The sequence below is a fragment of the Microbacterium sp. ACRRU genome (assembly GCF_022346945.1).
GTDB lineage: Bacteria > Actinomycetota > Actinomycetes > Actinomycetales > Microbacteriaceae > Microbacterium > Microbacterium mcarthurae.
This window is the reverse complement of the sequence record NZ_JAKRNI010000014.1, coordinates 1-54,166: the sequence shown is the minus strand read 5'-3', so window position 1 is coordinate 54,166 and position 54,166 is coordinate 1. Positions and strand designations below refer to the sequence as shown.

General features: G+C 69.4%; 63 protein-coding genes and 1 pseudogene (1 of these 64 cut by a window edge). 25 read left to right on the top strand and 39 right to left on the bottom strand.

The genetic code is table 11. The annotated features are described in order from the left end of the window. The 3 genes and pseudogenes from MHY30_RS08805 to MHY30_RS08800 form a co-directional block, all read left to right on the top strand. Positions 1–268 carry the 3' portion of a GntR family transcriptional regulator gene (locus MHY30_RS08805; RefSeq protein ID WP_239276512.1) on the top strand. Its footprint begins 95 nt before the window's first position, so only the last 268 of its 363 coding nucleotides appear in the window; its start codon lies beyond the left edge, outside the window; its stop codon occupies positions 266–268. A gap of 49 nt (positions 269–317) precedes the next feature. Beyond that, a pseudogene (locus MHY30_RS15345) lies at positions 318–470 on the top strand (FAD-dependent oxidoreductase); the annotation flags it as partial. Positions 471–723: 253 nt separating this feature from the next. Continuing rightward, on the top strand, positions 724–1,557 hold the full coding sequence (locus MHY30_RS08800) for an FAD-dependent oxidoreductase (RefSeq protein ID WP_308192654.1): 834 nt from the start codon (positions 724–726) through the stop codon (positions 1,555–1,557). On the opposite strand, the gene MHY30_RS08795 is transcribed toward MHY30_RS08800, so the two are convergent. Together MHY30_RS08795 and MHY30_RS08790 are read right to left on the bottom strand one after the other, a co-directional pair. Beyond that, positions 1,548–2,045 carry a GNAT family N-acetyltransferase gene (locus tag MHY30_RS08795; RefSeq protein ID WP_239276511.1) on the bottom strand — a complete coding sequence of 166 codons (498 nt, stop codon included), beginning with the start codon at positions 2,043–2,045 and terminating at the stop codon, positions 1,548–1,550. The genes MHY30_RS08800 and MHY30_RS08795 overlap by 10 nt on opposite strands. Continuing rightward, the gene (locus MHY30_RS08790) at positions 2,042–2,806 is read right to left on the bottom strand and encodes a sulfurtransferase (RefSeq protein ID WP_239276510.1); all 765 of its coding nucleotides are present in this window, start codon (positions 2,804–2,806) and stop codon (positions 2,042–2,044) included. Before MHY30_RS08790 ends, MHY30_RS08795 begins: the two co-directional genes overlap by 4 nt. Before the next feature lie 86 nt (positions 2,807–2,892). On the opposite strand from MHY30_RS08790, the gene MHY30_RS08785 reads away from it, so the two are divergent. From MHY30_RS08785 to MHY30_RS08775, 3 genes are read left to right on the top strand one after another with little or no spacing between them, the layout of a single operon-like run. After that, positions 2,893–3,627, top strand: coding sequence for a glycosyltransferase family 2 protein (locus MHY30_RS08785; protein ID WP_239276509.1), 735 nt, complete (start codon positions 2,893–2,895; stop codon positions 3,625–3,627). Between the two features lie 8 nt (positions 3,628–3,635). Then, the gene (locus MHY30_RS08780; RefSeq protein ID WP_239276508.1) at positions 3,636–4,460 is read left to right on the top strand and encodes an endonuclease/exonuclease/phosphatase family protein; all 825 of its coding nucleotides are present in this window, start codon (positions 3,636–3,638) and stop codon (positions 4,458–4,460) included. Next, positions 4,457–5,044 (top strand): hypothetical protein, encoded by a 588-nt coding sequence (locus MHY30_RS08775; RefSeq protein WP_239276507.1) that lies wholly within the window; start codon positions 4,457–4,459, stop codon positions 5,042–5,044. The genes MHY30_RS08780 and MHY30_RS08775 overlap by 4 nt, the downstream gene beginning before the upstream one ends. Before the next feature lie 24 nt (positions 5,045–5,068). Here MHY30_RS08775 and MHY30_RS08770 read toward each other — a convergent pair whose 3' ends face one another. Further along, the gene (locus MHY30_RS08770; RefSeq protein ID WP_239276506.1) at positions 5,069–6,598 is read right to left on the bottom strand and encodes a catalase; all 1,530 of its coding nucleotides are present in this window, start codon (positions 6,596–6,598) and stop codon (positions 5,069–5,071) included. A gap of 170 nt (positions 6,599–6,768) precedes the next feature. Here MHY30_RS08770 and MHY30_RS08765 point away from each other — a divergent pair, with 170 nt between their 5' ends. Beyond that, a complete protein-coding gene (locus MHY30_RS08765) occupies positions 6,769–6,984 on the top strand; it encodes a DUF2945 domain-containing protein (protein WP_239276505.1) in 216 nt (71 codons plus the stop codon). Here the strand turns inward: MHY30_RS08765 and MHY30_RS08760 are convergent. Continuing rightward, entirely contained in the window at positions 6,974–8,422 is a 1,449-nt protein-coding gene (locus MHY30_RS08760) for a cryptochrome/photolyase family protein (protein WP_239276504.1), read from the bottom strand. The genes MHY30_RS08765 and MHY30_RS08760 overlap by 11 nt on opposite strands. Next, positions 8,419–8,574, bottom strand: a complete 156-nt coding sequence (locus tag MHY30_RS15425; protein WP_374204596.1) for a DUF2256 domain-containing protein — start codon at positions 8,572–8,574, stop codon at positions 8,419–8,421. Before MHY30_RS15425 ends, MHY30_RS08760 begins: the two co-directional genes overlap by 4 nt. A 113-nt stretch (positions 8,575–8,687) precedes the next feature. On the opposite strand from MHY30_RS15425, the gene MHY30_RS15165 reads away from it, so the two are divergent. Continuing rightward, positions 8,688–8,819, top strand: coding sequence for a hypothetical protein (locus MHY30_RS15165; RefSeq protein WP_275438246.1), 132 nt, complete (start codon positions 8,688–8,690; stop codon positions 8,817–8,819). 28 nt (positions 8,820–8,847) lie between these two features. Here MHY30_RS15165 and MHY30_RS08755 read toward each other — a convergent pair whose 3' ends face one another. Next, positions 8,848–9,336: a pyridoxamine 5'-phosphate oxidase family protein gene (locus MHY30_RS08755; RefSeq protein WP_239276503.1), complete on the bottom strand. Its 489-nt coding sequence runs from the start codon at positions 9,334–9,336 to the stop codon at positions 8,848–8,850. 55 nt (positions 9,337–9,391) lie between these two features. Further along, positions 9,392–9,739 carry a biopolymer transporter Tol gene (locus MHY30_RS08750; protein ID WP_239276502.1) on the bottom strand — a complete coding sequence of 116 codons (348 nt, stop codon included), beginning with the start codon at positions 9,737–9,739 and terminating at the stop codon, positions 9,392–9,394. A 526-nt stretch (positions 9,740–10,265) separates the two neighbouring features. On the opposite strand from MHY30_RS08750, the gene MHY30_RS08745 reads away from it, so the two are divergent. Beyond that, entirely contained in the window at positions 10,266–10,469 is a 204-nt protein-coding gene (locus MHY30_RS08745) for a cold-shock protein (protein ID WP_026095524.1), read from the top strand. 219 nt (positions 10,470–10,688) lie between these two features. Next, positions 10,689–11,801 (top strand): fatty acid desaturase, encoded by a 1,113-nt coding sequence (locus tag MHY30_RS08740; RefSeq protein WP_374204598.1) that lies wholly within the window; start codon positions 10,689–10,691, stop codon positions 11,799–11,801. A gap of 9 nt (positions 11,802–11,810) precedes the next feature. On the opposite strand, the gene MHY30_RS08735 is transcribed toward MHY30_RS08740, so the two are convergent. Next, the gene (locus tag MHY30_RS08735; protein ID WP_239276501.1) at positions 11,811–12,314 is read right to left on the bottom strand and encodes a metallophosphoesterase; all 504 of its coding nucleotides are present in this window, start codon (positions 12,312–12,314) and stop codon (positions 11,811–11,813) included. Positions 12,315–12,350: 36 nt separating this feature from the next. Between MHY30_RS08735 and MHY30_RS08730 the strand changes: the two genes are divergently transcribed. Further along, on the top strand, positions 12,351–12,740 hold the full coding sequence (locus MHY30_RS08730; protein WP_239276500.1) for a DUF3054 domain-containing protein: 390 nt from the start codon (positions 12,351–12,353) through the stop codon (positions 12,738–12,740). On the opposite strand, the gene MHY30_RS08725 is transcribed toward MHY30_RS08730, so the two are convergent. Then, a complete protein-coding gene (locus MHY30_RS08725) occupies positions 12,724–13,233 on the bottom strand; it encodes a glycine cleavage system protein R (RefSeq protein WP_239276499.1) in 510 nt (169 codons plus the stop codon). The genes MHY30_RS08730 and MHY30_RS08725 overlap by 17 nt on opposite strands. A 70-nt stretch (positions 13,234–13,303) precedes the next feature. On the opposite strand from MHY30_RS08725, the gene MHY30_RS08720 reads away from it, so the two are divergent. Both MHY30_RS08720 and MHY30_RS08715 read left to right on the top strand, forming a co-directional pair. Continuing rightward, positions 13,304–13,591 carry a DUF6412 domain-containing protein gene (locus MHY30_RS08720; RefSeq protein WP_239276498.1) on the top strand — a complete coding sequence of 96 codons (288 nt, stop codon included), beginning with the start codon at positions 13,304–13,306 and terminating at the stop codon, positions 13,589–13,591. Positions 13,592–13,671: 80 nt separating this feature from the next. Further along, a complete protein-coding gene (locus MHY30_RS08715) occupies positions 13,672–14,403 on the top strand; it encodes a membrane protein insertase YidC (RefSeq protein WP_239276497.1) in 732 nt (243 codons plus the stop codon). Here the strand turns inward: MHY30_RS08715 and MHY30_RS08710 are convergent. The 3 genes from MHY30_RS08710 to MHY30_RS08700 form a co-directional block, all read right to left on the bottom strand. Continuing rightward, positions 14,385–15,632, bottom strand: a complete 1,248-nt coding sequence (locus MHY30_RS08710; RefSeq protein ID WP_239276496.1) for an MFS transporter — start codon at positions 15,630–15,632, stop codon at positions 14,385–14,387. The genes MHY30_RS08715 and MHY30_RS08710 overlap by 19 nt on opposite strands. A gap of 111 nt (positions 15,633–15,743) precedes the next feature. After that, complete coding sequence (locus tag MHY30_RS08705; RefSeq protein WP_239276495.1) at positions 15,744–15,959, bottom strand: SCO4848 family membrane protein; 216 nt, start codon at positions 15,957–15,959, stop codon at positions 15,744–15,746. Positions 15,960–15,987: 28 nt separating this feature from the next. After that, complete coding sequence (locus MHY30_RS08700) at positions 15,988–16,329, bottom strand: TraR/DksA C4-type zinc finger protein (RefSeq protein ID WP_239276493.1); 342 nt, start codon at positions 16,327–16,329, stop codon at positions 15,988–15,990. A 75-nt stretch (positions 16,330–16,404) separates the two neighbouring features. Here MHY30_RS08700 and MHY30_RS08695 point away from each other — a divergent pair, with 75 nt between their 5' ends. The 3 genes from MHY30_RS08695 to MHY30_RS08685 all read left to right on the top strand — a co-directional run bounded on the left by MHY30_RS08695 (position 16,405) and on the right by MHY30_RS08685 (position 18,621). Then, positions 16,405–16,755 carry a DUF2834 domain-containing protein gene (locus MHY30_RS08695; RefSeq protein WP_239276491.1) on the top strand — a complete coding sequence of 117 codons (351 nt, stop codon included), beginning with the start codon at positions 16,405–16,407 and terminating at the stop codon, positions 16,753–16,755. A gap of 100 nt (positions 16,756–16,855) precedes the next feature. Next, positions 16,856–17,911 (top strand): aromatic acid exporter family protein, encoded by a 1,056-nt coding sequence (locus MHY30_RS08690; RefSeq protein WP_239276490.1) that lies wholly within the window; start codon positions 16,856–16,858, stop codon positions 17,909–17,911. A gap of 47 nt (positions 17,912–17,958) precedes the next feature. Then, positions 17,959–18,621, top strand: a complete 663-nt coding sequence (locus tag MHY30_RS08685; RefSeq protein ID WP_239276488.1) for an LON peptidase substrate-binding domain-containing protein — start codon at positions 17,959–17,961, stop codon at positions 18,619–18,621. A 24-nt stretch (positions 18,622–18,645) separates the two neighbouring features. Here the strand turns inward: MHY30_RS08685 and MHY30_RS08680 are convergent, their stop codons facing one another. The 3 genes from MHY30_RS08680 to MHY30_RS08670 are packed head-to-tail and all read right to left on the bottom strand — an operon-like array spanning position 18,646 to position 20,144. Further along, positions 18,646–19,305: an SDR family oxidoreductase gene (locus tag MHY30_RS08680; protein ID WP_239276487.1), complete on the bottom strand. Its 660-nt coding sequence runs from the start codon at positions 19,303–19,305 to the stop codon at positions 18,646–18,648. Between the two features lies 1 nt (position 19,306). Next, positions 19,307–19,690, bottom strand: coding sequence for a PPOX class F420-dependent oxidoreductase (locus tag MHY30_RS08675; protein ID WP_239276486.1), 384 nt, complete (start codon positions 19,688–19,690; stop codon positions 19,307–19,309). 46 nt (positions 19,691–19,736) lie between these two features. Continuing rightward, a complete protein-coding gene (locus MHY30_RS08670) occupies positions 19,737–20,144 on the bottom strand; it encodes a YchJ family protein (protein ID WP_239276485.1) in 408 nt (135 codons plus the stop codon). Positions 20,145–20,230: 86 nt separating this feature from the next. Here MHY30_RS08670 and MHY30_RS08665 point away from each other — a divergent pair, with 86 nt between their 5' ends. Further along, positions 20,231–21,148 (top strand): 5'-3' exonuclease, encoded by a 918-nt coding sequence (locus MHY30_RS08665; RefSeq protein ID WP_239276484.1) that lies wholly within the window; start codon positions 20,231–20,233, stop codon positions 21,146–21,148. 7 nt (positions 21,149–21,155) lie between these two features. On the opposite strand, the gene MHY30_RS08660 is transcribed toward MHY30_RS08665, so the two are convergent. Together MHY30_RS08660 and trpD are read right to left on the bottom strand one after the other, a co-directional pair. Beyond that, a complete protein-coding gene (locus MHY30_RS08660; RefSeq protein ID WP_239276525.1) occupies positions 21,156–22,148 on the bottom strand; it encodes a PHP domain-containing protein in 993 nt (330 codons plus the stop codon). Positions 22,149–22,150: 2 nt separating this feature from the next. Further along, positions 22,151–23,212 carry an anthranilate phosphoribosyltransferase gene (trpD, locus tag MHY30_RS08655; RefSeq protein ID WP_239276483.1) on the bottom strand — a complete coding sequence of 354 codons (1,062 nt, stop codon included), beginning with the start codon at positions 23,210–23,212 and terminating at the stop codon, positions 22,151–22,153. 169 nt (positions 23,213–23,381) lie between these two features. Here trpD and MHY30_RS08650 point away from each other — a divergent pair, with 169 nt between their 5' ends. From MHY30_RS08650 to MHY30_RS08625, 6 genes are all read left to right on the top strand, one after another. Further along, complete coding sequence (locus MHY30_RS08650) at positions 23,382–24,017, top strand: heme-copper oxidase subunit III (protein ID WP_228163848.1); 636 nt, start codon at positions 23,382–23,384, stop codon at positions 24,015–24,017. A gap of 16 nt (positions 24,018–24,033) precedes the next feature. After that, the gene (locus MHY30_RS08645; RefSeq protein ID WP_239276482.1) at positions 24,034–24,843 is read left to right on the top strand and encodes a c-type cytochrome; all 810 of its coding nucleotides are present in this window, start codon (positions 24,034–24,036) and stop codon (positions 24,841–24,843) included. Between the two features lie 38 nt (positions 24,844–24,881). After that, positions 24,882–25,940 carry a ubiquinol-cytochrome c reductase iron-sulfur subunit gene (locus tag MHY30_RS08640; protein ID WP_239276481.1) on the top strand — a complete coding sequence of 353 codons (1,059 nt, stop codon included), beginning with the start codon at positions 24,882–24,884 and terminating at the stop codon, positions 25,938–25,940. Then, positions 25,937–27,775 carry a cytochrome bc complex cytochrome b subunit gene (locus tag MHY30_RS08635; RefSeq protein ID WP_239276480.1) on the top strand — a complete coding sequence of 613 codons (1,839 nt, stop codon included), beginning with the start codon at positions 25,937–25,939 and terminating at the stop codon, positions 27,773–27,775. The genes MHY30_RS08640 and MHY30_RS08635 overlap by 4 nt, the downstream gene beginning before the upstream one ends. A gap of 148 nt (positions 27,776–27,923) precedes the next feature. Continuing rightward, entirely contained in the window at positions 27,924–28,331 is a 408-nt protein-coding gene (locus MHY30_RS08630) for a rhodanese-like domain-containing protein (RefSeq protein WP_239276478.1), read from the top strand. A gap of 37 nt (positions 28,332–28,368) precedes the next feature. Next, the gene (locus tag MHY30_RS08625) at positions 28,369–29,367 is read left to right on the top strand and encodes an alpha/beta fold hydrolase (RefSeq protein ID WP_239276477.1); all 999 of its coding nucleotides are present in this window, start codon (positions 28,369–28,371) and stop codon (positions 29,365–29,367) included. Here the strand turns inward: MHY30_RS08625 and MHY30_RS08620 are convergent. The 6 genes from MHY30_RS08620 to MHY30_RS08595 all read right to left on the bottom strand — a co-directional run bounded on the left by MHY30_RS08620 (position 29,342) and on the right by MHY30_RS08595 (position 35,200). Next, complete coding sequence (locus tag MHY30_RS08620; protein ID WP_239276476.1) at positions 29,342–30,130, bottom strand: PP2C family serine/threonine-protein phosphatase; 789 nt, start codon at positions 30,128–30,130, stop codon at positions 29,342–29,344. The genes MHY30_RS08625 and MHY30_RS08620 overlap by 26 nt on opposite strands. A 4-nt stretch (positions 30,131–30,134) precedes the next feature. After that, positions 30,135–30,551, bottom strand: coding sequence for a cytochrome c oxidase subunit 4 (locus tag MHY30_RS08615; RefSeq protein ID WP_239276475.1), 417 nt, complete (start codon positions 30,549–30,551; stop codon positions 30,135–30,137). A gap of 3 nt (positions 30,552–30,554) precedes the next feature. After that, a complete protein-coding gene (gene ctaD, locus MHY30_RS08610) occupies positions 30,555–32,318 on the bottom strand; it encodes a cytochrome c oxidase subunit I (RefSeq protein WP_239276473.1) in 1,764 nt (587 codons plus the stop codon). 2 nt (positions 32,319–32,320) lie between these two features. Next, positions 32,321–33,199, bottom strand: coding sequence for a cytochrome c oxidase subunit II (coxB, locus tag MHY30_RS08605; RefSeq protein ID WP_239276472.1), 879 nt, complete (start codon positions 33,197–33,199; stop codon positions 32,321–32,323). Positions 33,200–33,367: 168 nt separating this feature from the next. Then, the gene (erpA, locus tag MHY30_RS08600; RefSeq protein WP_239276470.1) at positions 33,368–33,733 is read right to left on the bottom strand and encodes an iron-sulfur cluster insertion protein ErpA; all 366 of its coding nucleotides are present in this window, start codon (positions 33,731–33,733) and stop codon (positions 33,368–33,370) included. Positions 33,734–33,805: 72 nt separating this feature from the next. Beyond that, positions 33,806–35,200 carry a dipeptidase gene (locus MHY30_RS08595; RefSeq protein ID WP_239276469.1) on the bottom strand — a complete coding sequence of 465 codons (1,395 nt, stop codon included), beginning with the start codon at positions 35,198–35,200 and terminating at the stop codon, positions 33,806–33,808. 46 nt (positions 35,201–35,246) lie between these two features. Here MHY30_RS08595 and MHY30_RS08590 point away from each other — a divergent pair, with 46 nt between their 5' ends. Continuing rightward, positions 35,247–35,819: a DUF3043 domain-containing protein gene (locus MHY30_RS08590; protein ID WP_239276467.1), complete on the top strand. Its 573-nt coding sequence runs from the start codon at positions 35,247–35,249 to the stop codon at positions 35,817–35,819. 123 nt (positions 35,820–35,942) lie between these two features. On the opposite strand, the gene MHY30_RS08585 is transcribed toward MHY30_RS08590, so the two are convergent. The 5 genes from MHY30_RS08585 to dnaE form a co-directional block, all read right to left on the bottom strand. Continuing rightward, on the bottom strand, positions 35,943–36,968 hold the full coding sequence (locus tag MHY30_RS08585; RefSeq protein ID WP_239276466.1) for a quinone-dependent dihydroorotate dehydrogenase: 1,026 nt from the start codon (positions 36,966–36,968) through the stop codon (positions 35,943–35,945). Between the two features lie 10 nt (positions 36,969–36,978). Further along, complete coding sequence (gene nrdR, locus MHY30_RS08580; RefSeq protein WP_239276465.1) at positions 36,979–37,467, bottom strand: transcriptional regulator NrdR; 489 nt, start codon at positions 37,465–37,467, stop codon at positions 36,979–36,981. Positions 37,468–37,479: 12 nt separating this feature from the next. After that, positions 37,480–38,781 carry a histidinol dehydrogenase gene (hisD, locus tag MHY30_RS08575; protein WP_239276464.1) on the bottom strand — a complete coding sequence of 434 codons (1,302 nt, stop codon included), beginning with the start codon at positions 38,779–38,781 and terminating at the stop codon, positions 37,480–37,482. A 62-nt stretch (positions 38,782–38,843) separates the two neighbouring features. Further along, positions 38,844–40,103 carry a hypothetical protein gene (locus MHY30_RS08570; protein WP_239276463.1) on the bottom strand — a complete coding sequence of 420 codons (1,260 nt, stop codon included), beginning with the start codon at positions 40,101–40,103 and terminating at the stop codon, positions 38,844–38,846. A 99-nt stretch (positions 40,104–40,202) separates the two neighbouring features. Further along, positions 40,203–43,667, bottom strand: coding sequence for a DNA polymerase III subunit alpha (gene dnaE, locus MHY30_RS08565; protein ID WP_239276524.1), 3,465 nt, complete (start codon positions 43,665–43,667; stop codon positions 40,203–40,205). 99 nt (positions 43,668–43,766) lie between these two features. Between dnaE and MHY30_RS08560 the strand changes: the two genes are divergently transcribed. Further along, positions 43,767–44,240: an NUDIX domain-containing protein gene (locus MHY30_RS08560; RefSeq protein WP_239276462.1), complete on the top strand. Its 474-nt coding sequence runs from the start codon at positions 43,767–43,769 to the stop codon at positions 44,238–44,240. A gap of 7 nt (positions 44,241–44,247) precedes the next feature. Here MHY30_RS08560 and MHY30_RS08555 read toward each other — a convergent pair whose 3' ends face one another. The 11 genes from MHY30_RS08555 to ftsW form a co-directional block, all read right to left on the bottom strand. Next, positions 44,248–45,171 carry an RluA family pseudouridine synthase gene (locus tag MHY30_RS08555; RefSeq protein ID WP_239276461.1) on the bottom strand — a complete coding sequence of 308 codons (924 nt, stop codon included), beginning with the start codon at positions 45,169–45,171 and terminating at the stop codon, positions 44,248–44,250. Position 45,172: 1 nt separating this feature from the next. Beyond that, the gene (gene lspA / locus MHY30_RS08550; RefSeq protein ID WP_239276460.1) at positions 45,173–45,757 is read right to left on the bottom strand and encodes a signal peptidase II; all 585 of its coding nucleotides are present in this window, start codon (positions 45,755–45,757) and stop codon (positions 45,173–45,175) included. Positions 45,758–45,766: 9 nt separating this feature from the next. After that, on the bottom strand, positions 45,767–46,384 hold the full coding sequence (locus MHY30_RS08545; protein WP_239276459.1) for a DivIVA domain-containing protein: 618 nt from the start codon (positions 46,382–46,384) through the stop codon (positions 45,767–45,769). Positions 46,385–46,507: 123 nt separating this feature from the next. Further along, on the bottom strand, positions 46,508–46,810 hold the full coding sequence (locus MHY30_RS08540) for a YggT family protein (RefSeq protein ID WP_239276458.1): 303 nt from the start codon (positions 46,808–46,810) through the stop codon (positions 46,508–46,510). Between the two features lie 6 nt (positions 46,811–46,816). After that, positions 46,817–47,287 carry a cell division protein SepF gene (locus MHY30_RS08535; RefSeq protein WP_239276457.1) on the bottom strand — a complete coding sequence of 157 codons (471 nt, stop codon included), beginning with the start codon at positions 47,285–47,287 and terminating at the stop codon, positions 46,817–46,819. 31 nt (positions 47,288–47,318) lie between these two features. Beyond that, positions 47,319–48,002 (bottom strand): YggS family pyridoxal phosphate-dependent enzyme, encoded by a 684-nt coding sequence (locus tag MHY30_RS08530; protein ID WP_239276456.1) that lies wholly within the window; start codon positions 48,000–48,002, stop codon positions 47,319–47,321. A 66-nt stretch (positions 48,003–48,068) separates the two neighbouring features. Then, positions 48,069–49,247 (bottom strand): cell division protein FtsZ, encoded by a 1,179-nt coding sequence (gene ftsZ, locus MHY30_RS08525; RefSeq protein WP_239276455.1) that lies wholly within the window; start codon positions 49,245–49,247, stop codon positions 48,069–48,071. A gap of 172 nt (positions 49,248–49,419) precedes the next feature. Beyond that, on the bottom strand, positions 49,420–50,358 hold the full coding sequence (locus tag MHY30_RS08520) for an FtsQ-type POTRA domain-containing protein (RefSeq protein ID WP_239276453.1): 939 nt from the start codon (positions 50,356–50,358) through the stop codon (positions 49,420–49,422). Positions 50,359–50,361: 3 nt separating this feature from the next. Further along, entirely contained in the window at positions 50,362–51,768 is a 1,407-nt protein-coding gene (murC, locus tag MHY30_RS08515) for a UDP-N-acetylmuramate--L-alanine ligase (protein WP_239276452.1), read from the bottom strand. Positions 51,769–51,820: 52 nt separating this feature from the next. After that, positions 51,821–52,894 (bottom strand): glycosyltransferase, encoded by a 1,074-nt coding sequence (locus tag MHY30_RS08510; protein ID WP_239276451.1) that lies wholly within the window; start codon positions 52,892–52,894, stop codon positions 51,821–51,823. Positions 52,895–52,946: 52 nt separating this feature from the next. After that, on the bottom strand, positions 52,947–54,166 hold a 1,220-nt coding region (gene ftsW, locus MHY30_RS08505), incomplete at its 5' end, for a putative lipid II flippase FtsW (RefSeq protein ID WP_239276450.1).

Here is a 54,166-nt window from a genome sequence, read left to right as displayed (position 1 = left end):
GGGCACGCGCCTGCCGCCGGTGCGCGCACTGGCCACGGATCTCGGTCTGGCGGCGAACACCGTGGCGCGCGTCTACAAGGAGCTGGAAGAGGCGCGCTTCGTCGAGACCCGCGGTCGTGCCGGCACGTTCGTGTCCGCGGGCACGGATGCCACGCGCGCCCGCGCCGTCGAAGCCGCGGCGACGTTCGCCCGCGCGATGCACGATCTCGGTGTCGAGGCATCCGATGCGCTCGACCTCGCGCGGGCGGCGCTGATGAACGAGGCGTGAAGCGCGCAAGCCCCGGCTCGCGCCCTTCGGGGATGCCTACGCTCGAACGGTGAGCGGATACGACGTCGTGGTGATCGGGGCGGGGCTGGCCGGATTGCGGTGCGCAACACGCCTTGCCGAAGCGGGACGCGATGTCGTCGTCCTCGAGGCGGACGATTCGGTCGGCGGGCGGGAGCGCACGGACGTCGTGGAGGGGTTCCGGCTCGACCGCGGCTTCCACGTGCTCAACCCCGCGTATCCGGGGGTGCGGCGGTGGGTCGATGTCGGCGCGCTGGCGCTCCGGCGATTCCCTGTCGCCCTCGGCGTGCGGCTCGAGGACGGCGTGGCACGCATCGCCCACCCCGTGCGCTCGCCCGCGACGGTCCCGGGGGCGCTCGCCAGCGGGCTCGTCCGCCCCGCCGACCTCCTCCCGCTCGCCCCGATGGGCCCTGCCCGTCCTGGCGAATGCCCGCGCCGTGAAACGTGGACCCGATCGCCGGCTCGCCGAAGCGTGGGACCGGGCGGGGCTGCGCGGGCCCCTGCGCGAGAGCGTGCTGGAGCCGTTCCTCGCGGGTGTCCTCGCCGACGACCGGCAGGAATCCTCCGACACCTTCGTCCGCCTGCTCGTTCGCAGCTTCGCGCTCGGGGCTCCCGGAGTGCCGGCCGCCGGGATCGGCGCCCTCCCCGCGCAGCTGGCCGACACCGCACGGCGCGCGGGGGCCGGCATCCGCCTCTCCCATCGCGTCACCGCCACGCGCCGGCACGGACGCGGGTGGCGCGTCGAGGTCGACGGGGCGGATGCCATCGAGTCCCGCGACGTCGTCGTCGCCACCGGGCTCACCCCCGGTCTGGACGTGCCCCTCCCCCGCGCTCGCGGGCTCCAGACGTGGTGGTTCGCCACCGACGAGCGGCACAACGACGATGCTGCGCTGCGCGTGGACGGCCTGCGGCGCGGGCCCATCGTGCACACCGCGATCGTCTCGAACACCGCCCCCACCTACGCCCCTCGCGGACAACACCTCGTCGAGGCGACCGTCGTCCTGCCGAGCGAGGCGACCGAGGCGGACGTCCGCCGGCAGCTCACCGAGCTGTGGGGAACCGACGCTCGACCGTGGCGGCTCCTGCGGCGCGACGACATCGCCGCAGCGCTCCCGGCGCAGGACCCGCCGCTTCGGCTGCGGCGTCCGGTCCGCCTGGGCGACGGGCGGTACGTCGCGGGCGACCATCGCGACACCGCGTCGATCCAGGGCGCGCTGGTCTCCGGGCAGCGGGCTGCGGAAGCCGTGCTGCAGGGTCGGGGTCAGCGCTGAGCCAGCGCCTCCAGCGCCGCGCCGGTGACCCGGCGGGTCGTCCACTCCTCCATCGCCTCGGCGCCCAGCGCACGGTAGAAGCCGATCGCCGGCTCGTTCCAGTCCAGCACCGTCCACTCCAGGCGCGGGTACCCCCGCGTGAGGCACTCCGCGGCGAGCGCCGACAGCAGCGCCACCCCGTAGCCGTTCGAGCGGTATCGCTCGTGCACGTACAGGTCTTCGAGCCAGATGCCGTGCTTTCCGGTCCACGTGGAGTAGGTGAGGAACCAGATCGCGATCGCCCGCACCTCCCCGTCCTCCCCGGCCACCACGAACGCGAAGGCACGCGGGTCTTCACCGAACAGCGTGGCGCTGAGCATCTCCACGGTGTTGTCGACGGCATCCGGTTCCCGCTCGTAGTCGGCGAGGGACTGGATGCAGGCGAGGATTCCCGCCTCGTCGCCGGGACGGGCGGGGCGGAGGACGGCGCCGTCGGTCAAGGCGGTCACGACCGGGCCTCCCCGCTGCCGGTGGCGACCTCGGTGCGCGCAGCCAGCGCCGGGTCGAGGGCCTCGCGCTCGTCGAAGACGAAGCAGTCGCCGTCCCAGTGCGCGTCGCCGTGCTCCGCGAACCAGCCCAGGATGCCGCCGTCGAGCTGGTACGCGTCCAATCCCTGATGCCGGAGGTAGATCGCCGCCTTCTCGCAGCGGATGCCGCCCGTGCAGAAGCTCACCACGGTCTTGCCGTCGAGTTCGGCACGATGGGAGGTCGCGGCATCCGGGAACTGGGTGAAGCGCTCGATGCGCCAGTCGCGGGCGCCGGTGAAGGTGCCGTAGTCGACCTCGAAGGCGTTGCGGGTGTCGACGAGCACCACCTCGCGGCCGTCGTCATCGGCACCGCGGTCGAGCCACCGGCGCAACGTCGCCGGGGACACCGCGGGGGCGCGACCGTCCTGAGGGCGCACCTCGGGACGATCCATGCGGATGATCTCGCGCTTGACTTTGACCAGGAGCCTGCCGAAGGGCACGGCATCCGACCAGCTCTCCTTCGTCGCGAGTGCGGCGAAGCGCGGATCGGAGCGGAGCGCGTCGAGGAAGGAACGAAGGGCGTCGGCGTCGCCGGCGAGGAAGAGGTTGATGCCTTCTTCGGCGAGCAGGATCGTGCCCCGCAGCGCCGCGGCCGCGGCGCGCTCGCGCAGCACCGGGCGGAGCGCGTGCGGCTCGTCGATGCGCGTGAACAGGTACGCCGAGACGTTGAGGACGGATGCCATGTCATCCAGGGTACGCAGAGCGCAAGGCGCCCCCGGGTGGCGCACGGGCCTCGATAGCGTGGCAGGACCGCTTCCCTGGAGGTTCCGTGCCCATAGAGCCCACCGTCTCGGTCGTCATCCCCGTCCGCGACGACGCCGTCCCCCTTGCCGCGTGCCTCGAGGCGCTCGCCGCACAGCACCGCCCCGCGGATGAGATCGTCGTGGTCGACAACGCCTCGACCGACGACAGCGGCGATGTCGCCCGGGACGCGGGCGCCCGCGTGGTGTTCTGCGGCGAGCGCGGCATCCCCGCTGCGGCTGCCGCAGGCTACGACGCCGCGCGCGGCGACCTCATCCTCCGGCTCGACGCCGACAGTCTGCCGGCGCCGGGGTGGATCGCCAGCATGGTGGAGGCGCTCGCCGATCCGGCGGTGGATGCCGTCACCGCCGGCGCCGTCTTCCATGACGGCCCCGAAGCACAGCGTCGTCCCCTGGCGTGGGCGTTCCTGGGCACCTACACCGCCTTCGCGTTCCCGGCGCTGGGCCACGCCCCGCTGTGGGGGTCGAACATGGCCTTCCGCCGCCGCGCGTGGGAGAGCGTCCGCGACCAGGTTCACTTGGACCCCGACCTGCACGACGATCTCGATCTGGCGTTCCACCTGGGCGAGCGCCACCGCATCCGCATTGTCGCCGGACGCCAGCAGATGCGCGTCTCCTCGCGCACGGTTCGGCCGCGCCGGTTCGCCAAGAGCTTTTCGCGCGGCATGGGGACGGTGTTCGCGCACTGGCCGCGCGAGATCCCGCCGCTGCGGTGGGCGCGACGACTGGGCCGTGCCCGCTGATGGGCGCGGTGCTGTTCCCGAACGTCGAAGCGCCCGATCTGCACGTGATGAGTTTCAACATCCGTCGTCGGTTCGAACGGATCACCTGGCCTCCCGAGGACCGGTGGGCCCTTCGGAAACAACGGCTGCGCGTGTTCCTGGGTGCGAACAGGCCCCACGTCCTCGGGTCGCAGGAGGCGTTGCCGGACCAGGCGCGCTGGGTGCAGGACTCGCTGGGCTCGTCGTACGGGCGGGTCGGCCTGGGCCGCGGGCGGGACCGCGGCGGCGAGGGCACCCCGATCTTCTACGACCGCGATCGCCTCGAGCTCATGGATTGGACGCAGGTCGCCCTGTCGGACACCCCCGCGGTGGACGGGTCCACGGGGTGGGGCAACACCATCCCGCGAATCGCCGTGACCGCGGGTCTGCGTGACCTCGCCACGGGCGCGCCGTTCGTGTTCATCAACAGTCATTTCGACGCCTTCTCCGCGCGCGCCCGTCGGCGATCGGCACGGTGGTTGGCGGAGGTCGTGGCCGGGGAGAGCCTGCCCGTGCTGTTCACCGCCGACGTCAACGCCCCGGTTCGCTCGGGGGAGCTGGCCGCGATGTTCACCGGCGGACGCCTCATCGACACGTGGTCTTATGCGCCGGTGCGCCGGACGGCGGAGTGGGGCACCTTCAACAACTACCGTCGAGCGAAACTCGGCGCGCGCCGCATCGATGCGATCCTGGCGACGCCCGATGTCGGCGTGCGAGCCGTCGGCATCGACCCGCGGCCCACGGGGACGAGTTGGCCCTCCGATCACCTTCCCGTCCAGGCGGTCGTACGGATCCCGTCGGCGGGAGAGCGATGATCGGCGCGCTCTACGCGAACCTGAAGCGACCTCCGCGCACGGCTGCGGAATGGACCGCGGATGCCGTGCGCGCCGCCGCGATCCTCCTCGTGCTGGTGTCGCTGTTCGTTCTTCCCGCCACCGATACTGCGGTGCTCTCCATGGCGCTGCCGGCGGTCATGCTCTCTCGCATGCTGGGCCTGCGCGCGGGACTGGACCTGCTCACGTGCGTGACGGTGATTGTGGCGGCCGGCAGCAACGTGCTCGACCTTTACCGGTCGTGGACGGGCTGGGATCTGGTCGTGCACGCCGCCTGCACCGGCGTTCTGGCGGCCGTGGCGCTCGTCGTCCTCGACGATTCCGGCGTCGTGCCGCGCACCGGCCGCCGACGGACGCCGATCGTCGTGGCGACGACGGCGGGGCTCGCGCTGAGCGCCGTGTGGGAGATGGTCGAGTGGTTCGGCTATCGCTTCATCACCGACAGCATCTTCGTCACGTACGACGACACCATCGGCGACATGGTCGCGGGCGGCCTGGGAGCGCTCGTGGTCGGCATCCTCGCCTCCCGCGTCCGGCTGACACGGGGCGATCGCGCGGCACTGTGACCGCGCGGTCGCCCCGTGGTCGCCTCAGATGCGGCCGGCGACGTCGCGCCCCACGAGATCGCCATCGGGGTTGGGCTCGCTGAGCTGCTCCCCCGGGGACGACGAACCCTCCAACGGCGGCAGCGCCGCCTCGACGCGCGAGCCGACCTCGGCATCCACGTTCTTCCAGTACTGAACCGCCCGCGCACGGACGTCGGCGCGCGTCACGCCACCGACGTGACCGGCGATCGTCTCGACGAGACGGTCGCGCTCCGCCGCGGACATCACCTCGCGCACGAGTGTTCCGGCCTGGCCGAAGTCGTCGTCCTCGGGGTGCAGCGTCGCCGCCGAACGCACGAGCTCACCGTCGCTCTGCCACCCGCCGTCGCCCGCGCGACGAGGATCGGCCGCGGGACCACCGACCGAGTTCGGCGCATACACGGGTACCTCCGGCGGGTTGTACTCGTAACGCATGGCGCCCTCCTTCGAGTAGGAGTGCACCTCTGTGCGCGGACGGTTCACCGGGAGCTGCTGGTAGTTGGTGCCCACGCGGTAGCGGTGCGCGTCGGCGTAGCTGAAGATGCGCGCCTGCAGCATCTTGTCGGGGCTCCCGTCGATCCCGGGAACGAAGTTCGACGGCTCGAACGCCGCCTGTTCGATCTCGGCGAAGTAGTTGCCCGGGTTGCGGTTGAGCTCCATCGTGCCGACCTCGATCTCGGGGTAGTCGCTGTGCGGCCACACCTTCGTCAGATCGAACGGGTTGAAACGGTAGGTCTTGGCATCCTCGTACGGCATGATCTGCACCTTGAGCGTCCACGTGGGGAATTCCTGACGCTCGATCGCGGCGTACAGGTCGCGGATGTGGAAGTCGGCGTCCTGGCCGGCGATCTGGTCGGCCTCGTCCTGGGTCAGCGTCTTGTGGCCCTGGTCGGTGTGGAAGTGGTACTTCACCCAGAAACGCTCGCCGTCGGCGTTGATCCACTGGTAGGTGTGCGACCCGTACCCGTTCATGTGCCGCCACGAGGCCGGGATGCCGCGGTCGCCCATGAGCCAGGTCACCTGGTGCGCGCTCTCGGGCGAGAGGGTCCAGAAGTCCCACTGCATCGTGTTGTCCCGCAGGTGGCTGCCGGGCAGGCGCTTCTGCGAACGAATGAAGTCCGGGAACTTGATCCCGTCCTTGACGAAGAACACCGGGGTGTTGTTGCCGACGAGATCGTAGTTGCCCTCGCTCGTGTAGAACTTCAACGAGAAGCCGCGGGGGTCGCGCCAGGTGTCGGGGCTGCCCTGTTCACCGGCGACCGACGAGAACCGCGCGAGCATCTCGGTCTCGACGCCGGGCTGGAACAGCGCCGCCCGCGTGTAGGCGGAGACGTCGCCGGTGGTGCGGAACGTGCCGAACGCACCACCGCCTTTCGCGTGGACGACGCGCTCCGGGACACGCTCCCGGTTGAACTGCGCCAGCTTCTCGATCAGGTAGTGGTCGGTGAGGGCGATGGAGCCATCGGCTCCGACGCTCTGGGAGTGCTCGTCGCTGGCGACGGGGGCTCCGTTGTTGGCGGTGGTGGGCTCGGTCATGACGCTCCTGTCATCGCGGTGGGGGTGCGTGCGACGCTACGCGGGCCTTCGCGCGCGGGCGAGCAGTTGCGCATCCCGGCCCGAGCGCCTACGGTCCGGCGTCTGTCAATCCCCCGCAGCGACCGCCGACGGCTCGCGAGCATGGCGGGACCGAACGAGAGGAACACACCATGTCGAAGGATCTGTCCAAGGGCGACCGCGTCAGCTGGGACACCTCGCAGGGCCGCACCCAGGGCGAGGTCGTGGAGAAGAAGACCAAGGACTTCCAGCACGACGGACAGAAATTCACCGCCTCGGAGGACGACCCCGCGTACATCGTGAAGTCGGAGAAGACCGACGCCACCGCGGCGCACAAGGGCTCGGCGCTGCGCAAGCTCAAGAGCTAGAGCCGTCGGCGTCCCTCCGTTTGCGCATCTGCGCGAGCGCGAGGGACAGCCGATGGTTGCCCGCGAGGACGTCTTCGTGCTCCTCGAGGAACGCCCAGTACGCATCGGTGAACACCGAATCCTTGGCATCCTGGGCCGAGGGCCACCAGGACCCCATCTTCTGCAGATACGCCCCGCCCGAGACGTAGGGTTTGGTCGCGACGAAGCCGCCATCGGCGTATTGACTCATCCCCATGACGTTGGGCACCATGACCCAGTCGTAGGCGTCGACGAACAGCGCCAGGAACCACGCGTTCACCTCTCGGGGCGCATAGCCCTGAAGAAGGAACCAGTTGCCCAGCACCATCAGCCGCTCGATGTGATGCGCGTAGCCCCACCGGTGCACGCGCTCGAGGACCGTGCGCACCGGAACGGGAACGTCTGCGGGCATCCGGCGCCCGGAGTACCAGTACTTCTCCAGGCGTCGTTCCAGCTTGAGCGCGTTCACCTTCTCCAGCTTCGGGTGCGCCCGATACATCCCGCGCATGTACTCTCGCCAGCCGATCACCTGACGCACGAACCCCTCGACGGATGCCAACGGGGCATTCGTGCGCGTGACCGCGGTGATGACCTCGTCGACGGTGAGGAGTCCGATGTTGAGCATCGGCGAGATCACCGCGTGGAAGAGGAACGGCTCGTCGGCCTTCATCGCGTCCTCGTAGCGACCGAAATCCGCAAGACGTTGCGCGACGAAGACTCCGAGCCAGGCTCGCGCGTCTTCCGGAGTGACCGGGAGCCAGAAGTCCGACGCCCGCCCCGGGTGTCCCGAGAAGCGCGCATCGACCTCGGCGATGACGGTGGCGGTGATCTCGTCCTGCTCCGTGTTCGGCAGCGGGGGGATCTCGATGCCCTTCTTCGGCAGCGGCTTGCGGTTCTCGGCGTCGAAGTTCCAGCGACGTCCGGCGGGGCGCGGGCCGTCCATCAGGATGCCGGTGCGCCGGCGCTGCCACCGATAGAAGTCCTCCATGAGGGGTGTGGGGTGATCGGCGAACCACTCGTCCACCTCCTCCTCCGGTGTCAGGAAGAGGGCGTCGGAGTGGATCTCGGTGTCGACATCGTGGTCGGCGCAGATCCGCGCGATCCGCTCGTCGACCGGACGATTGGGGTCGCTCATCCACGACAGCTCCGTGACCCCGTGCTCGGTGAGCAGTCGTGACAGCGCAGCCGCGAAGGTCAGATCGTCACCGAGACAGACGCGCCGCACCGTGCGGCCCTCCGCCTCGAGCCGCGCGGCGGTGTGCCGCATCGCCGAAACCAACAGCACGATCTTGTGCCGGTGATACGGCAGTTTCGCGAAGCGCGGCGCCGACTCGATGAAGAAGAACTCCGTCACGTCTCTGTCGGCGTACGCGGGATGCTCCTCGAACTGCTGAGTGGCGAGGATCAGTGCCGCCTTCATGCGCGCCGCCTCTGTCGCGCGGCATCCGCCCGGCACCCGCGAGAGCAGTACAGCACCTCGTCCCATTGGCCGCGGCCGCTCCAGCGTTTGCGATCGGTGAAGGGCCTGCCGCAGAACGCGCACGGTTTCGTCTGCCGAGGGGGTCGAACCATGCCGTCATGGTCTCAGCGCGCCCGGGCCCGGATCGGGGGCTTGCGTCCTGCACAAAGAGAGCTCTCGCACAAGGCCGGTGCGCACAAGCGCGAGCGCTGGTCGGGTGGATGCCATGACATCGACACCCGACAACACCCCCGACACCGCCGACCAGCCCGACGAGCTCGAGACCGCCGACCTCCCCGAGATCGACCACGGCACCGACGACGACGACGCCCCCGTGGACAACCCGTCGGGCGGGTGACCACGGGGGCGGTCCGTGCCGCCTCGACTCAGTCGGGCAGGTCGAACTTCTCGTTCTCTCCGCGAGGACGCTCGCCCGTGACCTTCGATGTCACCAGGGCCACCGCGGTTGCGATGCGACCGCCCGCGCTCCCCCAGTACTCCCCGCTCAGAGCCGAGACCCGCAGCAGGGTCACACCGGGCGACTCCGGCCCGTCCGGGAACCACGCCTCGACCGTCGTCGACCACAGCTCCTTGAGCTTCGCCGGATCGTCGACCACCTGAGCCTCACCGGCCAGCGAGAGCCACAATCCGTCCGAGCTGAACGACAGACCGACCTGGGGATCGCGTCGAACGTGCTCGACCGCGGAGGCGTGCGTCCCGACGATGAACCAGAGATCACCATCGGATTCGGTTTCCTGGACGGTCAGCGGGTGCGCGTGCAGATCACCTTCCGCCGCCCGCGTGGTGAGCATGGCGAAGCGGAACTTCTTGAGCATTTCGTTGAGCTTGTCGAGCTCGGACACGGTGTCGGACATGGGTCCTCCTCTTTCCGGTTTCCCCTCCAGACCACAGGGTCGGTCCCGCCGGCGGCTACCCGTTGACGTCGTGCCGGGGCTCTGCTCCGAGCGGCGCGAGCCGGTCGAGTCGGTCCGCGGCGTCGCGTGCTCGCGCGAGCCTCGCGTCCACCGGCTCCTCCCACCACCGCGGACCGCGCTCGCCGAGACCGTTCTTGGCCAGCCCGACGCGCTGCCGCGCGGCCGCGACGGCCGCCTCGTCGCCCGCGCGCGTGCCGGTTCGCACGGCCGCCCGTGCCCGGCCGAGGTGTGACCGCAGTCGCGCGGCGAGGTCGTCGCTCAGAGCCGGATCGGTGCGACGCCATCGCCGACCGTCGAGAACGATCCATCGTTCATCGTCCGTGGAGGCGTCGTCGGAGTCCATCTGCCCAGTGCACACCGGGGTGCCGCTTGAAAGGGAGCCATAGGTCCGCGCACACATCCGTGCTACCGTGGAGTATTCGTTCTGGGACTTGCTTCATCGACGTCCGCCTCATCGTTGAGATGCCGGGCGCGCGGCACCGAGCCGTCATCGATGCGATTCCCCCCTCATCTCCGCGCGACCCGCTCGGATCGACCCGTCGGTCGGCCCCGGGTCGCGGAAAGTCCGCGTGTCTGCTCTGCTCCCCCCGCCCCTGTCGTGGCGACAGGCCGATCTCGACGTCTTCGTCGCGACGGCCGACTCCGCCTACGCCGGTTTCGTCGGCTCCGTCCCCGAGGGCTTCGAAGCCCAGGGTCCGCGCGGCGAAGATCTCGGCATCCATGATTCCGTCGATGCGGCTCGCGCCGCCGTCGACGGCCACCGCGTTCGCACGACCCTCCCGGTCGCGCGGCGTCCCCGTCCGCTCCGCATGCGTCGGAGCGGCGCCCACGGTCGCAGTTGCGGCCCGAAAAGAAAAAGGAAGAACACGATGGCCACTGGCACCGTGAAATGGTTCAACTCCGAGAAGGGCTACGGGTTCATCGCACCCGACGACGGCTCGGCCGACCTGTTCGCGCACTTCAGCGCGATCCAGGGCAATGGCTTCAAGGAGCTGCAGGAAGCACAGAAGGTCGAATTCGACGCCGAGCAGGGCCCCAAGGGCATGCAGGCGGCGAACATCCGCCCCCTCTGAGCTCACGCTCCTCAGCGAAGGCCGGGTCGGTCGCTTCGGCGACCGCCCGGCCTTCGCCGCGTTCGAGAGGCCCGTCGCGGCGGGAGATCCGATGAGTGGTTCCGGCGAGTCTCCCGTGCATGCCCGTGTATACCGGTGGGCCCATACGCATCGACGTAGTGTGGGCCATAGCCCGGGCATTCGCTCCGGCTCCCGACTTCGGTCATCATCGCGAGGAGCATCTTCATCGCCTCCACCATCGCCGAGTCCCGCCTCGGTCCCGTCCGACAGACGTATTCCGGCACCACCGAATTCCCCCCGATCGCCAAGGCCTATACGGAGCTCTCGCAGGTCGTCCGTGAGAGCGGGCTGCTCGCCCGCACCCCGGTCTTCTACGCGCTCGTCGCCGCGGCGATCGCGCTCGGCTTCGGCGGAGCGATCACCGGCTTCGTCCTCCTCGGCGACAGCTGGTTCCAGCTCCTGATCGCCGCGGCCTTCGGCATCCTGTTCACCCAGGTCGCCTTCCTCGCGCACGAGGCCAATCACCGGCAGATCTTCTCGTCCGGACGTGCCAACGACCGTCTGGCGCTGTGGATCGGCAACGGAATCGTCGGCATGAGCCAGTCCTGGTGGGCCACGAAGCACACGCGCCATCACGCCAATCCGAACCGGGTCGGCAAGGATCCCGACATCGAGATCGACACGATCTCGTTCCTCGACGAGGATGCCGCCACCGCTCGCGGACTCCGCCGGTGGATCACCCTCCGACAGGGCTGGCTGTTCTTCCCGCTGTTGACGCTCGAGGGCCTCAACCTCCACGCACTGGCCATTCGCCACCTGCTCTCGCGCGGAGAGGTCAAGGGGCGCTGGACCGAGCTCGGGCTGATCGCGCTGCGCTTCGCCGTCTTCGTCGCTCCGGTGTTCATCTTTCTGCCGATCGGGATGGCCTTCGCTTTCCTCGGCGTGCAGCTGGCGGTCTTCGGTGTGTACATGGGGGCCTCATTCGCCCCCAATCACAAGGGCATGGCGGTCATCGCGCCCGGAGCCAAGCTGGACTTCTTCAGCAAGCAGGTCCGCACGTCGCGCAACATCTCCGGCGGATGGTGGGCGACGTGGCTCATGGGCGGTCTCAACTACCAGATCGAGCACCACCTGTTCCCCAACATGCCGCGGCCGTACCTCAGCCGCGCGCGCGAGATCGTGCGCGAGCAGTGCGCGACCCTGAACGTGCCCTACGTCGAGACGACGCTGCTGCAGTCCTACGGCATCGTCATCGCGTACCTGAACCGCGTCGGCCTCGCCGCTCGCGACCCGTTCGAGTGCCCGATGACATCCGCTGCGCGTCGCGTGTGACGTCGGCGGTCAGCGGCGCTCGACCTCGACGAGATCGAGCGACCGCACCGCCCCGGCGTCCAGTGTGAGCTGCATCATCGTGCACGCCGGCTGACGGCGACGGTCGGTGGGCGATCCCGGGTTGAGCAGGCGCAGTCCCGCGGGAGTCGTGGAGTCCCAGGGGATGTGGCTGTGGCCGAACACCAGCACATCGGTGTCGGGGAAAGCGGCATCCATCCGACGTTCCCGTCCGGCGGCGGCCCCGGTCTCATGGATGACGGCGATGCGGACACCGTCGATCTCGGCGCGCGCGACCTCGGGCAGACGGGCCCGCAGTGCGGGTCCGTCGTTGTTACCCCACACCCCCAGTACCGACCCCAGAGCCTCCAGCTCGTCGAGGACCGACTCCTCCACCCAATCGCCGGCGTGGACGATCACATCCGCGCGCGATGCCGCGTCTCGCACGGCCGTCGGGAGAGCGCGTGCCCTCTTCGGCACGTGAGTGTCGGCGATCAGCAGCACACGTGTCGTCATCGCGCCCACGCTACCCGCCTCGGGCAGGATGGCAGGGTGACCTCCCGCCGCTCTGCCCTCCTCGCCCTGCTCGCCGACGTCGTCCTCGTCGTGGTGTTCACCGCGATCGGACGGGCGACGCACGACGGCGACGTCCTCGGTGAGGGCGGCTCCGGTCTGCTGATGACGGCCTGGCCGTTCGTCACCGGGCTGCTGGCGGGGTGGGCCGTCAGCCGTGGCTGGCGACGCCCCCTGGCCCCCTTGCGCACGGGACTGGTCGTGTGGGGGCTGACGCTAGTGGTGGGGATGCTCCTGCGCGCGGTGAGCGGCCAGGGCGTCGCGGTGGCGTTCGTGATCGTCGCGGCGGTGACGCTGCTGGTCTTCCTCGTCGGGTGGCGCGTGATCGTCGGGCTGATCGCCCGCGCTCGCCTCACTCGCTCAGCGTGACGTCCACCTGGATCTCGGTCGCCAGACGCTGAACGTCCTCCACGAGTTCGTCGAGCTCTCCGCCCTCGGCGAGCGTCGCCGTCACGGTCGCCTCGAACAGTCGCCCGCCCGCCATCGCGGCATCCGTCGTCTGCGTCGACATCCGCTCGATGCTCGCCCCTCGGGTACGCAGCGCGCCCGTGATCTCGCGGACGATGCCGGGACGGTCGTTCCCCATCACGGTGAGGACCACCGAACGCGTGGCGGTCTGCGCCGCGCCGGCCGGACCGTGCACCGCCACCCGAAGAGTTCCGGCGGCCGCCTCGAGAGCGCCCCGCAGATCATCGGCCCGCTCCGGCGCCACCGAGACCTCGACGATCCCCGCGAAGGCGCCGGCCAGCTCCGCCATCTCACTGGTCTCCCAGTTGCCCCCGTGGGCGTCGACGATGTCGGCGATGGATGCCACGAGTCCTGCCCGATCGTCGCCCACCACGGTGATCACAAGAGTCGTCATGCCCGCCAGCGTAGTCAGCGCACCCCTGCTACGGTGAGGAAATAGACGGGTGACAGGGGGTGAGGAGAACATGATCGCCTCGCTGCTCGCCGCGGTGAATCTCCTCCTCGTCACGGCCGAGATCGCCCTCCTTCCCGCGGACGGATCCTCGTCCACGCCCCTCCTCGTGCTCGCTCTGGCGGCCGCGGTCGCGCTCACCGCGGCGATCGCGATGGCGTTCTTCGGTCTTTCGACGACTCGGCCGCCCACGACAGCGACGCGGCCCATCGATCCCTCCGCACCCCTCGCACAGAGCGACCCTGACGCCGCGGGCCACCCCCGACCCCGAGCGCCCGGACGCGCGGCCGCGGCCGCGTAGCCAGCCCCGCGCCGACGCCGGCGCGCCCGGGCCCCCGCGTGGCCGATCAGCCCTGATCGCTTCCACGAACGGACGTCGCCTTGGACCTCTTCGCTCTGCCGCCCCTCGCGGCTCTTCTCGACCTCACCACCGAGGGCCTGCTGGCCCTGACCGCTGTCCTCTCCCCCGCGGCCGGTTCTGCGGCCGCCGCTCTCGCCGTCGTGCTCGTCACGCTCACGGTCCGGGCGGCACTCATCCCCGTCGGCGTGTCTCAGGCTCGCGCCGAACGGGATCGCGCGCGACTGGCCCCCCGGCTCCGGCTCCTGCGGGAACGATGGGCGAAGAACCCCGAACGCCTGCAGCGCGAGACGATGCAGCTCTACCGCGACACCGGGATCTCGCCGTTCGCCGGGTGCCTCCCCGTTCTCGCCCAGGCGCCGGTCGTCGGGCTGCTGTACGCAGTGTTCCTGCACCCCACCGTCGGCGGACACGCCAACGCGCTCCTGACCGAGCGGCTGGCCGGGGTGCCCCTCGGCACCAGTCTCCTCTCGGCCCTGGCCACTGGTGCCGCGGACGGCGCGACTCTCCTGCTCGTGGCCGCGGTCGTCACCGTCATCGCCGGAGCGAGCGAACTGACGCGACGGTTCCTGCGTCCGCCGCAGGTTCCGGAAACGCCGGCGTGGACGGCACGACTGGTCGCGATCCTGCCTTTCACGACGGCGATCGTCGCGCTCCTGGTCCCGCTGGCCGCCGGCCTCTACCTCACCGTGACGACGGTGTGGACGCTCGGCCAGCGGATGATTCTGCGGCGCCGCTATCCGATCGAGGCCTGAGGCGCCCGGTCCCATCGCGGCGCGTGGGCCGCGTTCACCGCCGCCATCACGAGCACCACGAGCGCGGCACCGGCGGGAAACAGCATCGCCGTCTCGACCGCCACCCTCTCGGCCACCGCGCCCGTGACCGCCGAAGAGAGTGCCTGCGCCAACGTGAGCGCCGAAGCGAGCAGCGTCATCGTGGTCGCGGTGCGCCCGGCCGGTGCGCGGTGCCCGGCGAGACTGAACAGGGTCACCAGGGACGGTCCGACCCCGATGCCCATGAGGCACAGGACGACGGTCACCGTCAGAACCGAACCGCCCACCGAGTAGGCGCCCGCCGAGGAGAACAGCAGCACAGCGAACACCACCAGACGCCAGCGCAGTGAGAACCGGGCCGGGAGCAGGACCACGGCGAGGGCGAGCACCGCCGATCCGACGCCCATGACGCCGTACAGCAGAGCGCCCGCCTCGGGGGCGCCGCGCGCCTCCATGAACGCCGTCAACGACGTCAGGGTGGAGCCGAAGAAGGCGCCGACGCCGAAGACGGCCACCACGAGCATGAGCATGCGCGGTCGCACGAGCTCGCGGGCGGGCGCCATCGCCCCGCGTGCGGAGGCCACCGGCACGACACGACCGGTCGGGTGAAGGGCGAAGGCCGTGACGAAGACGAAGCTGAGCGCGGCGGCCGCGGCGATCGGCGCCCAGGGGGCGATGACGGCCGCGAGCAGACCGACGACGAACGGGCCGATGACGAAGGCCGTCTCGTCGGCCGCCGACTCGTAGGCCATCGCGCGCGAGAACGTCCGTTCGCGTCGATCGGGCGCGATGCGCGCACCGATGAGCGCCATGACACGGCTTCGCGACATCGCGGCAGTCTGCGGCCCCGTCACACCGATCGCCACCGCGGTGGCCAGCACGAGGCCGGTCGTCGCGGGAGAGCCCACGACGACCGGGAACAGGGCGAGGAGGATGCCGTTGGCCAGGCCCGTCGGAACGAGCACCCGCGACTGACCGAACCGGTCGGCCAGATCCCCGAGGATCGGCCCCGCCACGACGACGCCAATACCGACGGCAGCCGAGGTGAGCCCGCCGAGGGCGACGGAGCCGCGCACCGCGACGACCAGCGCCAGCACGCCGACGGTCATCATCGCGAACGGCAGCCGCGCGACGAACGCGACGGGGAAGTACCAGAACCCCGTGTGGTGGATCAGCGAGCGCTGCGCGACGGTCGGGGCGGGGTGGTGCATGAGGATCTCCGGAGCAGGGGGCGGTGCCGCCTTGCCGGTCCGGTAGGTAGATGCACGAGGTGCGGCGGGCGAACCCGCGCATCTATTCTACAGCAGGCCCCGAGCCGCGGCTCAGGAGACCATCGCGGCGATCGCCCCGATGACCGAGGCCACAGCGAGGAGCAGGGCAACCGCGATGAGCACCGTGTGGACGATGAGGAACGCCGTGGCCTTGCCCGCAGCGTCTCGGGCCCGAGGGTCATTCGCGATGCGCGGGTAGAACCGCGGCCAGACGACGACATTGAAGACGGCGTTGGCCAGCAGCAGGGCGATCAGGAGCGGTTCCACCCCTCGAGCCTACGCGGCCACGCTGCCGTCAGACGGCGCAGGCGATGCACCGTCGCGCGGTCGGACGCGCCTCCAGCCGCGCGTCCGCGATCCCCCGGCCGCACACCTCGCAGACGCCGAACGTTCCGGATGCCACGCGCTCCCGCGCCGCACGGATCTCGCGCCGCTCTTCGCGCGCGGCGCGCGCGAGGGCGTCCACGTGCGCCCACTCCCCCGACAAGGTCGATCCTTCGGGGTCGTGTTCGTCGTCGGCGGTCGCGTCCGCACGATCGTGACGGAGACTCTCGGCGTCGTCGGTCAGGTGCTGCAGCCGACGCTCGACGGCGCGCTCGAGCTCGTCGAGCAAGGCCGAGGCGCGGGTGGCATCCATTCTTCGACGCTACTGCGCACCTCCGATACCGCGGCGGGGCTGGATCCTGGGCCGCACACGGGCCAGGATCGGCCCATGGCTGACCTCAGAAAGCACTGGACTCCGCTGGCCCTGGCCTTCCTCGTGATCTCGATCCTGGGGTTGGTGGGGACCTGGACGTTCAACGCCCTGGCCATCGTGCAGATGGTGGACTTTCTGGGCGACCTCGTCTCCAGCGGCCCGGCGGTCTCGTCCATCACCGTCGATCTGCTGGTGGTTGCGGTGGCCGGCAGCATCTTCATCCTCGTCGAGGGGCGACGCCTGGGTATGCGATTCGCGTGGCTGTACGTCGTGCTGTCGGGGCTGACGGCCTTCGCGTTCACCTTCCCCCTCTTCCTGGCGATGCGCGAGCGTCGTCTCACCGCCCGGGGCCGCGAGACGACGTGATGCCGGCCGCGACGGCATCGTGCGCCTCGCTCCGCTCACGGGCAGCGCGGGATGCCACTGTCCGCGGCCGACTCGAGGTCCGGCGGCCTACGCTCGACACATGCGCCTCCCGCTGCGACTCCCGCGCGAAAGCCTGACGTTCCGTTCACCGCGGCGGGGGCCGTTCCTGCAGGTCGCCAAGTCCGCCGTGGCCATGGTCGCCGCCTGGATCGTCGCCGATGTGCTCGTGCCCGGCCCGCCGCCCATCTTCGCCGCCATCGCCGCCGTGCTCGTGGTGCAGCCGAGCATCAACCAATCGTTCACGCGGGCGGTGGAACGCAGCGTGGGTGTCATCGTCGGTGTGTTGATCGCCTCCGCGCTCGGCATCGCGCTCGGTTCGCCGACATGGGTGATCCTGCTGGCGGCGGCCGTGTCGCTGGTGGTGGCGTGGGCTCTTCGGATGTCACCGGGGACCACGAACCAGGTCGCCATCAGCTCGGTCCTGGTTCTGGCACTGGGGACCGCAACGCCGAACTACGCGCTGGATCGCGTGCTGGAGACGATCATCGGCGCCGCGATCGGCATCGTGGTCAACACCGTCCTCGTCCCGCCCGTGCTGGTGCCGCCCGCGCGCGAGAAGCTGAACGTGCTGGGCCGCGAGCTGGCTGCGGCGCTCGAACGCCTCGCCGACGCCCTCGAAGCTCCGCAGAGCAGGGAGTCGCTGGAAGGACTGCTGTTGGAGGCGCGTCTGTTGCGCCCGGTGCGCGACGCCGCCGCGGACGCGATCAGCGACGGCGCCGACTCGCTCTCTCTCAATCCGCGCAGTTCGCGCCACCGAGCCGACCTCGCCGACATGCAGGCGCAGCTCGACCGCTTTACGCCCGTCGTGACGCAGACGATCGGAATGACCCGCGCCGTCTACGACGGCTACTCGTCGACCATCGTCGATGACCCCTCGGTGCGGGCGATCGCCGAGCAGCTGCATCGCGCCGCGCACGACGTGCGGCTGCGCTTCGCGCTCGATCCCGTCACGCAGCAGCAGCCCCGCGAGGAGGAGCCGGCCCTCACCCGCCCGCTGGAGATCCGCACACCGTCGACCGAGCACTGGGTGCTGGTGGGATCGCTCCTGATGGACCTGCACCGCATCCACGAGAGCCTCAGCGACGAGGCGGCCTGACCGGCGCCAGCGACCCCGGTACCGCCTGGCCCTGGTTGACTGGGGGCATGGGTACCGCGATGTTCCCGTTGGGAGCAGTTCTCTTCCCCCACACGCCCTTGGCGCTGCGCATCTTCGAGGAGCGCTACCTCGTGATGCTCGGCATGCTGCTCGACGAGGTCGACCCGCGGTTCGGCGTCGTCCTGATCGAGCGCGGCACCGAAACCGGCGGCGGCGACCAGCGCTTCGCCCTGGGAACCATGGCGCACCTGAGTCACGTGGTTCCGCAAGCGGGCCAGATGTCCATCGTCGCCCGCGGTGCGGAGCGCTTCGAGATCGTCGAGTGGCTGGACGATGCGCCCTACCCGCGCGCTGACGTGCGAACCCTCCCCGACCTGGAGTGGAACGACGCCCTGGCGCCACTGCTCGAGGAGTCCGAGCGCATCGTCCGCCGCGTGCTCGGCCGCGCCCGCGAGTTCGGCGTCACCCGCTGGGACCCGGACGTTGAGCTCTCCGATGAGCCTCTGGAGCGGGCCTGGCAGATCGCCGCGATCGCTCCCCTGGGCGAACTGGACCAGATGGAACTGCTCCGTTCCCCGACGATGGGCGGCCTCCTGCGCGCGACGATCGACCTCACGCTCGCCGCCGAGCCGCTGCTGGGTGACCCGATCCCCGACGGAGTGATCGTCGTCGCGGACGACGAGGACGGCGACGACGACACCGAATACTGAGCGTCGCTCAGAACGAGGCGTGGTTCACGCGTCGGGCGCCTCGGCCACGAGAGCCTCCGGGATGAGGGTGTCGCCCGCGCCGAATCGGATGAATCGTCCGATCGTCGCCGGTTGCACCAGCGTCGCTGCGACGACCGCGGCGACGTCGGCCCGGCCGACCTCGCCCTTCCCCTGGGGCGCCGTCGTGATCCGGCCGGTCGGCGGATCGAGCGTCAGGGTGCCGGGCCCCAAAATCGTCCAGTCCAGGTCGCTCGCGCGCAGGTGGTCGTCGGCGGCGAGCTTGGCATCCGCGTACGCGAAGAAGGGGTCGTCCTCCGGGATGCCGTGATCGGGGGTGGAGCCGATCCAGGACACCATGACGAACCGGCGCACGCCGGCCCGGCTCGCGGCATCCATGGCTCGCTGAGCGGCGTCGCGGTCGACGGCGTAGGTGCGTGCCGCGTCACCGCCGCCGGCGCCGGCGGACCACACCACGGCGTCGGCACCGTCGAAGGCCGCGGCCATCTCGTCGACGTCCGCCTTCTCGACATCGAGCACGAGCGGGCGACCACCCGCGTCCTCGACATCGGCGCGGTGATCGGGATTGCGCACGACCGACACCGCCTCGTCGCCGCGCTCGGCGAGCAGGCCCGCCAGATGCAGCGCCACCTTGCCGTGGCCACCGATGATCACGATGCGTTCCATCTCACTGTCCTCCGACCTTCTCGACCGACATCTTCAGAATCACCCGGTCGGCCCGATCCGCCGGGGCCTCTTGCGCAGCGTTGCCATAACGCTTGCCGAGACGGACGTAGAACGCCCCCTCGGGGTCGGGCACCTCGTCCACCAGGCGGCCGCGCACCTCGATGTACCGGTACGGCTGGGCCGGGTCGAAGACCATCAGGCTCATCGACGGGTTGGCCCGGAGGTTGCGGTACTTCTGGCGCGTCGTCGTGTGCGTGAAGAGCACGTGCTCTCCGTCGAACTCGAACCACATCGGGTTGACCTGCACCGTCGCATCGGGGCGGACGGTGCCGAGGGCGCCGTAGTTCGGGTTCTCGAGCAGATCGCGCAGGGCATCGGGGATCATGCGGGTCCTCTCGTGGGGATTCGACGCGAGCCTAGGCGGCCCGGCGTCACGCACCCGGGGGGTTGACCACCCCGTCGACGTACACCCATCGCCCCGCCCGCCGCACGAATCGGCTGAGTTCCGCGAGCTCTCCGCGTTCGGTCCCACGCCGCCAGGCGGCGCGGAACGTCACCGTCGCGGCATCCCCCTCCTCCGCGGCATCCTCGACGACCAGGCCCACCCATTCGATGTCGTCGAGGTCGATCTCGTCGGGACGAGTACGCGGATGCCACGTGCGCGCCAGGTGCCGGTCATCACCGACCGCGAAGGCGGTGTACCTCGACCGCATGAGGCGCTCAGCCGACGGAGCCGGCGCACCGTCGAGCAGCGGCCCGCAGCAGTCACCGAAGACCGCTCGCCCACACGGGCACGGCGCGGAGGCGGAGGGGCGCGAGAAGGAGACGCCGAAGGACATCCCGCCACTCTAGGTTCTCGCGCCGAGCGGTCCTTCGTACGATGGGCGGAGGCGGCCGTCCTGTCGTGTCGTCGGAAAGGCTCGGCATGTCCGACCGTCTCATGCTCCTGGACACCGCGTCCCTGTACTTCCGCGCGTTCTACGGCGTGCCCGACAAGGTGAAGGCCGACGACGGCACCTCGGTGAACGCCGTCAGGGGACTCCTCGACATGATCGCCAAGCTCGTCGCGACGTACGAGCCCACGCGACTCGTGGCCTGCTGGGACGACGACTGGCGGCCGGCCTGGCGCGTCGCCCTCATCCCGACCTACAAGGCACACCGGGTCGTGGAGACCGGCGAAGCGGCGCCCGACACCGAGGAGGTGCCGGCCGCGCTCACCGCTCAGATCCCGCTCATCCGCGAGACGCTCGACAGCCTCGGCATCCCCGTCGTCGGTGCGGCAGACCACGAGGCCGACGACGTGATCGGCACCCTGGCGGCGCGGGCCGAAGGCCCCGTCGACATCGTCACCGGAGACCGGGACCTCTTCCAGCTCGTCGACGACGCCCGCGGCATCCGCGTCATCTATACCGCTCGGGGAATGAGCAACCTCGAGGTCATCGACGACGCGGCCGTCCGGTCCCGGTACGGCATCGACGCGGATCAGTACGCCGATTTCGCCGCCTTGCGCGGCGACCCCTCGGACGGCCTGCCGGGCGTGGCCGGCATCGGCGAGAAGTCCGCGGCAGCGCTCCTCGCCGCGTGCGGCGACCTGGACGGCATCCGCTCCGCCGCCGCGGAGGGGACGGCGGGAACCCCCGCGCAGCGCGCGAAGATCCTGGCCGCCGCCGACTACCTCGACGTGGCGCCGACCGTCGTGCGCGTCGCGCGCGACCTCGATCTGCCCGCCGTCGACGACCGCATCGCCGTCGACGACCGCCGCGCCGCAGCTGCGGCGGCGCTCGCCGACCGCTGGAACCTCGGCAGCTCCGTTACCCGAGCCGTCGCCGCGCTGCGAGGCTGAGCAGGGATCAGCGCTCGCGGGTGAGCCACTCCCGCAGGCGCGGCAGCGGCCACGTCGTGACGATGCGATCCGCCGGGACGCCCATGGCCTCCGCACGCGCGGCCCCGTAGTCGAGCAGCGACAGCTGACCGGGGGCGTGGGCATCGGAATCGATCGAGAACACGCAGCCCTCCGCGAGGGCCAGCGCGAGGAGGTCGTCGGGCGGGTCCTGCCGCTCCGGACGCGCGTTGATCTCGACAGCGACGCCCGACGCCGCGCACGCCGCGAAGACGGCGCGCGCGTCGAATTCCGACGGCGGACGCGTCCCCCGGGAGCCCTCGACGAGCCGGCCGGTGACGTGTCCGAGCACGTCGACGCGGGGGTCGCTCGCGGCCGCGACGAGACGCCGCGTCATCGCGGGCGCCTCCATGCGCAGCTTCGAATGAACGGATGCCACGACCACATCGAGCTCGCGCAGCAGTGCATCCTCCTGATCCAGACCGCCGTCGTCCAAGATGTCGACTTCGATGCCCGTGAGCAGGGTGAAGGCGTCGTCGGAGAATCCACGAACGACCTCGAGCTGCGCCCGCAGTCGTTCCGGGGAGAGACCGTTCGCGACCGTGAGCCGCGGCGAATGATCGGTCAGGGCGAGGTACTCGTGCCCCAGCCGCCGGGCGGCGTCCACCAGCGGTTCGATCGGCGTCAGCCCGTCGGACCAATCGCTGTGGCTGTGCAGGTCTCCGCGCAGCGCCGACCGCAACTCCCCTCCGCCGTCGAGCCCTGCCGCCGCGCGCAACGCGGCCAGCCGTTGCGGCACGCCGCCCTCGAGGGCCTCGCGGATGACCGCGAACGTGGAATCACCGATGCCGGGGCGACGGCGAAGGCCCGGATCACGCAGCTCGGCGTCGCCCAGCCCCTCGATCGCGGCCGCCGCGGTGCGGAACGCCTTCGACTTGTACCGCGACGACCTCTCCCGCTCGAGCAGATACGCGATCTCGGTGAGCGCGTCGAGCGGGTGCACGATCAGTCCGCCAGCTGCCGTGTCGTGTCCACCCACGCGTCGAGCTTCGCCAGCGCGCGTCCGTCGTCGACGGCGCTGGCCGCGTCGGACATCGCTTCCGCGAGGCGCTCGAGGATCGGGCGCTGCACCTCGGTGGCATCCCGGAACAAGCGGTACGACACGAGTCCGGCCGCTGCGTTGAGCAGAACGATGTCGCGCACGGCGCCGGTCTCGCCCGCGAGCGTCCGCCGCACCACCTCGGCGTTGTGGTCGGGCGTGCCACCGAGCAGATCGTCCATGTCGGCGAGCGGGATGCCGAGATCGCGGGGATCCAGGTCGTGCTCGTGGACGTCGCCGCGGCTGATCTCCCACACCCTGCTGTGCCCGGTCGTCGTGAGTTCGTCGAGTCCGTCGTCGCCGCGGAACACCAGCGCCGTGGCCCCGCGGGTGCGGAAGACGCCCGTGATGAGCGGGACACGGTCGAGGTGCGCGACGCCGACGGCGTTGGCCTCAGCCCGGGCGGGATTGCACAACGGTCCGAGGAAGTTGAACACCGTGGGCACGCCGAGCTCCGACCGCGTCGCCGCCGCGTGACGGAACCCCGGGTGAAAAGCGGCGGCGAAAGCGAACGTGATGCCGGTGCGCTCGAGAGTCTCGGCGACCGCGTCCGGGTCGAGGGTCAACGCGATGCCCAGCGACGACAGCACGTCCGAGGACCCGGATGCCGAGCTGGCGGCGCGGTTGCCGTGCTTGACCACCGGGACGCCGGATGCCGCAGCGACGACCGCTGCCATCGTCGACACGTTCACCGTGCCGTAGCGGTCGCCTCCGGTGCCGACGATGTCGAGCACTTCGGCGCGCACGGGAAGCGGAACGGCCGCCTCCAGGATCGCGTCGCGGAAGCCCACGATCTCTTCGACCGTCTCCCCCTTCGCCCGGAGGGCGACCAGGAATCCGGCCAGTTGAGAGGGAGTGGCCTCCCCCGACATCACGCGACGCATCGCCCAGGTCGACTCCGACACGCTGAGGTCGCGGCCCTGCAGCAGGGAGGTGAGCAGATCGGGCCAGGTGAAGCGTTCCGCCATGCGACGATCCTTCCACACCGACCGTGTCGCGCCGCGCCGATGACGGCCGCGGGCGAACCCGTTCCGCACCGGGGATTCCTTGCGAATTCTTAGGCTTCCCTAAGTCTCGACGATGGAATATCTTCAGCCGGAGATGGGAATATCGCGCCGTCGGATCGCGCATAATGGGATGGTGACGACCCCAGCGACGTATTCCCAGGCCGTGCGTGCCGTGAAGCGGCCCGACCCGGTCGCTGTCGGCACCATCGTGTGGCTGGGCAGCGAAGTCATGTTCTTCGCCGGCCTTTTCGCGATCTACTTCACTCTGCGCAGCACGTCCGCGCCCCTGTGGGCCGAAGAGACGCAGCTGCTCAACGTCCCCTTCGCGACCGTCAACACGATCATTCTCGTGCTGTCCTCGGTCACGTGCCAGATGGGCGTGTTCGCCGCCGAGCGGTACCAGCCGTACCGCACCGGCAAGCGCACCGGTCTGGCCAAGTGGGGCATGGTGGAGTGGTTCTACCTCACCTTCATCCTCGGCGCGATCTTCGTGTCGGGCCAGGTGTGGGAGTACGCGACCCTGGTGGCCGAAGGCTTGCCCATCAGCGCCAACCCCTACGCCTCGGCCTTCTACCTGACCACCGGCTTCCACGCCCTGCACGTGACGGGTGGCCTCATCGCCTTCCTCCTCGTCATCGGCCGTGCGTACGCCGTGAAGAACTTCGGTCGCAAAGAGATGACCACCTCGATCGTCGTGTCCTACTACTGGCACTTCGTCGACGTCGTCTGGATCGCGCTGTTCTTCGTCATCTACTTCCTGAAGTAAGAGAGCTGCACCCCTCATGGCACGAGAGAAGAAGCCGCGTCGCTCGAACGGACGCCGCAGTCCCCTGGCCGCCGCCGCATTGATCGGCATCGGCCTGCTCCTCACCGGTGGCGCGTACGCCGGTGCGTCCGCGGCGATGGCCGCGACGGACACGCCGACGAGCGCGTCCAACTCGGCCAGCACGGTCGAAGAGGGCGAGAAGCTGTTCCAGGCCAACTGCGCCACCTGTCACGGGCTCGACCTGCAGGGCAGCGAACAGGGCCCGTCGCTCTTCGGCGTCGGTGAGCTCTCCGTCCACTTCCAGGTGTCGACCGGACGCATGCCGCTGCAGGCGCAGGGACCGCAGGCTCCCCAGAAGCCGGTCCAGTTCACCGAGGAGCAGATCAACGCCCTCGCCGCGTACGTGCAGGCCTCGGCTCCCGGGCCCACCTACCCGACCGACGACATCGTCGACGGCGAAGGAGACCTCTCGCACGGCGCCGAGCTTTTCCGCATCAACTGCGCGATGTGCCACAACGTGGCCGGCGCCGGCGGCGCCCTCACGGAAGGCAAGTGGGCGCCCGGTCTGCAGACCGTGACCCCGGTCAACATGTACGCCGCCATGGTCACCGGTCCGCAGAACATGCCGGTCTTCAACGACCTGAACCTGACTCCTGAAGACAAGCGCGACGTCATTTCCTACCTGATGTACCTCCAGAAGAGCGAATCCCCCGGCGGGTTCTCGCTCGGGTCGCTCGGCCCGGTCTCGGAGGGTCTGTTCATCTGGGTCTTCGGCATCGGAGCGCTCGTCGCGCTCACCGTGTGGATCGCGGCGAAGTCCAACTGATCGTCGTCATCGACATTACGTAACGTACGAGGAGCACCATGGCACACGAGGAAGACGCACTCGAGCACGAGAGGGCTTCATGGAAGCCCTCCGCCGGGCTCGCCGTCGCGGTTCCCGACCCCGTGCAGAACCCGGGTCTTCCGGAGCACCGCCAGCGCGCAACCGACCAGGATCCGCAAGCGATGAAGCGTGCGGTCCGCACGATCTACACGCTGTTCTACTTCTCGGTCGCCGCCAGCATCTGGGCCAGCATCGCCTACATGATCTTCCCGATCGAGTCGGGCGCGCTGATCGACATCCGCTACAACAACCTCTTCGTGGGGCTCGGCATCGGATTCGCGCTGCTGGCCATCGGTATCGGCGCGATCCACTGGTCCAAGGCCGTCATGGCCGACAAGGAGCACATCGAGGACCGTCACGCCACCCGTGGGCGCGACACCACCCGCGAAGGCGCGGTCAACGTGTTCGTCGAGGCCGACAAGGACTCCGGATTCGGTCGGCGCGAGATCATCCGTAACTCGCTGTTCGCCGCTCTGGTCGCCTCCGTCATCCCCGGTATCACGCTGTTCCGCGGTCTCGCTCCGCAGGATCAGGATCCGGTCGCCCTCCTCCGCCACACCATGTGGGAGGGAGGCATGCGTCTCGCGCACGACCCCTCGGGCCGGCCGATCCGTGCCGCGGACGTCACCCTCGGCTCCGCCTTCCACGTCATCCCGGAAGAACTCGCCGGTCTCGGTCACGACGAGGGCTACCTCGAAGAGAAGGCCAAGGCGATCGTTCTGCTCATGCGTCTGCAGCCCGAGCAGCTGAACCCCGACACCAACCGGATGGACTGGACGTACGACGGCATCGTCGCCTACTCCAAGGTCTGCACGCACGTCGGCTGCCCCGTCGCCTTGTACGAGCAGCAGACCCACCACCTCCTGTGCCCCTGCCACCAGTCGCAGTTCGACGTCGCCAACGGAGCGGCCGTCATCTTCGGCCCGGCCGCCCGTCCCCTGCCGCAGCTCCCGATCACCGTCGACGCCGAGGGATACCTCGTCGCGCAGAGTGACTTCCAGGAGCCCGTCGGCCCCAGCTTCTGGGAGCGCTCATGAGCACCTCCACCCACCCCACCGAGAACGTGACCACCGAACCGGCGGTCTACTCGGGCCCCCCCAAGGCGGACCTCAACGGCAAGCCTCTCGGCGGCCGTTTCGTCGGCGCGGCGGCGAACTACCTCGATGAGCGCACCAGCATCTCGGGCATCGTCAAGGAACTCGGACGCAAGATCTTCCCCGACCACTGGTCGTTCATGCTGGGCGAGATCGCCCTGTGGAGCTTCGTCGTCGTTCTGCTCTCGGGCACGTTCCTGACGTTCTTCTTCCAGGCGTCGATGGTCGAGACGCACTACAACGGTGCGTACGAGCCCATGCGCGGTATCGCGATGTCGGCGGCCATGGAGTCCGCGCTGCACATCTCGTTCGACCTGCGCGGCGGCCTGCTGGTCCGGCAGATCCACCACTGGGCCGCACTGGTCTTCGTGGCCGGCATCGGCGTGCACATGCTGCGCGTCTTCTTCACCGGCGCCTTCCGCAAGCCGCGTGAGCTCAACTGGGTCGTCGGCTTCATCCTCTTCATCCTCGCGATGGCCGAGGGCTTCACGGGGTACTCGCTGCCCGACGACCTGCTCTCGGGCAACGGCCTTCGCATCATCGACGGCATGATCAAGGGCCTCCCCGTGATCGGCACCTGGACCTCGTTCCTCCTGTTCGGTGGCGAGTTCCCGGGCACCGCGATCGTGGGTCGCCTCTACACGCTGCACATCCTGTTGCTGCCCGCGATCCTGGTCGCCCTGCTCGCGGTGCACCTGATGTTGATGATCATCAACAAGCACACGCAGTTCGCCGGCCCCGCCCGCACGAACAGCAACGTCGTGGGCTACCCGATGCTCCCGGTCTACGCGTCCAAGATGGGCGGGTTCTTCTTCATCACGTTCGGCGTGATCGTTCTGATCGCCGCACTGGTGACGATCAACCCCATCTGGAACTACGGGCCCTACGACCCGTCTCCCGTGTCGGCCGGTACCCAGCCCGACTGGTACATCGGCTTCGCCGACGGCATGCTGCGCCTCATCCCGCCGCACCTCGAGTTCGTCCTGTGGGGCCACACGTGGTCGTGGAACATCATCATCCCGGTCGGCATCCTGGGTCTGTTCATCGTCATCGTGATGATCTACCCCTTCATCGAGGCGTGGATCACCGGCGACAAGCGCGAGCACCACATCGCTCAGCGTCCGCGCAACGCGGCTACGCGCACCGCCATCGGTGCCGCCGGTGTCACCTTCTACGCGGTCATGTGGGCAGCAGCCTCGTCCGACATCATGGCCACGCACTTCCGCCTGACGATGGAAGGGGTCATCCACACGCTGCAGGCCCTTCTCATCCTCGGCCCGATCATCGCCTACTTCGTCACCAAGCGGATCTGTCTCGCGCTGCAGAAGAAGGACCGCGAGATCGCCCTGCACGGCTACGAGTCCGGTCGAATCGTCCGCCTCCCCGGTGGCGAGTACATCGAGGTCCACCAGCCGGTCGACGAGTACGAGCGGTGGAAGCTGGTCGACAACGAGACCTACGAGCCCCTCGTGGTGCGGCCCAACGCCAAGGGTCAGATCTCCGGCCTGCAGCAGTTCCGTGCGTCGGTGTCGCGCTGGTTCTTCGAGGACCGCCTCACGCCCCTGACGCAGGCGGAGCTCGACGCCGCGGTGGCGCACCAGCACCACGAACTCGATCACATCGACCACGAAGAGGCCGACGAGATCGCCGGGGCCAACGCTCGCGCGGACGCCGAGGGGCGACCCCACATGGCCGTCGGCGAGCGAGCCGAAGTCGAGTTCCCCGCGCCGAAGGGTTTGGGCGAGCAGAACGACTCCCGTCGCGACAAGAGCGAGTAAACCAGACGACGAGACCCCGGTGCTTCGGCACCGGGGTTTCGTCGTCTGCACACACGGTCCCGGCTCCCCCGCTGATTGGCAGAATGGTGCCTGTGCGTGGCATCCCGCCCACTCCACCGCCGGCATCGCAGGATCGTACTGTGAGGTCATGACCAACCCTGCAGACTACTTCTCCCGGCGTCTCGAGCTCGAGACCGACCCCTCCGACGTCTACGCGGCTCAGAAGGCGGGCGAACGGTTCGTGCTGGTCGATGTGCGCGGCGATGAAGCGTGGGCGCAAGGCCGGATCACGGGAGCGCTCCATATGCCCTACCAGCAGATCGCCGAGCGCGCGCCCCGAGAGCTCGATCCTGACGTGCCCGTGGTCGTGTACTGCTGGAGCCCCGGCTGCAACGCCGGCCAGAAGGGTGCCCTCGCGTTCAGCCGCCTCGGATTCGCCGTACGGGAGATGATCGGCGGGTACGAGTACTGGGTGCGTGAGGGCCAACCCTACGAGAACGACGAGGGGGCGTGCGAGCGCGTGTTCGACCGCACCGTGATGGTCGTGCGCCCCTGACTCGTACAGGGTTGCGCCGCTGACGTAGGATGCGTCGGTGTCGCATCCCCCTCTCGAGCCCTTCGCCTCCGGCTATCTCGACCGCCCCGACGGCGCCCGCGTGTACTGGGAGACGTCGGGCAATCCCCGAGGGCGTCCGGCCCTTTATCTGCACGGCGGGCCGGGAGGCGGGCTCGGACGCGGTGGGTACCGACGTCGGTTCGATCCGGAGCTGTACCTCATCGTGGGGCTGGATCAGCGTGGCTGTGGCCTTAGTACACCGTGGGCATGTGACGACCTCGCTACTCTGACGACGCAGACGATGACGCACCTCATCGACGATCTGGAGGCGTTGCGTGCCCATCTGTCGATCGACGCCTGGCTGGTCCACGGTGTGTCCTGGGGATCGACGCTCGCCCTCGCTTACGCCCTCGAGCACCCCGACCGTGTCACCGAGGTCGTCGCCATGGCGGTGACGACGGGGAGCCGATGGGAGATCGACTGGATCACCGACGGCATGCGGCCGGTGTTCCCCGAGGCGCACGAGCGACTGCGCGCTCCTCTCCACCCGGAAGAGCGGACGATCGAGGGCTACGCGCGCCTCCTCCGCGATGCAGACCCGCGGGTGCGACGCAGCGCCGCCGACGAGTGGGACGCATGGGAGGCAACGCACGTGTCCCTCGGCCCTCTGGCTCAACCGGGTCCCCTGCACCCGGATCCACACCAGCGTGTGAACTTCGCCACGCTCGTGACCCACTTCTGGGCGCAAGACTGTTTCCTCCCGGGCGACCGGGCGATCCTGCACCGAGCGCACGCGCTCGCACGGATCCCCGGCGTTCTCGTGCACGGACGAAGAGACATCAGCGGCCCGTCCCTCACCGCGTGGCGACTTCAGCGAGAGTGGCCCGGAAGCCGCCTCGTCATCGTCGAGGAGGACGGCCACGGAGGCCCCACGAGCGCACGCTTCGCGACGGAGGCCATCGACGCCTTCGCGCGGACCGCGCGAGAGGAATCCGTCGAGGACACGCCTGTCAGGCGGTCTCCACGTCCTCGGTGAACCACCGTGCCGCCGAGCCGAAGAAGATGGGCTCGGCCGACGGCGCGTCATCATCGACCACATCGCACACGACGACGGTCACGTTGTCTCGCGTGCCGGCGTCCAGGGCCAGACCCACCGCAGCGGCGGCGGCGGAGCGCGGATCGACAGCGTCGGCGACGAGCCGAGCGACGTCGGTCTCGGGAACGTAATCGGTCAAGCCGTCGCTGCACAGCAGCCATCGATCGCCGGGCTGCGGCGCGTGGGACGCGACCGACACCACGTCCCCCTCCGAACCGGCGAGTGACGCCGTGATGATGTTGCGTCGGGGGTGAGCGGCGGCAGCCTCCGGCGAGATGATGCCGTGGTCGACGAGCGCCTGCACGTACGAGTCGTCGCGCGTCTGCCGGGAGAACTCGCCGTCCCGGAGCAGGTACGCCCGCGAATCACCGGTGTGGGCGAGCAACAGCTCGGAGTCCGTCCCGAGGAACACTCCGGTGAAGGTCGTCGCCATTCCCTGCAGAGCCGGATCGCGCTCGACATGGGCTCGGATGTCCCAATTGGCTTCACGGATGCGCACCAGGAGACCATCCGCGTCGAGACCGGTGCCCCGTGTTGCCACCAGTCGATGCACGAGAGCCGCCGACGCGAGATCTCCCGACGGCCCTCCCCCGACGCCGTCGGCCACCGCCGCACCCCAGGACGCCGCGAAAGCGGCATCCTGATTGGTGGGACGGTGGGCGCCGGCGTCAGAGACGGCGGAAGTGTTCAGCCGAAGGGGCACGAGATCAGCGCGCGAAGTACCCGCGGTAGTACTCGTAGACCCATCCGACGATGGCGATCGCGAAGACGCCGAAGGCGATGGGAACGAGCCAGCTGCCCACGGCGAGGCCGACAGCGGCGAGGGCCGCGGACCCGGCGAGAACGATGGGCCACCACGACCACGGGCTGAACTCGCCCATCTCGGGGTCACCGTCGTCGATATCGGCCGTCAGCGAGTCTTCGGGCAGTTCACCGCGCTGCGCCTTCAGCACGCGAGCGATGTAGAAGGCGATCATCGCCGACATCAGGCCGAGGAAGACGAGGGCGACCGTTCCCACCCATTCCACCCCACCGTGCTGGATAAGGCTCCACACGGTGTACACGGCGGCGATGAAGAATCCGAAGCCCGCGAGGAGCCACCACAGTCCGACATTGGTACGCATGACTTACTTGACCTCTCCAGCGGCCGCGTCGACGACGGGCGTGTCGGGGGCGTCCTTCGCCGGTCCCACACCGACCGGAATACCGGCCTCGGGGTGGTTCAGGTCGAAGGCAGGACGCTCGCTGCGGATACGCGGGATCGACGTGAAGTTGTGCCGCGGCGGGGGGCACGAGGTCGCCCACTCCAGCGACGCGCCGTAGCCCCACGGGTCGTCCACCGTCACGCGCGGCGCCTTGCGGGCGGTGATCCAGACGTTGAGCAGGAACGGGATCATCGACGCGCCCAGGATCATGGACCCGATGGTCGAGACCTGGTTACCCCACGTGAAGCCGTCCGCGGCGGCGTAATCCGCGTAGCGGCGGACCATGCCGTCCACGCCCAGCCAGTGCTGGATGAGGAAGGTCATGTGGAAGCCGATGAACAGCATCCAGAAGTGCACCATGCCGAGGCGCTCGTTGAGCATCTTGCCGGTCCACTTCGGCCACCAGAAGTAGAACCCCGCGAACATCGCGAACACGACGGTGCCGAAGACGACGTAGTGGAAGTGCGCGACGACGAAGTACGAGTCGGACAGGTGGAAGTCCAGAGGGGGCGACGCCAGGATGACACCGGTCAGTCCACCGAAGACGAACGACACCAGGAAGCCCAGCGCGAACACCATCGGCGTCTCGAAGGTGACCGATCCGCGCCACAGCGTTCCGATCCAGTTGAAGATCTTCACGCCCGTGGGGACCGCGATCAGCATCGTCATGAGCGCGAAGAACGGCAGCAGCACCCCGCCCGTGACGTACATGTGGTGCGCCCACACCGCCACCGACAGGGCCGCGATCGCGATCGTGGCGTACACCAGCGTCTTGTAGCCGAAGATCGGCTTGCGGCTGAACACGGGGAAGATCTCCGACACGATGCCGAAGAACGGCAGCGCGATGATGTACACCTCGGGGTGTCCGAAGAACCAGAACAGGTGCTGCCACAGGAGCACTCCGCCGTTCTCGGGGTTGTAGATCTGTGCCCCCAGGACGCGGTCGGCGGCGGCGGCGAAGATCGCCGCAGCGAGCACCGGGAAGGCGAGCAGGATCAGGATGCTCGTGATGAGGGTGTTCCACGTGAAGATGGGCATCCGCCACATCGTCATGCCGGGGGCGCGCATCGTCAGCACCGTCGTGATGAAGTTCACGGCACCGAGGATCGTTCCGAACCCGCTGATGCCCAGACCGAGCATCCAGAGGTTTCCTCCGACGCCCGGGGAGAAGCTCGCGTTAGCCAGGGGCTGATAGGCGAACCACCCGAAGCCGGCGGCACCCTGCGGGGTGAGGAAGCCCGACACGGCGATCGTGGACCCGAACAGGAAGAGCCAGAAGGCGAAGGCGTTCAGACGCGGGAACGCCACGTCGGGGGCACCGATCTGCAGCGGCAGCAGCGCGTTGGCGAAACCGGCGAACAGGGGCGTCGCGAACATCAGCAGCATGATCGTGCCGTGCATCGTGAAGAGCTGGTTGTACTGCTCTTTCGTCGGGATGATCTGCATGCCGGGCTCGAACAGCTCCGCACGGATGATGAGCGCCATCACGCCACCGAGCATGAAGAACAGCACGGAGGAGATCAGGTACATGTACCCGATGGTCTTGTGGTCGGTGGAGGTGATCCACTTGACGACCAGGTTGCCCTTCTGCTCCACACGGGTGCTGCTGAGCAGAGCGGCTTGACGGGGCGGCAGGGTCGTCGGACGCGAAGGGCCCGTCCCCTGAAGCGGAAGCGTCGTTGCCATGGTCACTCGTTCCCTTCGGTGCCCGTGCTGAGGTTCTGCAGGCGGGACAGATCGCTGATGTCGCCGACGTCGCCCGCGGCGCGCAACGAGTCGAGGTAGTCCTCGTACTCGGCCTCGCTCACGACCTTGACGTTGAAGAGCATGGCGGAGTGGTACTCACCGCACAGCTCGGCGCACTTGCCCTCGTACGTTCCTTCGCGGGTCGGGGTGAACGACCAGAAGTTCTCGCGACCGAGGTACATGTCTTTCTTGTAGAGGAAGTCGATGATCCAGAACGAGTGGATCACGTCACGGGACCGCAGCTCGATCTGCACGGTCTTGTTGACCGGCAGGTAGAGCGTCGGCACGTCATCGAGGTCGTAGCCGTCCTCGGTGGCGTTGGCCTGCACACCCATGGAGTACACGGCGTCGGAGTTGTCCTCACGCTCGCCGTTGTACTGGAAGTCCCACGCCCACTGCTTGCCGTACGCGGTGATGGACACCTCGGGGTCGTCGTACTGCGTCTCGAGGATGTTCTGGTCGCGGGCCGTGAAGGCGAAGAAACCCACGACGAGGATCAGGGGCACGACGGTGTAGAAGATCTCGACCGGCATGTTGTAGCGCAGCTGAACCGGAAGGCCGGACTGCCCCTTGCGACGACGGTAGGCGATGACCGCCCACAGCATCAGACCCCACGTGATGACACCGACCGCCAGCAGGACGATCCACGAGTTCACCCACAGACCGGCGACCATGTCGGTGTGGTTCGTCGCGGGCGTTCCGTCGTCGACGAACCCCGGAAGGAACCCGTGCAGCTGCGAGGTGGTGCAGCCGGACAAGAGTGCGACGGAAGCGATCCCGACGGGGACGGCTGCCCAACGAAGGCGACGTTTGGAGGGCACAGTGCACCTTTCCGGGTCGTGGATGTTGCTCTCGACAGTCTAGAGCAACCTCTTACTGTTCTCTGGCCAATCGTCCAGCACCGAAGCATCGAAAACCCCCGGGTTCAACGGTGTGATCCGTGGTTCCCGGGGGTTGTCGAACGGAGCGCCGGAGCGTCGTGGCAGGCGTCAGTGGAAGCTGTCGCCGCACGCGCAGGAGCCCTGCGCGTTGGGGTTGTCGATCGTGAAGCCCTGCTCCGAGATCGTGTCCTTGAAGTCGATGCTGGCCCCGTCCAGGTACGGGACGCTCATGTCGTCGACGATGACCTCGACGCCGTCGAAGTCGACGACCTTGTCGCCGTCGAGGTAGCGCTCGTCGAAGTAGAGCTGGTAGATCAGGCCGGAGCATCCGCCCGGCTGCACGGCGACGCGCAGACGCAGGTCGTCGCGCCCTTCCTGGGACAGCAGGCTCTTCACCTTGTCGGCGGCGGCGTCGGTGAGGGCGACTCCGTGCTCGCGGGTGGCGGCGTCGGACGACAGTGTCGTGTCGGTCATGGCGTGGCCCTTCGGGTCGTTCGGTCGCGGGGACGAGTCGATTCTACGCCCGCCTCGCCCCCGCGGCCTCGATCAGACGGTGCGGCGGTTCAACCGCTCCAACAGCAGCGCCTCCGAGACCAGCGCATTGTGGAAGGTCTCGAGGTGCAGCGACTCGTTCGGACTGTGTGCCCGCGAATGCGGGTCCTCGACACCGGTCACGAGGATCTGCGCGCCGGGGAACTCACGGACGAGGTCGGCGATGAAGGGGATGGACCCGCCGACACCGACATCGACGGCATCCACGCCGTACCCGTCAGCGAAGGCGGCACGGGCGTCGTGGACCGCCCACCCGGCCGTGTCGACGAGGAACGCGTCGCCGCAGTCGACGTCGGAGAAGTCCAGGTGCGCCCAGAACGGCGCGTGGGCCCGCAGGTGCGCCTGGATCGCGGCGAACGCGTCGGTCGCGGACTGCCCCGGCGCCACTCGCGCGCTGATCACAACGCGCGTCTCGGGAGCCAGGGTGTTCGAGGCGGACTCCACCGGCGTGGCATCCCATCCCGTGATCGTGACGGAGGGCTTGTTCCACAGGCGGCTGAGGATGCTGTCGCGCCCGATCGGCGAGACGCCGTCGAGCAGCCCCGACTCGGAACGGAGGGTTGCCTCGTCGTAGGGCGGCGTCTCGGCGTCCCGAACGCGAAGTCCCTCCACGGCGACGGCGCCGTCGTCATCCCACAGCGTGGAGAGGAGCTTGACGGTGGCGAGCATGGCATCCGGAACCGCGCCGCCCATCATGCCCGAGTGCGACGCGTGGGCGAGCGTGCGGACGGTGAGGGTGAAGCGCGCGTTGCCGCGCAAGGACACGGTCAGACCGGGCGTCTTCTCGTCCCAGTTGCCCGAGTCGGCGACCACGATGACATCGGAGCGGAGGACGTCGGCGTGGTCCACGAGGAACTGGGCGAAGGAGCGCGAGCCATACTCCTCCTCGCCCTCGATGAACACGGCGACGCCGAGGTCGAGATCGTCGCCGAGCGCCTCGGAGAGGGCGCGGATCGCGCCGACGTGGACCATGATGCCCGCCTTGTCGTCGGCCGCGCCGCGACCGTAGAGGCGCCCGTCCCGCACCGTCGGCTCGAACGGCGGCGAATCCCACAGTGCGTCGTCACCGGGGGGCTGCACGTCGTGGTGGGCATAGAGAAGGACGGTCGGCCGTCCGTTGCGCGCCGGCCGGGATGCCAGCACCGCGGGCTGACCGAGTTCGTCGCCGTCGCCGGTGGCCGCGCGCGCCACCTCGACACGCTCGAACACGCCCGTGCCGCGCAGGAGTTCGGCGACGGCGTCGGCGCTGCGCTGCACACCGCTCTGGTCGAACGCCGGCCAGGCGATGGAGGGGATGCGCACGAGCGCACCGAGATCGGCGAGGGCTGCGGGGATGCCGGCGGACGCGGTGGCGCGCACGGCATCCTGCCGGGACAGGTCAGGGGTCATGCAGGTAATCTTAAGTCTCCGATCCAGTGAGCTCTCGAGGTTACCCGTGGCCAAGTCCCCCGCCCCCGTCCCCAACGACACCCCCGTCGCGTCGGATGTCACCGCTTCGGGCAAGGGGCGCGCGACGCCGTCTCGGGCCGAGCAGGAGGCCGCGCGCAAGCGTCCCCTGGTGCCCGACACGAAAGAGGCCAAAGCCCGCGCCCGTGCCGAGCTGGCCGCTCAGCGCGAGAAAGCCCGCGTCGGCATGGCCGCCGGCGACGAGCGGTATCTCCCCGTGCGCGACAAGGGTCCTCAGCGCCGCTTCGCCCGCGATTTCGTCGACGCCGGCTGGCACCTGGGCGAAGGCGTCATGCCGTTCATGATCCTCGTCATCGTGCTCACGCTCGTCCCGAACGGGTTCTTCCAGTACTGGTCGTTCGTCGCGCTGTGGATCTTCATCCTGTTCGTCATCGGCGACATGATCATCACGTCGATCCGCGTCAAGCGGGCCGCCAAGGCCAAGTTCGGCGAGGGCAAGGTCGAGAAGGGGCTCGGGTGGTACTCCGCGATGCGGACCGTCCAGATGCGCTTCATGCGACTGCCCAAGGCTCAGGTCAAGCGCGGTCAGTACCCGGCCTGATCACCGGAACCCTCGACGGCGGCGTCTCCTTCGGGAGGCGCCGCCGTTTTCGTGCGCGACGGTCTCTGCTCCGGCGCGCGTTGCCCCCTGCCCTCGCGCTCGCGAGCGACGAGCCCCTGGGAGTCACCGACGCGCGGCGAGCCCCCGGTTGATCTGACGCGCCCAGAACGGACCCCGGTAGAGGAACGCGGTGTACCCCTGAACGAGAGTGGCACCGTGCGCGAGCCTCTCGCGCACATCGTCCGCGGTCTCCACTCCCCCGGCCGAGATGACGACGAAATCGTCCGGCACGGCGGCGCGCACGAGGTCGAGCACCTCGAGCGCCCTCTGCTTCAAGGGGGCGCCCGAGAGCCCGCCGGCTCCGGCGGCTTCGACCGCCGCGTCGGGGGTGCGCAGCCCGGTGCGTCCGATCGTGGTGTTCGTGGCGATGATCCCCGAGAGACCCACGTCGACGGCGAGCCGAGCGATGTCCGCGACCTCGCCGTCCTCGAGGTCGGGGGCGATCTTCACCAGCAGCGGAGTCGAGCCCGCCGCCTCACGCACCGCCGCCAGGAGGGGGCGCAGCGTCTCCACCGCCTGCAGACCGCGGAGCCCGGGCGTGTTCGGCGACGAGACGTTGACGACGAGATAATCGGCCAGCGGGGCCAGGAGTCGGGCGCTGCGGACGTAGTCGGTCGTGGCATCCTCGACGGCCACGGCCCTGCTCTTGCCGATGTTGACGCCGATGACGGGCCGTCGGCGGGACCGGCGCACCGCGCGCAGCCGTCGTGCAGCCACCTGGGCGCCGTCGTTGTTGAATCCCATCCGGTTGATCACCGCACGGTCCGCCACGAGGCGGAACAGGCGCGGCTTCGGGTTGCCCGGCTGCGGCAGCGCCGTCACCGTTCCCACCTCGACGTGGCCGAACCCGAGCGCCCGCAGTCCGCGGACCATCGTGACGTTCTTGTCGAACCCGGCGGCGACACCGAAGGGGGAATCGAACGTGAGACCCAGCGCTCGCACCGTCAGCGGAGCGGGCGGGGCCGTCGTCGCCCGCACCACGGATGCCACCGGCCCCACGCCCGCCAGACGGATGACGAGAGCACCGAGGTGGTGCGCGAACTCCGGGTCGAGGCGACGCAGAACGGTGCGGAAAAGAAGCGGATACATCCCCGCCAGGCTACTGGACGTCGTCCGCGCCGACGGGTCGGGTCGCTCGTGCCGCGTGATCGGCGCGCAGCTGAGCGATAGCGGCGTCGAAGTCGTCGAGCGACTCGAACGCCTGGTAGACGCTGGCGAAACGCAGGTAGGCGACCTCGTCGAGTTCGCGCAGGGGTCCGAGGATGGACAGACCGATCTCGTTCGCCTCGATCTGCGACGAGCCCGTTTGACGGATGGACTCTTCGACCTGCTGCGCGAGCATGGCCAGATCGGCATCCGTCACCGGACGACCCTGACAGGCCTTGCGCACACCCGACATGACCTTCTCGCGGCTGAACGGCTCGACGACCCCGGAGCGTTTGATGACGTTCAGGCTCGCGGTCTCGACGGTCGAGAAACGACCGCCGCACTTCGGGCACTGGCGCCGACGACGGATGCTCAAGCCGTCATCGCTCGTGCGGGAGTCGATGACGCGGGAGTCGGGGTTTCGACAGAACGGACAGTGCATCGCAAACCCCGATCAGTCGGCGAACCGCGCCGAGACGGCCTCGCCGTGCGCGGGGAGCGCCTCGGCATCGGCGAGGGTCACGATGGCCTCGTGGACCGCGGACAACGCCGCGCGGTCGTACTCCACGACCTGCTGCGGGCGGAGGAAGGTCGCGGCCGACAGCCCCGCCCCGTACCGCGCCTGACCGCCGGTGGGGAGGACGTGATTGCTCCCGGCGAGATAGTCGCCCAGGCTCACGGGGGTGTAGGGACCGACGAACACCGCGCCCGCGTTGACGTAGTCCTCGGGACGCGGATCGGTCAGGTGCAGCTCGAGGTGCTCCGGCGCGTACGCGTTACTGAAGGCGGTGGCCTGGGCGATGTCGTCGACGAGCACGATCGCTGACTGCGGCCCGCCGAATGCGGCGCGGACCCGCTCGGTGTGGCGGGTGTCGACGACACGGGGCTCGAGCGCGTCGCGCACCGCCTCCGCGAGGTCGGGGGCGTCGGTCACGAGGACGGCCGAGGCCTGCTCATCGTGCTCGGCCTGACTGACGAGGTCTGCCGCGATCAGACGGGCGTCGGCTGCGGCGTCGGCGACGATGAGGATCTCGGTCGCGCCGGCTTCCGAGTCCGTGCCCACGCGCCCCGCGACGGCTCGTTTCGCAGAGGCGACGAAGTTGTTGCCGGGCCCGGTCACCACGTCGACCGGGTCGAGCCCGAGCGAGGGGATGCCGTGGGCGAAGGCGCCGATGGCGCCGGCACCGCCCATCGCGTACACCTCGGTCACACCCAGCAGGCGGGCCGCGGCCAGGATCACGGGGTGCACGCGCCCGTCGAACTCCGCCTGCGGCGGCGACGCGAGCGCGACCTCTCGCACACCGGCGACCTGGGCCGGGACGACGTTCATCACGACGCTCGAGGGGTATACGGCCTTGCCGCCGGGAACGTAGAGGCCGACCCGCCGCACGGGCTGCCAGCGCTGCGTGACCCGCGCGCCAGGACCTAGCTCGGTGACCGAGGGTCCCGGCACCTGAGCCGCGGACGCGGCTCGCACGCGGAGGATGGCTTCGTCGAGCGCCGCTCGGATGCGCGGGTCGAGCTGGGCGAGTGCCTCGTCGAGATGTGACGCCGGAACGGCGATCTCGTGCTCGCTCACACGGTCGAACGTCGCCGCCTGCTCGCGCAGCGCGTCCTCCCCGCGACGCGCGACGTCGTCGACGATGCGCGCCGCCGTGGCGAGGGCCTCATCGCGGGCGGCGTCGGCGCGAGGGACGACAGCGAGGAACTCGGCCGGCGAGAGCACGCGGCCGCGCAGATCGATGGTGCGGAGCATTCGTCAAGGCTATCGTTCGCTGCGGGCCGCCCGCCGTGCGGCGGGCGGCTCGCAGGCGTCGCTCAGCCGCGCGTGACGCCGCCGACCTCGTGCAGATAACCGATGCGCCCATCGTCGTGTCGGATGACGAACGTCTCGCCGCGGTCCTCGATGACCAGCGCCCACGCGGTCGGTCCGATCCGGAAGATCGGCGTGCCGTAGTCGTCGACGACGTCGCGCTCGGTGGGGGCGAGTGCCCAGAACGCTTGCGGCTGAGGGTGCCGCGGTGCGTCGTGCTCGGCCGTGGGACCGGCGGATGCCGCATCGCTCCCCGCGACGATCACATCGGTGTCGTGCGTGTCGTCGTGGGTGGGCAGAACCGATGTGGCGGGTTCGGCGTGCGTCCCGTGGGGCACGTCGGTGGATCCGGTATAGCTGCCGGGGACGGGGCCGCGGTCGGCGGCCGCGTCCGCGGTCGTCGCCTTCTGCTCATCGTGCGCCGGAGCCGTGCGCACCGGCCGCGGGCGGGCGGGACGCTTCACGACGGCGCGGACCGGGCGCGCGTTGCGGTGGGCGGGAGCCTCGGGACGACCTTGGAAGTCCTGCTCGAAAGGCGGGATGATCGGCGCGAATACCGTGAGCACCACACCGGCCAGAGAGAACACCGCACCGACCCACACCACCCAGGTGCGCGTCCAGATGCCCGTCTCGACGGCCACCGACACGGTGTCCCAGACCCACGCGACCCACACCAGAGCAGCGACCGAGAAGGCCACGGAGGCGAACTGATCGATTCCCAGCGAGCCGACCCGGCGGATCCCCTGGGGAGAAAGGCGGCGGAGGGCGAGGAGCCCCACCGCGACCGTCGGCAGCGCGACGGCGGGAATCCACCAGAGGCCCGAGAGCCACACATTGGCCCCGCCGCCGAGAACGCGGACGTTGGCCGGGAGGTTGTTGAGCGGGAAGAACGACACGAGGAACGTCACCGCCCAGATCCCCAGCAGAGCGACCTCGCGGACCGAGAACGGCCCGACGCCGTACTGCGGAGCGTCGCCCATACCCGGTGCCGACGCACGCGTGTCGCCGTCCGCGTCGGGGAGTTCTGTGTGCGTCGAGCGACGGGCGTTGACGTGGGCGCGGGCGTCGAGCTGCTGTCCCGACACGTGGGCGTCGGCGGCGTCACGATCGATGTCGCCCGTGTCGGAAGCGGAGCGCACGCCGTGCGCCTCGTCAGGAGAATCCAGGCCCGCGAAGAGCGCGTGCGCGTCGGCGGAGCGCGCGGTGTCGTCCTCTGCCGACACGCCTTCCTCAGGCGCGGAACGGTCGTCGTAGCGATCGGTCACGATGGTCCTTTCCCTCGGGCGCCGGAGCACCCGTCTTCACTGTGAGACTGGCCGCACTGCCCCCCCGGGAGACCCCGGGTTGACAAGCCGCGTCGAGCCTCAGCCCAGGCAGTTGGGGCCGAGCAGTCCCTTGAGCTCTCCGAACAGGTCGGCGGTCACACGCACCGGCATGGGCACCTCGAAAACCTTGGCGGTCCCGCCTTTGTGCAGCTTGAGAGTCACCTCGGTGTCGCCGGCGTGCCGCTGCAGCATCTGCGCGAGTTCGCCCACCAGCGCCTCGTTCGCCCGCTGCTCGGGAACGACGAGCGTCAACCCGCTCAGGGCGTCGAAACCTTCGAGGTCGGGCGCGAATGCGGACTGCGCATGGAGGTTGAGACCGTCATCGCGCCGCGATACCCGGCCGCGCACGACCAGGATCGAATCGGCCTGGAGAACGGGCGCGAACTCGGCGTAGGTCTTGCCCATGAACATCACGGTCACCTCGCCGTTGAAGTCTTCGACGGTGACCATGCCGTACGGGTTGCCGCTCTGCTTCGCCACCCGATGCTGGACGCTGGTGAGCAGGCCCGCGACGGTGACCTGGTCTCCGTCCTGCACGTCGTCGGAGGCCAGCAAGTCGTGAATCGACGTGGAGGCGTGCTTGGCGAGCGGCACCTCGAGCCCGGCCAGCGGGTGGTCGGAGACGTAGAGTCCGAGCATTTCGCGCTCGAAGGCGAGCTTGTCCTTCTTCGTCCACTCGGGGCGCTCGGGCACCTTGGCGACCTGCTGGGGCTCGTCCCACAGCGAATCGAAGTCGAAGCCGACTTCGCCGTTCGCCTCGCGACGCTTGTCGAGCACCGCGCCTTCGCACGCGTCCTCGTGGATCTCGACGAGCGCCCGGCGCGTGGAACCGAGGGAGTCGAAGGCGCCGGCCTTGATGAGCGACTCGACGGTGCGCTTGTTCGCCACGTGCAGAGGCACCTTGGACAGGAAGTCGTGGAACGACGTGTACTTCGCCTCCTGGCGCGCCGCGACGATTCCGTCGACGACGTTGGTGCCGACGTTGCGGACCGCCCCGAGCCCGAAGCGAATGTCTTCACCGACGGCCGCGAAGAATCGGATCGACTCGTTGACGTCCGGCGGCAGCACGCGGATGCCCATGCGACGGCACTCGTTGAGGTACACGGCCATCTTGTCTTTCGAGTCGCCGACGCTCGTGAGCAGTGCGGCCATGTACTCGGCGGGATAGTGGGCCTTGAGGTACGCCGTCCAGTAGGAGACGAGACCGTAGGCGGCCGTGTGGGCCTTGTTGAACGCGTAGTCGGCGAACGACTCGAGCACCTTCCACAGCGTCTGCTGCGCTTCGTCGGAGAACCCGCGCTCGGTCATGCCGCCGAAGAAGATCTCTTTCTGCTTGTCGAGCTCGGACTTCTTCTTCTTGCCCATCGCGCGCCGCAGCAGGTCGGCCTGGCCCAGCGTGTACCCGGCCACGCGCTGCGCGACCGCCATCACCTGCTCCTGGTAGACGATCAGGCCGTAGGTGGTGTCGAGGATGTCGGCCAGCGGCTCTTCGAGCTCGGGGTGGATGGGCTCGATCTCCTGCTGCTTGTTCTTTCGCAGCGCATAGTTGATGTGCGAGTTCACACCCATCGGCCCGGGCCGGTACAGCGCCAGCACCGCCGAGATGTCCTCGAAGTTGTCGGGGCGCATCAGGCGCAGGAGCGAGCGCATGGGTCCGCCGTCGAGCTGGAACACACCCAGCGTGTCACCGCGTGACAGCAGCTCGTAGGAGGCGGTGTCATCGAGCGCGAGGTCTTCGAGAACCAGGGGGTGACCGCGGTTGGCCTCGATGTTGTCCAGGGCGTCGTTGATGATCGTGAGGTTGCGCAACCCCAGGAAGTCCATCTTGATCAGGCCGAGGGACTCGCACGCGGGGTAGTCGAACTGCGTGACGATCTGCCCGTCCTGCTCGCGCCGCATGATCGGGATGATGTCGATGAGAGGCTCGCTCGACATGATGACGCCGGCTGCGTGCACGCCCCACTGCCGCTTCAGGTTCTCGAGTCCGAGAGCGGTGTCGAAGACCGTCTTGGCCTCGGGATCGGTCTCGATGAGCGTGCGGAACTCGCTCGCCTCCTTGTAGCGGGGGTGCTCCGGATTGAACATGCCGTCCAGCGGCATGTCCTTGCCCATGACGGCGGGCGGCATGGCCTTGGTCAGCTTCTCGCCCATGCTGAACGGGAACCCGAGCACACGCCCGGCATCCTTGAGCGCCTGCTTCGCCTTGATCGTGCCGTACGTGACGATCTGCGCCACGCGCTCGTCACCGTATTTCTCGGTGACGTACTGGATGACCTCACCACGACGGCGGTCATCGAAGTCGACGTCGAAGTCGGGCATCGACACACGGTCGGGGTTGAGGAACCGCTCGAAGATGAGCCCGTGCTGCAACGGGTCGAGGTCGGTGATCTTCATCGCGTACGCGACCATCGAGCCGGCGCCCGATCCTCGACCGGGCCCGACGCGGATGCCGTGGTCTTTGGCCCAGTTGATGAAGTCGGCGACGACGAGGAAGTAGCCGGGGAAGCCCATCTGCAGGATGACGCCGGTCTCGTACTCGGCCTGCTTGCGCACCGCGTCGGGGATACCGCCGGGGTATCGGTCGTGCAGACCGTTCTCGACCTCTTTGACGAGCCAGCTGTCTTCGGTCTCACCCGGCGGGACGGGGAAGCGCGGCATGTAGTTGGCCGAGGTGTTGAACTCCACCTCGCACCGCTCGGCGATCAACAGCGTGTTGTCGCACGCCTCGGGGTGGTCGCGGAAGACCTGTCGCATCTCGGCGGCGGACTTGACGTAGTAGCCGTCGCCGTCGAACTTGAACCGCTTCGGGTCGTCGAGAGTCGAGCCCGACTGCACGCACAGGAGCGCGGCGTGACTCGTCGCATCGTGCTGGTGCGTGTAGTGCAGATCGTTCGTGGCCACGAGGGGGATGTCGAGCTCTTTCGCGATCTTCAACAGGTCGCCCATCACCCGCCGCTCGATCGACAGGCCGTGGTCCATGATCTCGGCGAAGTAGTTCTCTTTGCCGAAGATGTCCTGGAACTCGGCGGCGGCCGCCTTCGCCGCGTCGTACTGGCCGAGCCGAAGGCGTGTCTGCACCTCGCCCGAGGGGCACCCCGTGGTGGCGATGAGCCCCTTGCCGTACTTCTCGAGCAGCTCGCGATCCATGCGGGGCTTGAAGTAGTACCCCTCCATGCTCGCCTTCGACGACAGGCGGAAGAGGTTGTGCATGCCCTCGGTGGACTGCGACAGCAGCGTCATGTGCGTGTAGGCACCGGCGCCGGACACGTCGTCGTCGCTCTGCTCGGGCGTGCCCCACCGCACGCGCGACTTGTCGGATCGATGCGTGCCCGGAGTGACATAGGCCTCGATGCCGATGATCGGCTTGATCCCGGCATCCTTCGCGGTCTTGTAGAACTCGAACGCCGCGAACGTGTTGCCGTGGTCGGTGACGGCGATCGCGGGCATGCCCAGCTTGACGGCCTCCTGGACCATGGGGCCGATGCGCGCGGCTCCGTCGAGCATGGAGTACTCGCTGTGCACGTGAAGGTGAACGAAGGAGTCAGCTGCCACCCGTCGAGTGTACGTTCCTCCTCCGACATCGGCCTGGGTTAGCGTGGGCGAGTGCCCACTCCCGACTTCGTCCTGGAACTGCGTCGCCACATCGGCACCCGCCCGCTCCCGCTCGTCGGAGTCACCGCCGTCATCCTGCGCGGCGACGACCTGCTGCTGGGCCGCCGCAGCGACAACGGGCGCCTCACCCCCGTCACGGGCATCGTCGACCCGGGCGAGGAACCCGCGGATGCCGCCGCCCGCGAGGCCGAGGAGGAGGCGGGCGTCCTCATCCGCGTCGAGCGCCTCGCCTGGGTGCATCAGATCCCGCGCGTCACGTACGACAACGGCGACCAGAGCGACTATCTCGATCTGACGTTCGCGTGCACATGGACGCACGGCGAGCCACGGCCAGTCGACGGTGAGATGACCGAAGTCGGCTGGCATCCGCTCGACCGGTTCGAGGAGATGCTGGATGCCGAGATGACCGCGCGCGTGCGGGCCGCCCTGACCGAGGGGCCGACGAGGTTCGAGAACCGACGCTGACGCGGAGTCAGAGACCCTCGCGCAGCACGTCGAGGGCATGCTGCAGATCCGACGGGTAGGGCGACTCGAAGCTCGACCACTCCCCCGTCGCGGGATGGGCGAAGGCGAGTCGGTGGGCGTGGAGCCACTGGCGCGTGAGTCCCAGACGTGCCGACAGCGTGGGGTCGGCACCGTACAGCGGATCTCCGGCGCACGGATGCCGATGAGCCGCCATGTGCACGCGGATCTGGTGAGTCCGGCCGGTCTCGAGGTGTATCTCCAGGAGCGAAGCGCGCGGGAACGCCTCGAGCGTCTCGTAGTGTGTCACCGAATCCTTGCCGTCGGGAGTGACCGCGAACTTCCAGGAGTGGTGCGGATGCCGCCCGATCGGCGCATCGATCGTGCCGGCGAGCGGGTCGGGGTGCCCCTGGACGACGGCGTGGTAGATCTTCTCGACGGTGCGATCCTTGAAGGCCGCCTTGAGCAGGGTGTAGGCCCGCTCGGTCTTGGCCACGACCATGAGGCCGCTCGTCCCGACGTCGAGACGATGCACGATCCCCCGCCGCTCCGCAGCACCGCTCGTGGCGATGCGGAACCCCGCGGCGGCGAGGGCCCCGAGCACGGTCGGCCCTTCCCACCCCACCGACGGGTGGGCGGCGACGCCGGCCGGCTTGTCGACGACGACGATCTCGTCGTCGTCCCACACGATGCCGAGATCGGGTACCGCCATCGGCACGACCTCGGGGTCGCGTCGCGGCTCCCACTCGACGTTCAGCCACTCCCCCGCGCGGAGGCGATCGGAACGTCCGAGCGTGCGGCCGTCGACGGTGACGCCGCCGGCATCGGCCACCTCCGCCGCGAACGTGCGCGAGAAGCCGAGCATCTTGGCCAGCGCCTGGTCGACACGCGCCCCCTCGAGCCCGTCGGGAACGGGCAAGCTCCGTGAATCCATGTCAGCGTGCGCCGGGATCGCCGGACGCTTCGACCGCGTCGTCCGGCGCCGCGTCCGAGGACCGGGAGGCGCGCGTCTCGCGCGTACCGTCGAGGCGGAGACCGAAGAGCACGAGCAGCGCGACCGAGATCATCATGGAGACGATGAAGATGTCCGCCACGTTGTAGATCGCGGGCATCATCCACGGGGTGGAGATGAAATCGACGACGTGTCCCACGGGGAAGCCCGGAGCACGGAAGAGACGGTCGGTGAGATTACCGAGCACGCCCCCCAGGAGCAGCCCCAGCACGACGGCCCAGAGACGCGAACGCACCCGCGCCACGGCGAGGTACACGATGATGCCGGCCACGACGGCGAGGGCGATCGTGAAGATCCAGGTGACGCTCTCGCCCAGCGAGAACGCCGCACCGGGGTTACGAACCAGGTAGAACTGCAGAGCCTCGCCGATGACGGGCACGACGCGCTCCGGCGGGAGGTTGTCGATGGCGACCATCTTCGCCAACTGGTCGGCGGCCAGCACCGTCGCCGCGAGGATCGCGATGAGGGCGCCGGCCGCCGCCGAACGCAGAGGAGATCGACTGCGCAAAGAGTCGGCCTACAGACCGATCGCCGAGACGGGCGTGGAGCCCGACGACGAACCGGCGGTGTCGAGGTCGCGAAGCTGACCCTCGATGTACGACCGCAGCTGCGAGCGGTAGTCGCGCTCGAAGTTGCGCAGCTCGGTGATGCGGCCCTCGAGCGTGGTGCGCTCCTTCTCGAGACGCGCGCGCTCTTCGCGACCCTGCTTCTCGGCCTCGGCGACGATCGAGGCCGCCTGTGCCTGCGCCTCGGAGATGAGCTGGTCGCGCTGGGCCTTGCCCTCGGCGACGTGCTCGTCGTGCAGACGCTGCGCGAGCTCGATGATGCCGGCGCTCTGCGCCGCGGGAGCGGCATCGGTCTCGGCGGAGGGGGTCGCAGCGGGAGCCGCGGCCGGCACCTCGGCGACGACGGGCTCCGGCGTCTCGGCGGCCTCAGCGGCGGGGGCCGCGGGAGCGGACTCGCCGGACTCGTACGCGGCGAGCTTCGCCTTCAGCTCGTCGTTCTCGGCGATGGTCTTGCGCCATTCGACCACGATCTCGTCGAGGAAGTCGTCGACCTCGTCCGGGTCGAAGCCCTCCTTGAAGCGCACGTGCTGGAACTGCTTGGTGACGACGTCATCGGGGGTCAGTGCCATGGTGTTTCCTCTTTCGAGAGCTCTGAATCGGAACTATGGGGGTGTCGCACCGGGGCACACCGCTTCGGAACAGCATAGCCGCCGCCCTTCTCCGGTGTCGAAGGGCGACGGCTGGGCCGGAGGTCACAAGGCCGCGAGCGACCGCGTGACGCTGAGGAGCAGGAAGCACGCGAACATCGTGATCGCGAACGCGAAATCGATCGCGATACCGCCGATGCGCAGGGGCGGAATCACCCGCCGGAGGAGGCGGATGGGCGGGTCGGTCACGGTGAAGACGATCTCGGCCACCACCAGCATGGCGCCGCGCGGACGCCACTCGCGATTGAACATCGGGATGTACTCGAGAACCAACCGCGCGAGCAGCAGGACGATGTAGATGAACAGGAGCGCGCTGAGGATGGAGCCGACCAGGCTCAGGACGGCCACGATCGATTACTGGGACGCGAAGGGCGCGGCCTCGGAATCGGCCTGCGCGATCGCACCGTCGCCGGAGACGGCGATGTTCTCGGGCGAGAGCAGGAAGACCTTGCTCGTGACCCGCTCGATGCGGCCGTAGAGACCGAGCGACAAGCCGCTCGCGAAGTCGATCAGGCGGCGCGCGTCGGCGTCGCTCATCTGCGACAGGTTGATGATGACCGGGATGCCCTCACGGAAGTTCTCGGCGATCGTCTGCGCGTCCCGGTACTGCTTGGGGTGCACCGTGAGAATTTCGCTCACCGGGCCCGGAGCGGGCTGACGCACCACGGCCGGGCGGTGCAGCGGGGTCACCGGAGCGGCCTTCTCGACCGGTGCGGGCTGCGCGTTCTGCTTGCGCGCGACCGGCTGCGGAGCGGTCTCCTCATAGGTCTCCTCCTCATCGGCGAGGCCCAGGTACACCATCGTCTTCTTGAGCGGGTTCGACATCGCATCCTCCGTTCGCTCGTCTGCTTCGAGGCTAGTCGCGCGGGGGGCGCGGACCCGTGATTGCGGAGCCGATCCGCAGGTGTGTCGCGCCCATCGCGATCGCCTCGGGGAAATCGCCCGTCATGCCGGCGGAGATCCACGTCGCATCCGGCACCACCCGCCGCACCGCATCCGCGCACCCGCGCAATCTCTCGAACGCGCGGGCGGGCTCCTCGTCGAGCGGAGCCACCGCCATGACGCCGCGCACGCGCAGCGTGTCGAGCTCCCGCACGTGAGCGGCAAGGCCCTCGACACCGGCGGGCGAGACCCCGCCGCGGCCGGCGTCGTCCGTCAGGTTCACCTGGAGCAGGACGTCGAGCACGTCTCCGGATGCCGCCGCGTGCAGAGCGTCCGCGATGCGCGGACGATCCACCGAATGGACGACGTCGGATGCCGCGCGCACCGCCCGCGCCTTGTTCGTCTGCGCCTGGCCGATGAAGTGCCAGCGCAGGTCGGCGAGCTGCTCCCGCTCACGGCGCTTGGCCGTGATCTCCTGCTGGCGGTTCTCTCCGATGTCGCGGACGCCGAGGGCGTAGAGATCGGTGATGAGGGACACGGGGTGGAACTTCGTCACCACGATGCGGGTGATCTCGGCGGGGTCGCGACCCGCGCCGCGCGCGGCCTCGGTGATCCGGGCGTCGACGGCGGCGAGACGGTCGGCCAGGGCGGCATCCATGCTTCTCTCCTTCGACGACGCAGCGGGCCCGGTGGACACCGGACCCGCTGCGTCAGTCGCTCGCGCTTACTTCAGGAAATCGGGGACGTCGAGGTCGTCGTCGGCGAAACCGGAGTCGTACGACGTGTCGGGTACCCGCGCGGCCACGGGGGCCGGCTCGGGAGCCCGTTCAGTGGTCTGCGCCTTCTGCTCCTCGGCCGCGTCCAGGTCGCGCGCGACATCGTCGGCGGGGATCGTCGGCACGGCGGGCACCGCGACGGGGCGCTGGGCACCGACCGGATCGATGCGCAGCGACGGCTCGCCGCCGTCGAAGCCGGCGGCGATGACCGTGACGCGCACCTCGTCGCCGAGGGTGTCGTCGATGACGGTTCCGAAGATGATGTTGGCCTCGGGGTGCGCGGCCTCCTTCACCAGCTGCGCCGCGTCGTTGATCTCGAAGATGCCGAGGTTCGATCCGCCCTGGATCGACAGCAGCACGCCGTGCGCACCCTCGATGGAGGCCTCGAGGAGCGGGGACTCGACGGCGAGCTCGGCGGCTTTGATGGCCCGGTCCGCGCCGCGCGCCGACCCGATACCCATGAGCGCGGAGCCCGCACCCTGCATGACGGACTTCACGTCCGCGAAGTCGAGGTTGATGAGGCCGGGCGTGGTGATGAGGTCGGTGATGCCCTGCACACCGGCGAGCAGCACCTGGTCGGCCGTAGCGAACGCCTCGATCATCGAGATACCGCGGTCGCTGATCTCGAGCAGGCGGTCGTTCGGCACCACGATGAGGGTGTCGACCTCTTCCTTCAGGCGGGAGACACCGCCCTCGGCCTGGCTCTGGCGACGCCGCCCCTCGAACGAGAACGGCTTGGTGACGACACCGATCGTCAGCGCACCGATCGACTTGGCGATCTTCGCCACGACCGGAGCACCGCCCGTGCCCGTGCCACCGCCTTCGCCCGCGGTGACGAAGACCATGTCGGCGCCGCGCAGGGCCTCCTCGATCTCCTCGGCGTGGTCCTCGGCGGCGCGACGGCCGACCTCGGGATCCGCACCGGCACCGAGGCCGCGGGTGAGTTCGCGGCCGACGTCGAGCTTGACGTCGGCGTCGCTCATCAGCAGCGCCTGGGCGTCGGTGTTGATCGCGATGAACTCCACGCCGCGCAGGCCCAGCTCGATCATGCGGTTGACGGCGTTGACGCCGCCTCCGCCCACACCGACGACCTTGATGACGGCGAGGTAGTTCTGGTTCTGGCTCATGCCGGCCTCCGTTATCCCCGAACCTGAAACTCTAAACCTCATGTTGAGGGTTAAAGAATTGCCCGGTATGCAATTCCTTAGCTCGAAGGTAAGCGGGCGCCCCCGTCGCACCCGACCGACACGCGGCGTGTCGGGGTATCCACTCCGAACACGACCAGAGTCGCCCGCGGAATCAGCGCAGCACACCCGCCTCGGGCGAGGTCACGTCGTATTCACGCGTGCGATCGGGCGGGCTCTTCTGCATGAGGAGGTCCAGCACGCGCGCCTTCTCGGCGGATCGATCCGCACTGCCCCACACCACTCGGGTGCCGGTCGCTCCGAGAGTCAGCGTCACGTCGTCCGGCGTGGATGCCGACACCGCCGTCACCTGCGACCGGATGCTGTCCGGCAGAGCGCGCACGACTCGTCCCGCCGCGCGGAACGGGTCGGAGTCGGTCCCGCCCGCGACCTCGATCACCGGTTGCCCGGCGGGGGCGGTCGGGGTGGTCGACAGCACGACACCGGCCGCATCCACGAGCGTGAATCCCGCGGCGGTCTGGACGGCGCCGACAGGGGTGCGTTCGACGATGCGCACGATCAGATCGTGCGGCGGACGGGCCTCGAGCGTGTACGACTCCACGAGCGGAAAGCGGACCAGCGCGGCCTTCACCTCGCTGTCGTCGACGAGGGCGAGCGGCGTGCCCACCTGCGGACCCAGCGCCTCCGCGACGGCCGCGGCGTCCAGCTGCGACGTGCCGACGACCTCGACCCGCTCGACGGCGAACAACGGACTGTACGCCGCCCCCGCCGTGCCCAGCACCATCACGACGAAGGCGATCCCCGCGCCGATCCAGACTCGGCGGCGCCGACGCTGCCGCACGGTGAAACGTCGCACCTCGGCGCGGAGCGCACGTCGCCGCGCCCGCGAGGCGCGCCAGACGTCCCGGATGCCGGTGTCCTCGGCATCCGCGGGCGAATCGGCGCTGCCCCGGCGTTCGGCGAGCGGCAGAGGAACGACGTCGGCGGTCGTCTCCTCCGGGTCCGCCCCGGTGCTCGCGGCCTGTTCCCCGGGACGCGGTCGCCCTCGCGAGGACGAGTCGGGCGCCGAGGGCAGGGGCGAGGGCCGGCGCACGGCTCAGACCGCCGCGGCCTCGGTGCGGGAGAGCGCCTCGAGCACCTGCGGGATGATCTGGTACACGTTGCCGCAGCCGAGCGTGATGACGTAGTCGCCGGGCCGCGCGATGCGGGCGGTGTAGTCGGCCGCTTCCTGCCAGTCGGGCACGTAGTGCACGTGCCCGGGGTCGTGGAACGCGTTGCTGACGAGCTCGCCGGTGACGCCGGGAACGGGATCCTCGCGGGCACCGAACACGTCCAGCATGACCGTGTGGTCGGCCAGTGCCTCCAGGACCTCCGCGAACTCTCGGTACATCTCCTGCGTGCGCGAGTAGGTGTGCGGCTGCTGGATCGCGATGATCCGCCCCTCGCCGACCACGGTGCGCGCCGCGGACAGCGCCGCGGCGACCTCGGTCGGGTGGTGGGCGTAGTCGTCGTAGACGCTCACACCGCGTTCGACGCCGTGCAGTTCGAAGCGCCGTACGGTTCCGCCGAACTCCTCGACCGCGCGGGCCGACTCGGCGAGACCGTGACCGAGGACACGCAGCACCGCCACCGCCCCCGCGGCGTTGACCGCGTTGTGGGCCCCCGGGACACGCAGCTGCACGGGGACGCTCTCGCCGCCCGCGGTGAGCGTGAAGGCGACGGGTCCGTCGGTGCGCACGTCGGTGAGACGCACGTCGGCTCGCGGGTCCTCGCCGAAGGTCACGACGGTGCGGTGCGTCAGACGTGCCGTCACGGCCCGCGCGCCGGGGTCGTCGGCCGAGACGACGACCGCCTCGCGCGCCGCGTCGGCGAACCGCGCGAACGCCGCGTCGAAGGCCTCACGCGAACCGTAGTGATCGAGGTGGTCGGGGTCGACATTGGTGATCAGCGCCACCGAGGTGTCGTACAGCAGGAACGTCCCGTCGGACTCGTCGGCTTCGATGACGAAGAGCTCGTCCGAGCCCGTGCCGCTGGACGCGCCGAGGTCGGCGATGACCCCGCCGTTGACGAAGGTCGGATCGACCTGGAGCGCGCGCAGCGCCGTGACGATCATGCCGGTCGAGGTCGTCTTGCCGTGGGCGCCCGCGACCGACACGAGCCGCCGACCGCCGATGAGCCAGTGCAGCGCCTGAGAACGATGGATGACGTGGAGACCGCGCTCCTTCGCCATGACGAACTCGGGGTTCTCCGGCCAGATGGCGCCCGTGTGGACGACGGTGTCCGCGTCGCCGAGGTGCGCGGCGTCGTGACCGACGTGGACGATCGCGCCGCGGGCGGCGAGATCGCGCAGTGCCGCACTGTCGGCCCGATCCGAGCCGGAGACCCGGATGCCGCGGTCGAGGAACATGCGGGCGAGCCCGGACATGCCCGAGCCTCCCACGCCGATGAAGTGCGCGGAGGTGATGGTCTCAGGGATCGGGAGGCTCAGGTCGGGTCTGATCATGACCTTGCGATCCTACGTCGCCCGGGCGACTCAGCCGACCCGGCGCGCCCGGTCAGCGGGCGAGCGCCGCGTCGAGGAGCGCGATGACGTTCTCGGTCCCCGTGCGGGTCCCCGTCCGCATCGCGGCCAGACGCATGGCCTCTCGCGCGTCGGCGTCCCGCAGCAGCGGCACGATCTCGCCCCGCACCCGCTCGGCGGTGAACTCGGCGTCGGCGATGAGGCGTGCCGCGCCCGCCCGTACGGCCGACGCGGCGTTCAGGCTCTGCTCGCCGTTGCCGACGGCGTAGGGGACGTAGACCGCCGGGATGCCGAGAGCGCTGACCTCGCTCACCGTGGCGGCCCCCGAGCGCGAGACGATGAGATCGGCGAGAGCGAATGCCAGATCCATCCGGTCCACGTAGCGCACGAGCGCGTACCCCGGAACCCCGGGGTCGGCAAGGTCCGACTTCTCCCCCGTCACGTGGAGCAGCTGCCATCCGGCGTCGAGGACTTCCCGCCACGCCGCGCCGAACGCCGCGTTGAGCCGCTGCGCACCGAGTGAGCCGCCGAAGACGAGCAGCGTCGGCACCGTGGCATCCAACCCGAAGTGCGCGGCGGCGTCGGCGCGCACCGCGTCGCGATCCAGATCCACGATCTCGCGACGCAGCGGCATCCCGACCACGCGTGCGCCGCGGAGCGGGGTGCCCTCGAAGGCCACGCCGACCGCCGCCGCGGCGCGCGCGCCCAGGACGTTGGCCAGACCGGGCTTGGCGTTGGCCTCGTGGACGACGAAGGGCACGCGCTCCCAGCGCGCTGCGACGTACGCGGGCGCCGAGGCGTACCCGCCGAAACCGATGACGGCGTCGACACCCCGGTCGCGGATGACACGACGCACCTGGGCGATCGCACGGCGGAAACGCGACGGGAAGAGCGCGGCCGCGCGGTCGGGGCGACGGGGAAAAGGCACCTTGTCGACGAACAGAAGCTCGTAGCCGCGCAGCGGGACGAGCCGGGCCTCGAGCCCCTCGCGGGTGCCGAGCACCAGGACCTCGTCGTCCGCGTCGCGCGCGCGCAACCCGTCGGCGACGGCGAGCAGGGGGTTCACATGTCCGGCGGTTCCGCCGCCGGCCAGAAGCGTGGTCGTCACCCCTCGACCCTAACGAGGTCGGGCGACGCCGAAGGCCACGGGCGGGTGCCCGTCAGGCGCGACGCCGCCGACCGGCGCGCGCCGGCGGGGTCTCGAGGGGCCTCCGGTCCGGCAGCGTCCGCGCGCACGACAGCAGGACACCGCACGCGATGAGCACCGACAGCAGCGAGGTGCCGCCCTGCGACATGAACGGCAGAGGCACACCCAGCACGGGGAAGATACGCAGCACGACGCCGATGTTCACGATCGCCTGACCGATGATCCACAGCGTGATCGCGCCCGCCACGATGCGCACGAACGCGTCATCGGTCCGACGGATGATGTGGAACGCCCCCACCGCGAAGAGCGCGAAGAGCACCAGGACGACAAGGCATCCGATGAGTCCCAGCTCCTCGCCGATGATGGCGAAGATGTAGTCGTTGGCAGCCGCGGGGAGCCAGTCGTACTTCTCTTTCGAGTTCCCCAGCCCCAGGCCCAGCACTCCCCCGCTCGCCAAGCCCCACACGCCGTGCAGCGACTGATAGCAGGAGGTGTAGTAGCACGAGGCGTCGTCGGGGTCGAACAGGCTCGCGATCCGCGCCATACGGTTCTCACTGCCGAAGGCGGACACGAGCACGACCACAAGAGAGATCACCGCGGGCACGATGAACATGCGGAGCTTGATCCCGGCGAAGAACAGGGCGCCGAGGACGACCAGGACCAGGATCATCACGGTGCCGAGGTCACGGCCGCCCAGCACCGTGCCGATGACGAGCACGGCGACGGGCACGACGGGGATGAACACGTGCTTCCACGAGGTCAGCAGTCGCCGTTTGCGGTACAGCACCGCCGCCATCCACAGCGCGAGGGCGAGCTTGAGGAACTCGGCCGGCTGGAATTGGAACCCGGCGATCTGCACCCAGTTCCGGTTTCCGTAGGACGCGATACCCAGCCCCGGGACGTACACCAGCAGCTGGAACAGCGTCGCGAAGATCAGGGCGGGCCAGGCCATCCGTTTCCAGAATCGCATCGGCGCCCGGCTCAGCACGAACATGAGAGGGATGCCGAGGACGGCGAAGATGCCCTGCTTGAGCACGTGGTCGAACGGGTTCTGTCCGCCGTCGAGGGCCGAGGTCGCCGACAGCACCATGACCAGACCGAAGCCCGTCAGCAGCAGCGCCGCCGACGCGATGAGCAGGAACTCGCTCGGTACCGGCTGGAACGCGCGCCCGAGCGACACACGAGCGGCGAGGCCGGAGCGGGCGGGTTCCCCTTCGGGGGCCTGGCGGGGCG

Coding starts and splice junctions, on each gene's coding strand:
- MHY30_RS08555 (WP_239276461.1), bottom strand. CDS start 45,171: ATGGATTCACGGAGCTTGCCCGTTCCCGACGGGCTCGAGGGGGCGCGT.
- MHY30_RS08585 (WP_239276466.1), bottom strand. CDS start 36,968: ATGTATCCGCTTCTTTTCCGCACCGTTCTGCGTCGCCTCGACCCGGAG.
- MHY30_RS08765 (WP_239276505.1), top strand. CDS start 6,769: ATGTCGAAGGATCTGTCCAAGGGCGACCGCGTCAGCTGGGACACCTCG.
- MHY30_RS08535 (WP_239276457.1), bottom strand. CDS start 47,287: ATGTCGAACCCGCTCAAGAAGACGATGGTGTACCTGGGCCTCGCCGAT.
- MHY30_RS08720 (WP_239276498.1), top strand. CDS start 13,304: ATGATCGCCTCGCTGCTCGCCGCGGTGAATCTCCTCCTCGTCACGGCC.
- MHY30_RS08750 (WP_239276502.1), bottom strand. CDS start 9,739: ATGGACTCCGACGACGCCTCCACGGACGATGAACGATGGATCGTTCTC.
- MHY30_RS08735 (WP_239276501.1), bottom strand. CDS start 12,314: ATGACGACACGTGTGCTGCTGATCGCCGACACTCACGTGCCGAAGAGG.
- MHY30_RS08770 (WP_239276506.1), bottom strand. CDS start 6,598: ATGACCGAGCCCACCACCGCCAACAACGGAGCCCCCGTCGCCAGCGAC.
- MHY30_RS08745 (WP_026095524.1), top strand. CDS start 10,266: ATGGCCACTGGCACCGTGAAATGGTTCAACTCCGAGAAGGGCTACGGG.
- MHY30_RS08595 (WP_239276469.1), bottom strand. CDS start 35,200: ATGACCCCTGACCTGTCCCGGCAGGATGCCGTGCGCGCCACCGCGTCC.
- MHY30_RS08680 (WP_239276487.1), bottom strand. CDS start 19,305: ATGGAACGCATCGTGATCATCGGTGGCCACGGCAAGGTGGCGCTGCAT.
- MHY30_RS08685 (WP_239276488.1), top strand. CDS start 17,959: ATGGGTACCGCGATGTTCCCGTTGGGAGCAGTTCTCTTCCCCCACACG.
- MHY30_RS08630 (WP_239276478.1), top strand. CDS start 27,924: ATGACCAACCCTGCAGACTACTTCTCCCGGCGTCTCGAGCTCGAGACC.
- MHY30_RS08700 (WP_239276493.1), bottom strand. CDS start 16,329: ATGGATGCCACCCGCGCCTCGGCCTTGCTCGACGAGCTCGAGCGCGCC.
- dnaE (WP_239276524.1), bottom strand. CDS start 43,667: ATGCTCGACGGAGCCGCGCGCATCGGCCCCATGGTCCAGGAGGCCGTC.
- trpD (WP_239276483.1), bottom strand. CDS start 23,212: ATGGCGGAACGCTTCACCTGGCCCGATCTGCTCACCTCCCTGCTGCAG.
- nrdR (WP_239276465.1), bottom strand. CDS start 37,467: ATGCACTGTCCGTTCTGTCGAAACCCCGACTCCCGCGTCATCGACTCC.
- ftsZ (WP_239276455.1), bottom strand. CDS start 49,247: ATGAGCCAGAACCAGAACTACCTCGCCGTCATCAAGGTCGTCGGTGTG.
- MHY30_RS08760 (WP_239276504.1), bottom strand. CDS start 8,422: ATGAAGGCGGCACTGATCCTCGCCACTCAGCAGTTCGAGGAGCATCCC.
- MHY30_RS08665 (WP_239276484.1), top strand. CDS start 20,231: ATGTCCGACCGTCTCATGCTCCTGGACACCGCGTCCCTGTACTTCCGC.
- MHY30_RS08530 (WP_239276456.1), bottom strand. CDS start 48,002: ATGGATGCCGCCCTGGCCGACCGTCTCGCCGCCGTCGACGCCCGGATC.
- MHY30_RS08640 (WP_239276481.1), top strand. CDS start 24,882: ATGGCACACGAGGAAGACGCACTCGAGCACGAGAGGGCTTCATGGAAG.
- MHY30_RS08725 (WP_239276499.1), bottom strand. CDS start 13,233: ATGACGACTCTTGTGATCACCGTGGTGGGCGACGATCGGGCAGGACTC.
- MHY30_RS08545 (WP_239276459.1), bottom strand. CDS start 46,384: ATGGCACTGACCCCCGATGACGTCGTCACCAAGCAGTTCCAGCACGTG.
- MHY30_RS08710 (WP_239276496.1), bottom strand. CDS start 15,632: ATGCACCACCCCGCCCCGACCGTCGCGCAGCGCTCGCTGATCCACCAC.
- MHY30_RS08670 (WP_239276485.1), bottom strand. CDS start 20,144: ATGTCCTTCGGCGTCTCCTTCTCGCGCCCCTCCGCCTCCGCGCCGTGC.
- MHY30_RS08790 (WP_239276510.1), bottom strand. CDS start 2,806: ATGGCATCCGTCCTCAACGTCTCGGCGTACCTGTTCACGCGCATCGAC.
- MHY30_RS08675 (WP_239276486.1), bottom strand. CDS start 19,690: ATGATCCCCGATGCCCTGCGCGATCTGCTCGAGAACCCGAACTACGGC.
- MHY30_RS08755 (WP_239276503.1), bottom strand. CDS start 9,336: ATGTCCGACACCGTGTCCGAGCTCGACAAGCTCAACGAAATGCTCAAG.
- MHY30_RS15165 (WP_275438246.1), top strand. CDS start 8,688: ATGACATCGACACCCGACAACACCCCCGACACCGCCGACCAGCCCGAC.
- MHY30_RS08645 (WP_239276482.1), top strand. CDS start 24,034: ATGGCACGAGAGAAGAAGCCGCGTCGCTCGAACGGACGCCGCAGTCCC.
- murC (WP_239276452.1), bottom strand. CDS start 51,768: ATGATCAGACCCGACCTGAGCCTCCCGATCCCTGAGACCATCACCTCC.
- erpA (WP_239276470.1), bottom strand. CDS start 33,733: ATGACCGACACGACACTGTCGTCCGACGCCGCCACCCGCGAGCACGGA.
- ctaD (WP_239276473.1), bottom strand. CDS start 32,318: ATGGCAACGACGCTTCCGCTTCAGGGGACGGGCCCTTCGCGTCCGACG.
- MHY30_RS08615 (WP_239276475.1), bottom strand. CDS start 30,551: ATGCGTACCAATGTCGGACTGTGGTGGCTCCTCGCGGGCTTCGGATTC.
- hisD (WP_239276464.1), bottom strand. CDS start 38,781: ATGCTCCGCACCATCGATCTGCGCGGCCGCGTGCTCTCGCCGGCCGAG.
- MHY30_RS15425 (WP_374204596.1), bottom strand. CDS start 8,574: ATGGTTCGACCCCCTCGGCAGACGAAACCGTGCGCGTTCTGCGGCAGG.
- MHY30_RS08775 (WP_239276507.1), top strand. CDS start 4,457: ATGATCGGCGCGCTCTACGCGAACCTGAAGCGACCTCCGCGCACGGCT.
- MHY30_RS08635 (WP_239276480.1), top strand. CDS start 25,937: ATGAGCACCTCCACCCACCCCACCGAGAACGTGACCACCGAACCGGCG.
- MHY30_RS08695 (WP_239276491.1), top strand. CDS start 16,405: ATGGCTGACCTCAGAAAGCACTGGACTCCGCTGGCCCTGGCCTTCCTC.
- MHY30_RS08690 (WP_239276490.1), top strand. CDS start 16,856: ATGCGCCTCCCGCTGCGACTCCCGCGCGAAAGCCTGACGTTCCGTTCA.
- MHY30_RS08650 (WP_228163848.1), top strand. CDS start 23,382: ATGGTGACGACCCCAGCGACGTATTCCCAGGCCGTGCGTGCCGTGAAG.